At 73.8% G+C, this 55,231-nt stretch carries 44 protein-coding genes and 1 tRNA gene; 21 read left to right on the forward strand and 24 right to left on the reverse strand.

Annotated features, from left to right (window positions below; all coding sequences use genetic code 11):
• Positions 1-605: 605 nt before the first annotated feature.
• Positions 606-836, reverse strand: a complete 231-nt coding sequence (locus ACI8AA_RS19495; RefSeq protein ID WP_457046032.1) for a helix-turn-helix transcriptional regulator — start codon at positions 834-836, stop codon at positions 606-608.
• Positions 837-1,441: 605 nt separating this feature from the next.
• Between ACI8AA_RS19495 and ACI8AA_RS19500 the strand changes: the two genes are divergently transcribed.
• A complete protein-coding gene (locus ACI8AA_RS19500) occupies positions 1,442-2,689 on the forward strand; it encodes a tyrosine-type recombinase/integrase (RefSeq protein WP_457046033.1) in 1,248 nt (415 codons plus the stop codon).
• Between the two features lie 58 nt (positions 2,690-2,747).
• On the opposite strand, the gene ACI8AA_RS19505 is transcribed toward ACI8AA_RS19500, so the two are convergent.
• The 3 genes from ACI8AA_RS19505 to ACI8AA_RS19515 all read right to left on the reverse strand — a co-directional run bounded on the left by ACI8AA_RS19505 (position 2,748) and on the right by ACI8AA_RS19515 (position 10,931).
• Positions 2,748-3,092 carry a helix-turn-helix domain-containing protein gene (locus tag ACI8AA_RS19505; protein WP_457046034.1) on the reverse strand — a complete coding sequence of 115 codons (345 nt, stop codon included), beginning with the start codon at positions 3,090-3,092 and terminating at the stop codon, positions 2,748-2,750.
• A 184-nt stretch (positions 3,093-3,276) separates the two neighbouring features.
• Entirely contained in the window at positions 3,277-6,870 is a 3,594-nt protein-coding gene (locus tag ACI8AA_RS19510) for a helicase-related protein (protein ID WP_457046035.1), read from the reverse strand.
• A complete protein-coding gene (locus ACI8AA_RS19515) occupies positions 6,867-10,931 on the reverse strand; it encodes an Eco57I restriction-modification methylase domain-containing protein (protein ID WP_457046036.1) in 4,065 nt (1,354 codons plus the stop codon). The genes ACI8AA_RS19510 and ACI8AA_RS19515 overlap by 4 nt, the downstream gene beginning before the upstream one ends.
• A gap of 532 nt (positions 10,932-11,463) precedes the next feature.
• Between ACI8AA_RS19515 and ACI8AA_RS19520 the strand changes: the two genes are divergently transcribed.
• Both ACI8AA_RS19520 and ACI8AA_RS19525 read left to right on the forward strand, forming a co-directional pair.
• Positions 11,464-11,856, forward strand: a complete 393-nt coding sequence (locus tag ACI8AA_RS19520) for an excisionase family DNA-binding protein (protein ID WP_457046037.1) — start codon at positions 11,464-11,466, stop codon at positions 11,854-11,856.
• Position 11,857: 1 nt separating this feature from the next.
• On the forward strand, positions 11,858-12,409 hold the full coding sequence (locus ACI8AA_RS19525) for a PIN domain-containing protein (RefSeq protein ID WP_457046038.1): 552 nt from the start codon (positions 11,858-11,860) through the stop codon (positions 12,407-12,409).
• Between the two features lie 408 nt (positions 12,410-12,817).
• On the opposite strand, the gene ACI8AA_RS19530 is transcribed toward ACI8AA_RS19525, so the two are convergent.
• A tRNA-Ser gene (locus tag ACI8AA_RS19530) sits at positions 12,818-12,902 on the reverse strand.
• A 59-nt stretch (positions 12,903-12,961) separates the two neighbouring features.
• Complete coding sequence (locus tag ACI8AA_RS19535) at positions 12,962-13,477, reverse strand: hypothetical protein (protein WP_457046039.1); 516 nt, start codon at positions 13,475-13,477, stop codon at positions 12,962-12,964.
• 309 nt (positions 13,478-13,786) lie between these two features.
• On the opposite strand from ACI8AA_RS19535, the gene ACI8AA_RS19540 reads away from it, so the two are divergent.
• Positions 13,787-15,514 (forward strand): helicase-related protein, encoded by a 1,728-nt coding sequence (locus tag ACI8AA_RS19540; RefSeq protein WP_457046040.1) that lies wholly within the window; start codon positions 13,787-13,789, stop codon positions 15,512-15,514.
• Between the two features lie 61 nt (positions 15,515-15,575).
• Here ACI8AA_RS19540 and ACI8AA_RS19545 read toward each other — a convergent pair whose 3' ends face one another.
• From ACI8AA_RS19545 to ACI8AA_RS19570, 6 genes are all read right to left on the reverse strand, one after another.
• Positions 15,576-16,643, reverse strand: a complete 1,068-nt coding sequence (locus ACI8AA_RS19545) for an ABC transporter ATP-binding protein (RefSeq protein WP_457046041.1) — start codon at positions 16,641-16,643, stop codon at positions 15,576-15,578.
• Complete coding sequence (locus tag ACI8AA_RS19550) at positions 16,640-17,671, reverse strand: ABC transporter ATP-binding protein (RefSeq protein WP_457046042.1); 1,032 nt, start codon at positions 17,669-17,671, stop codon at positions 16,640-16,642. Before ACI8AA_RS19550 ends, ACI8AA_RS19545 begins: the two co-directional genes overlap by 4 nt.
• Positions 17,668-18,606, reverse strand: a complete 939-nt coding sequence (locus tag ACI8AA_RS19555) for an ABC transporter permease (protein ID WP_457046043.1) — start codon at positions 18,604-18,606, stop codon at positions 17,668-17,670. The genes ACI8AA_RS19550 and ACI8AA_RS19555 overlap by 4 nt, the downstream gene beginning before the upstream one ends.
• Positions 18,603-19,547 (reverse strand): ABC transporter permease, encoded by a 945-nt coding sequence (locus tag ACI8AA_RS19560; RefSeq protein WP_457046074.1) that lies wholly within the window; start codon positions 19,545-19,547, stop codon positions 18,603-18,605. The genes ACI8AA_RS19555 and ACI8AA_RS19560 overlap by 4 nt, the downstream gene beginning before the upstream one ends.
• The gene (locus ACI8AA_RS19565) at positions 19,544-21,073 is read right to left on the reverse strand and encodes an ABC transporter substrate-binding protein (RefSeq protein ID WP_457046044.1); all 1,530 of its coding nucleotides are present in this window, start codon (positions 21,071-21,073) and stop codon (positions 19,544-19,546) included. The genes ACI8AA_RS19560 and ACI8AA_RS19565 overlap by 4 nt, the downstream gene beginning before the upstream one ends.
• A 105-nt stretch (positions 21,074-21,178) precedes the next feature.
• Positions 21,179-22,942, reverse strand: a complete 1,764-nt coding sequence (locus ACI8AA_RS19570) for a glycoside hydrolase family 2 protein (protein WP_457046045.1) — start codon at positions 22,940-22,942, stop codon at positions 21,179-21,181.
• An 82-nt stretch (positions 22,943-23,024) separates the two neighbouring features.
• Here ACI8AA_RS19570 and nagA point away from each other — a divergent pair, with 82 nt between their 5' ends.
• A complete protein-coding gene (nagA, locus tag ACI8AA_RS19575) occupies positions 23,025-24,188 on the forward strand; it encodes an N-acetylglucosamine-6-phosphate deacetylase (RefSeq protein WP_457046046.1) in 1,164 nt (387 codons plus the stop codon).
• Here the strand turns inward: nagA and nagB are convergent.
• Positions 24,151-24,966 carry a glucosamine-6-phosphate deaminase gene (gene nagB, locus ACI8AA_RS19580; protein WP_457046047.1) on the reverse strand — a complete coding sequence of 272 codons (816 nt, stop codon included), beginning with the start codon at positions 24,964-24,966 and terminating at the stop codon, positions 24,151-24,153. The two genes, nagA and nagB, sit on opposite strands and share 38 nt — an antisense overlap.
• A gap of 144 nt (positions 24,967-25,110) precedes the next feature.
• On the opposite strand from nagB, the gene ACI8AA_RS19585 reads away from it, so the two are divergent.
• Positions 25,111-26,292: a hydroxymethylglutaryl-CoA reductase gene (locus ACI8AA_RS19585; RefSeq protein WP_457046048.1), complete on the forward strand. Its 1,182-nt coding sequence runs from the start codon at positions 25,111-25,113 to the stop codon at positions 26,290-26,292.
• Positions 26,293-26,313: 21 nt separating this feature from the next.
• Here the strand turns inward: ACI8AA_RS19585 and ACI8AA_RS19590 are convergent, their stop codons facing one another.
• From ACI8AA_RS19590 to ACI8AA_RS19605, 4 genes are read right to left on the reverse strand one after another with little or no spacing between them, the layout of a single operon-like run.
• On the reverse strand, positions 26,314-27,528 hold the full coding sequence (locus ACI8AA_RS19590; RefSeq protein WP_457046049.1) for an acyl-CoA dehydrogenase family protein: 1,215 nt from the start codon (positions 27,526-27,528) through the stop codon (positions 26,314-26,316).
• Between the two features lie 16 nt (positions 27,529-27,544).
• Complete coding sequence (locus tag ACI8AA_RS19595; protein ID WP_457046050.1) at positions 27,545-28,396, reverse strand: MaoC family dehydratase; 852 nt, start codon at positions 28,394-28,396, stop codon at positions 27,545-27,547.
• On the reverse strand, positions 28,396-29,736 hold the full coding sequence (locus ACI8AA_RS19600) for a 3-oxoacyl-ACP reductase (protein WP_457046051.1): 1,341 nt from the start codon (positions 29,734-29,736) through the stop codon (positions 28,396-28,398). The genes ACI8AA_RS19595 and ACI8AA_RS19600 overlap by 1 nt, the downstream gene beginning before the upstream one ends.
• Before the next feature lie 13 nt (positions 29,737-29,749).
• Positions 29,750-31,036 carry an acetyl-CoA C-acetyltransferase gene (locus ACI8AA_RS19605; RefSeq protein ID WP_457046052.1) on the reverse strand — a complete coding sequence of 429 codons (1,287 nt, stop codon included), beginning with the start codon at positions 31,034-31,036 and terminating at the stop codon, positions 29,750-29,752.
• Between the two features lie 88 nt (positions 31,037-31,124).
• Here ACI8AA_RS19605 and ACI8AA_RS19610 point away from each other — a divergent pair, with 88 nt between their 5' ends.
• Positions 31,125-31,793, forward strand: a complete 669-nt coding sequence (locus tag ACI8AA_RS19610) for a TetR/AcrR family transcriptional regulator (protein WP_457046053.1) — start codon at positions 31,125-31,127, stop codon at positions 31,791-31,793.
• Entirely contained in the window at positions 31,790-33,832 is a 2,043-nt protein-coding gene (locus ACI8AA_RS19615) for an acyl-CoA dehydrogenase family protein (RefSeq protein WP_457046054.1), read from the forward strand. Before ACI8AA_RS19610 ends, ACI8AA_RS19615 begins: the two co-directional genes overlap by 4 nt.
• A gap of 1 nt (position 33,833) precedes the next feature.
• Here ACI8AA_RS19615 and ACI8AA_RS19620 read toward each other — a convergent pair whose 3' ends face one another.
• Both ACI8AA_RS19620 and ACI8AA_RS19625 read right to left on the reverse strand, forming a co-directional pair.
• On the reverse strand, positions 33,834-34,736 hold the full coding sequence (locus ACI8AA_RS19620; RefSeq protein ID WP_457046055.1) for an ABC transporter substrate-binding protein: 903 nt from the start codon (positions 34,734-34,736) through the stop codon (positions 33,834-33,836).
• Positions 34,733-36,730, reverse strand: a complete 1,998-nt coding sequence (locus ACI8AA_RS19625) for a putative bifunctional diguanylate cyclase/phosphodiesterase (protein ID WP_457046056.1) — start codon at positions 36,728-36,730, stop codon at positions 34,733-34,735. Before ACI8AA_RS19625 ends, ACI8AA_RS19620 begins: the two co-directional genes overlap by 4 nt.
• A 104-nt stretch (positions 36,731-36,834) precedes the next feature.
• Between ACI8AA_RS19625 and ACI8AA_RS19630 the strand changes: the two genes are divergently transcribed.
• Together ACI8AA_RS19630 and ACI8AA_RS19635 are read left to right on the forward strand one after the other, a co-directional pair.
• A complete protein-coding gene (locus tag ACI8AA_RS19630) occupies positions 36,835-37,566 on the forward strand; it encodes a trimeric intracellular cation channel family protein (protein WP_387990493.1) in 732 nt (243 codons plus the stop codon).
• Positions 37,567-37,594: 28 nt separating this feature from the next.
• Positions 37,595-38,818: a saccharopine dehydrogenase family protein gene (locus ACI8AA_RS19635; protein ID WP_457046057.1), complete on the forward strand. Its 1,224-nt coding sequence runs from the start codon at positions 37,595-37,597 to the stop codon at positions 38,816-38,818.
• Positions 38,819-38,958: 140 nt separating this feature from the next.
• Here the strand turns inward: ACI8AA_RS19635 and ACI8AA_RS19640 are convergent, their stop codons facing one another.
• The gene (locus tag ACI8AA_RS19640) at positions 38,959-41,691 is read right to left on the reverse strand and encodes a SpoIIE family protein phosphatase (protein ID WP_457046058.1); all 2,733 of its coding nucleotides are present in this window, start codon (positions 41,689-41,691) and stop codon (positions 38,959-38,961) included.
• A 164-nt stretch (positions 41,692-41,855) separates the two neighbouring features.
• On the opposite strand from ACI8AA_RS19640, the gene ACI8AA_RS19645 reads away from it, so the two are divergent.
• The 4 genes from ACI8AA_RS19645 (at position 41,856) to ACI8AA_RS19660 (ending at position 45,121) form a co-directional block, all read left to right on the forward strand.
• A complete protein-coding gene (locus tag ACI8AA_RS19645; RefSeq protein WP_457046059.1) occupies positions 41,856-42,950 on the forward strand; it encodes an EAL domain-containing protein in 1,095 nt (364 codons plus the stop codon).
• Between the two features lie 38 nt (positions 42,951-42,988).
• Positions 42,989-43,162 carry a DUF1059 domain-containing protein gene (locus ACI8AA_RS19650; protein WP_457046060.1) on the forward strand — a complete coding sequence of 58 codons (174 nt, stop codon included), beginning with the start codon at positions 42,989-42,991 and terminating at the stop codon, positions 43,160-43,162.
• 141 nt (positions 43,163-43,303) lie between these two features.
• Complete coding sequence (locus ACI8AA_RS19655; protein WP_457046061.1) at positions 43,304-43,747, forward strand: HU family DNA-binding protein; 444 nt, start codon at positions 43,304-43,306, stop codon at positions 43,745-43,747.
• Positions 43,748-43,864: 117 nt separating this feature from the next.
• On the forward strand, positions 43,865-45,121 hold the full coding sequence (locus tag ACI8AA_RS19660; RefSeq protein WP_457046062.1) for a serine hydrolase domain-containing protein: 1,257 nt from the start codon (positions 43,865-43,867) through the stop codon (positions 45,119-45,121).
• 67 nt (positions 45,122-45,188) lie between these two features.
• On the opposite strand, the gene ACI8AA_RS19665 is transcribed toward ACI8AA_RS19660, so the two are convergent.
• Entirely contained in the window at positions 45,189-45,650 is a 462-nt protein-coding gene (locus tag ACI8AA_RS19665) for a MaoC family dehydratase (protein WP_457046063.1), read from the reverse strand.
• 86 nt (positions 45,651-45,736) lie between these two features.
• On the opposite strand from ACI8AA_RS19665, the gene folP reads away from it, so the two are divergent.
• The 4 genes from folP (at position 45,737) to ACI8AA_RS19685 (ending at position 49,446) form a co-directional block, all read left to right on the forward strand.
• Positions 45,737-46,597: a dihydropteroate synthase gene (gene folP, locus ACI8AA_RS19670; RefSeq protein ID WP_457046064.1), complete on the forward strand. Its 861-nt coding sequence runs from the start codon at positions 45,737-45,739 to the stop codon at positions 46,595-46,597.
• Positions 46,598-46,725: 128 nt separating this feature from the next.
• The gene (locus ACI8AA_RS19675; RefSeq protein ID WP_457046065.1) at positions 46,726-47,304 is read left to right on the forward strand and encodes a universal stress protein; all 579 of its coding nucleotides are present in this window, start codon (positions 46,726-46,728) and stop codon (positions 47,302-47,304) included.
• Positions 47,305-47,345: 41 nt separating this feature from the next.
• Positions 47,346-47,768 carry a PaaI family thioesterase gene (locus tag ACI8AA_RS19680; RefSeq protein ID WP_457046066.1) on the forward strand — a complete coding sequence of 141 codons (423 nt, stop codon included), beginning with the start codon at positions 47,346-47,348 and terminating at the stop codon, positions 47,766-47,768.
• Between the two features lie 79 nt (positions 47,769-47,847).
• Entirely contained in the window at positions 47,848-49,446 is a 1,599-nt protein-coding gene (locus ACI8AA_RS19685) for an AMP-binding protein (protein ID WP_457046067.1), read from the forward strand.
• 120 nt (positions 49,447-49,566) lie between these two features.
• Here the strand turns inward: ACI8AA_RS19685 and ACI8AA_RS19690 are convergent, their stop codons facing one another.
• Both ACI8AA_RS19690 and ACI8AA_RS19695 read right to left on the reverse strand, forming a co-directional pair.
• Positions 49,567-50,280, reverse strand: a complete 714-nt coding sequence (locus ACI8AA_RS19690; protein WP_457046068.1) for a hypothetical protein — start codon at positions 50,278-50,280, stop codon at positions 49,567-49,569.
• Positions 50,281-50,348: 68 nt separating this feature from the next.
• On the reverse strand, positions 50,349-51,323 hold the full coding sequence (locus tag ACI8AA_RS19695; protein ID WP_457046069.1) for an AraC family transcriptional regulator: 975 nt from the start codon (positions 51,321-51,323) through the stop codon (positions 50,349-50,351).
• 154 nt (positions 51,324-51,477) lie between these two features.
• Between ACI8AA_RS19695 and ACI8AA_RS19700 the strand changes: the two genes are divergently transcribed.
• Complete coding sequence (locus tag ACI8AA_RS19700; protein ID WP_457046070.1) at positions 51,478-52,155, forward strand: NAD(P)-dependent oxidoreductase; 678 nt, start codon at positions 51,478-51,480, stop codon at positions 52,153-52,155.
• Positions 52,156-52,259: 104 nt separating this feature from the next.
• The gene (locus ACI8AA_RS19705) at positions 52,260-53,252 is read left to right on the forward strand and encodes an NAD(P)H-quinone oxidoreductase (RefSeq protein WP_457046071.1); all 993 of its coding nucleotides are present in this window, start codon (positions 52,260-52,262) and stop codon (positions 53,250-53,252) included.
• A 21-nt stretch (positions 53,253-53,273) separates the two neighbouring features.
• On the opposite strand, the gene ACI8AA_RS19710 is transcribed toward ACI8AA_RS19705, so the two are convergent.
• Positions 53,274-54,503, reverse strand: coding sequence for a cysteine desulfurase-like protein (locus ACI8AA_RS19710; RefSeq protein WP_457046072.1), 1,230 nt, complete (start codon positions 54,501-54,503; stop codon positions 53,274-53,276).
• A 99-nt stretch (positions 54,504-54,602) separates the two neighbouring features.
• On the opposite strand from ACI8AA_RS19710, the gene ACI8AA_RS19715 reads away from it, so the two are divergent.
• The gene (locus tag ACI8AA_RS19715) at positions 54,603-55,148 is read left to right on the forward strand and encodes a bacterial proteasome activator family protein (protein WP_457046073.1); all 546 of its coding nucleotides are present in this window, start codon (positions 54,603-54,605) and stop codon (positions 55,146-55,148) included.
• The last annotated feature ends 83 nt before the right edge of the window (positions 55,149-55,231 follow it).

Below are 55,231 nucleotides of genomic sequence, written 5' to 3' on the forward strand. Positions count from 1 at the left end.
CCCCCGCCCCCCCCCCCCCCCCCCCCCCCCCCCCCCCCCCCCCCCCCCCCCCCCCCCCCCCCCCCCCCCCCCCCCCCCCCCCCCCCCCCCCCCCCCCCCACGACGCAATCTTGAGGGCCGTCGAATAGCGATGTCACCACCGGGGGACAAGGCGTCCAACCCCTGATGCCAGCGACTTGATGCATCAGGGGCGACGCCGCGTGATCATCGGCGTACGAGCAGGCAGCGGCCGCCGGGACCCGTCATCACGTACCGCCCGTGTCCGATGGGCCTGACCGAGACACCGGCAGGCAATTGGTGGCGGAGCGGCGCCCCAAGCCAGAGCAGTACCTGCCACCACGCGAACTCGCCTCCCGCCACCCGTACCGCTGTGGGCGACGGCGGTGTGGGAAGGATGAAGGGGAGCGGAAGCCCGTCCTGTGTTGCCTCGTGCGGCACCGTCGGGTCGCCGAGGACGTGTCGCGGCCGGGTTGTCTCTTCCGAGAGGACAACTTCCTGCCACAGTTCGTCGCCATACCAAACAATGGACTCGCTCGTCTGCGGGTGCTCGCATCCAGGCCGCCGCCGCCAAAATGTGGGCAGCAGACGAAACCAGGTCCGACTCGTCATCGGATGACCCTCCGCGTCGCGACGTAAGTGGCGAGGTCGGCTCGCTGGACTCGGGGTGCGCGGATGGCGATGCGGACGACCGGTAGGTCTCCACGGTTGACCAGGTTGGTGACTGTGCGGCGGGTGACGTTCAAGCGTTGCGCAACCTGATGCAGAGTGAGCAGAGCATCGTCCTCTTCGTGCATCGCTGCCAGCGTCGTGGTCTCGCCAGTTGTGGTGTTGGACATGTGGGATGCCTCGGCTGAGTGGCCAGGGCACTGTAGGGAACGTCAGAATCTTCTTCTCTGGCAGCGCGGACAAGGAGCGGTAGGACCGGTCCACATCGGACAAGTCCCGGTGCCTTAAGACGCGTCCGGGAGATTGGCAACGGCCCTCTGAGGAGCCGTCCGCACGCTCTCTATCCGCAGTCAACAGGAGTCTGAGCAGGCCAAATAGGTTTCTTGCACGAACTCCCCGGTTTCGGGATCAACGTGCCGATTGCTTTGCTCGTGAACAAGCACCTCATCGCCGAGTGCGACCACTCGGATCCACAGCCCTCACCCACTCCGAGCCCGCGATGGACTCTCGCGGACCTCTCTAGCCTGCCTCCAACCCTGCCCGTCGCGACTGCAGACGAAATTCTCGGCATCGGCCGGACTCTCGGGAAGCGCCTGCGTAAGGAGGGCAAGTACCCGTTGCGCCTGCTGCCCTCGCTCGGTCGCCACCACAAGGTGCGCACCGCGGAACTAGTGGCCTTGCTGGGAGTAGACCTCCTCGGCTCGACTGGATATACGCCCGCCTCGGACGGGACGCTGCTGCAGCCGAGCACCCGGACCGACCTGCGGGAGGTGTCGTGACTCGCAAGGGCAGCGTGAGACAGCGGCACGCGAGGACATGCAAGCCGGGACACGCAAAGTGCCACGGCCCCTGGTACTGGATGGTCGATCTAGGGCCGGACCCCGGGACCGGGCAGCGTCGCCGCAAGACGAAGAGCGGCTACGGAAAGAAGGCGGAGGCCGAGGCAGCCCTTGCCGAGTTCCTCGACCGGCAGGGCGTCACCCGAGGTCGTTCCGAGGACCTCACCGTGGCGGCATGGCTGGACCTGTGGCTGCGGTCGCTTCGAACGAAGAGCCCGACGACCGTTGCTCGCTACAGGCAACTGGTGGATCTACACCTCCAGCCCATCCTGGGGCACCACCTTCTTGTGGACCTGACCCCTGAAGACGTCGACGACCTGATCGACCGCATCAGCAAGCCGGACTATGTGGCTGCCGGACGCAGGGGCAACCGGTGGAAGCATCAGAAGGGCCTGAGCACGGCCAGCATCAACCGCATCTTCTTCGCACTGCGGGGCTCCCTCTCCGTCGCGGCCAAGCGGCGGCTCATTCCGTGGAATCCCGCCCTGCACGTCGATGTGGTCCCGGAAGTGAACGTCGAGGGGAAGGCGTGGTCGCCGCAGGAGGCCGCCGCCTTCCTTGCCTTCACCTCGGAGCACCGCCTGTACGCGGTGTGGCATCTCCTGCTGATGTCCGGCGCTCGACGAGGTGAACTGTGCGGCGTTCGGTGGACTGACCTGGACCTCGACAAGCGGCGCTGGAAGATTACGACGACCCGAGTCCAGGTCGGCGGCGTCATCCACGAGAAGAAGCCAAAGTCGAAGGCTGGCGACCGGGAGGTCCATCTCGATGAGCAGACAGTCGACGTTCTACGCGCTCACCGTCGCCGCCAGCAGGAGGAACGGCTTGCTCTGGGGCCGCCGTGGCAAGACTCAGGCTTCGTCTTCACGAGCCAGGACGGGAGCCCGTTGACACCGGAGTACCTGTCTCGTACATGGCGTGGCCTGGTGGAGGACTCGGGCCTTCCTCGCATTCGTCTCCACGACGGACGTCACACTGCAAACTCGACCGCCGCCCTCTACGCCGGGGTGACGGAGACAGTGCTACTGCAGCGCGCCGGGCACAGCAAGATCAGGACCAACCAGGCGTACCAGCACCCGAACGAAGAGATCCACCGCATCGCTGCAGAGGCGATTGCGGCCGTATACGCGGCCTTCATGCCCGCGCCGCACTCACCGCACGAGGAGGAGCGGCCCGGGGCCTGAGGCCATGTCGTTCAGCCTCGGCACCAGCAACGCGCCACAGCCCCTCGACGTTGCTGGACTAGGGCTGCCGTTCCGGAGACAGATCCGGCGGCCCACTCCGCATCGCACCCACGCCGCGCCGTCTGACACCGTGCTTGTCGAGGATGTTGCGAATGGCGGAGTGGGACCGATCGGTCAACTCCGCAAGTTCCCTAAGGGACCTACCCGCGGCGTACTCCCGGCGGATGTAGTCCTCAACGCTTCTCTGCAACGCGAGGTCCGGACGCGGATGAGCCGAACCGGCGAACTCGGGAAGGGGCCTCAACAGAGGGCGCGGCGGATATGGCACTGCGCTACCTCGGCTTGAACCAGGATGTGACCCGACCGCGCTCCAAGTCGGGGTGGGCCGCGGGCCCCGCGTCACCCCAGGCCGGGCAGTGGAAGTGACTGGGGCCGTCGTTGGACCACCAGCGGTTGTCCTTGCGGGAGGAAGGAGCGAGCCCGCCGGGGACCATTGCGCCCAGGTCCGCGATGGGCAATGTGACCACTCCCGCAACCCCGGCCGGGAAGGAGGACAGGGGGTCGTACATGGACATCAAGTCTCCCTGTCAGGCCGCAGGCGTGGGGACGACAGCCATCCACGCGAGGAGGTGGACGTCCTCCTTGGTGATGGGGAAGCGCTTAGGGCGCACTTCGGCCACGGACAGCCCGAGTTCATCGATCAGATCGATGAGTCGGTCGGTCTTATTCTTCTCGGTCATCTCCTCATCGCGCATCACTGACCGCACGATGTTGGTGACGCGCGTCGCCTGTCCCCGTGAGTAGACGCGGATAGCGAGGTCGACGTCGGCCTGGTTGCGGTGAGTCCCGTGCTGGGCGAGATGCTGAACCGCCTGGCGAATGGGCGGGGGTACAGGACCACTGGCTCCGGCTGTGTCCAGACTGTCGTTCCAGGTGTCAGCGATGTGCTGCTGGGCGACGTCCCACGCTTGGTACGCCAACCCCTGCCAGTCCTGCGGCAAGTGGGCGGACACGCGCTGATCCGAAGGTGTAGCAGCGCTCAGGGCGCTCAGAGTGTCGCTCACGACGTCCACCGGGGTGCCGAAGATGTTGGGTCGGTGTGCAGCGGGCGGGAGCATCTCGCTCAGCGCCTCAACAGCGTCTGCGGCGACTGCTTCGACGCCTGTGGGGTCGGGGCTGCCCGGTCGAGGCACCAGCGCGGGAGGCAGTGGAACGTAGCGGAAGGCCGGTTCATCTGTGCGATTGAGGATCCGAGCACAAAAGATGTACCCCGGCGGCCGATCGTCGCTGAGGAAGCCCGAGCCGATGCCCCAGGGCATCTCCTCAAGCCGCCGAGCCAGCGAGTCGTTCTCGATCGCCTTGCGCAGCATTGCGCGAAACTCTTCGCCGGAAATCAAACCGCTGGTGGTGCCGAGGAACAGTCCGTTGTCGCCATCCTTAAGGGCTTGAATCTGCTCTCGCTTGGCGTTGAAGACCACGTCATCGCTGGCCTCGATGCCCGGAAGAACCTTGCCCGCACCGATGGACTTGGCGGCCTTGGTCAACTTGCGGTGGAGGATGCTCTCCAGTTGCAGCAGGCGGTCCAGGCCGGAATCCGGAAAGAAGCACCACAGGTAGACGTAGTCGTGGTCCGAGCCGATGCGATCCACACGGCCGTGGCGCTGCACAAGCCGCATCGGGTTCCACGGAAGGTCGTAGTTGACGATGTTGTGTGCCTGCTGAAGGTTGACGCCTTCAGAGAGCACGTCAGTCGTGAACAGCAGATCGAACTTGTCCGCGGCTGTCGGGTTCCCGTCCCTGTCCTGAGGTCCACCGGTTTTCGGTGCGAACCCCTGAACTGCTTCCTCCTGGGTCACCGTTCCGGCGTACGCACCGTGACCAGGGCGCTTCCGCATGCTACCGGTGACGAAGGCGACCCGATCTTGGTATGCCGCCAGCGCCGGATGCAGACTCACGATCAGGTCGATGTTGTCCTGTAGGTAGTAGATCGTGTCGGCGAAGTAGGAGAAGACAAGAACCTTGCGGTCGTCGCGGTCTCGCGACTCCTTCTCGGGACCATCCGGCGTCAGGCGCGCCGCGTTGCGGTGAGCCGAGTCGCGCTCTGCCTCGGCGAGCACCTTCGCAAGCGTGTCGGCGAGCGCGTGCAACTTCGGGTCGTCGGCGGCCTGGATGCCCTCTTCGACCTTCCGCGCCATGCTGCGGAGGAGGTCGATGTCGTTGGCGATGTCAGCGACCAGGGGTTCGACGCGGTAGTCGGATGCCTGCTCGTACTCGGCGGTCTCCAGCCACTCGGTCAAGGTGACAGGGTCATTGAGGTCGATCCGCATCCAGTCCCGCAGGTGCTCGCCCGAGGCCACGAGCCCCTTGTTGCGGATCAGATCAATGAGTCCTTCGAGGGTCTCGGCCATCTTGCGGCAGGTCGTCGCGAAGGCGTAGCCGGAGGACTCGAAGCGCTTGAGTAGTCCGGAGCGCAGTAGCCCGGCGACCTGGACCTCGTAGGGCTTGTATTCGCGGTCCAGTCGGTACCGGCTCGGCGTGTATCCGGCCAGCGTCAGCCGCTCTGCGTCGAGGGATGCGAGTCCCTCGTCTGGGATCTCGCCCGCGTAGAAGGGGTCTGGTTCGTCCGGGTCCCGGTCGGCGCCCAGTGCATGGGCGAAGTCGTCGAAGAAGCCAGTCAGCACGGGCGCCAGGTCGTAGTCGACGCGGCGGACCTGGGGTTCGGGGAAGGTCAGGGTGGCGCCGGTGGCGTCCATGCGCTGACCGACATAGTGGTTGCGAACGAAGCGGCGAGTGCGACGGACCGCCACAGCGTCCAGGATGTCGAACAAGTGCTCCGGCGACAGATCATCGGGGTTCAACTTGTCAATGGCCCTGAAGTGCGCGGCCAGGCTTGGAATGCCGATCTCGGCGAACTCATCGTCATGCACGATGAAGTACGACAGCAGCGAATGCAGGTCGCCGAGCGCATTGTTCACGGGCGTCGCGGTGAGCAGTACGACCTGCTTGCGCGGGTTGCCCTTGAGGACCTGCACAAGCCGCCTAGCGCGCTCCGTGTCGGTGTTCCGGACGGTGTGCGCTTCATCCAGCAAGACGAGCGTGTACTCGTTGATGTCACGGCCCGGCGGCAAGCCGTATGTGGGCTGGCCTTCACTGTCGTTGCGCAGCAGGTCGTCGTAGGAGATGACGTCGACCCATCCGCCGAGGTGGCCACGGTCGACGTAGGGGTCCCAGACTGAGTCGCGGATGATCTTGGGGGCGACGATAAGGACGCGCTGTCGCGCGCGGACCGTGTCGCGAACTAGCGCGCCGCCGACGTAGGTCTTACCCAGACCGACCTCATCGGCGATCAGCACACCGCTGTGCTTCTCCAGGATGCGCCGGGCGCGGCCCACACCGTCCTTCTGGAACGGCAGCAGGTCCCGCGTGGAGGGGTCGGCTGCCACCGCTTCGTCGTCCGCAGCAACCTGGCGTCCGTACGCCTCCCAGAGCATGCGGAGGAAGACCATCCATGGCTCCTCGGGCACGATCTGGGTCTCGTAGAAGGACGCCAGGTCGAACGGCTCGGCGTCGCTCCAGAGGCTGTCGAACCAGTCCTTGACCGCGTTGATCGCGGTCTGGTTGTACTGGCCGAGGTTCAACTCTCGGCTGGCAGCGAGTCCGGCGTAGGTGAAGTTGCTGGAGCCTGCGATGACCCCGAGGGACGGGTGATCGACGAGGTACGTCTTCCCGTGCAGGAACTCCTTGGTGTACCGACGCACTTCCACCTTGCCGGAGCGGAGCCACTGGATGAGGTCGGCAACCTTGGTGCGGGCTTGTGCCGTGAACGGCACGAGATTGCGCTCTTCGGCCAGTGCTTCCGCCTGCTGGTCCAGGGCCTCGCCCAGGGCGACTTGAGGTGCGCGACGCGCGGACACGGTCCCCGGCCGCAGGACAACTGGGTTGGTGTCTCGTTGCGGTTCGGCGCCGAGCATGAGGCGCACCTTGCCGACCCGTTTCAACTCCTCGGCGATGAGGTGCCAGCCGTCCACGTTGAAGTAGGCCGACGCGATGGCGGCCGTTCGCCCCTTGGCGTCGTACGGGTCCGTGAAGGCGAGCATCTCGTTGATCGCATCGGCGACGGTTTGGCCGGTCGCCTTGTTATTGGTTGCGAACTCCGGGCGGCCACCTGCGGCCTGCGTCACTGGTCGATCCCGTCGAGGATGCGAACCACAGCAAGTCGGTGAGAAGCCGGTACGGCTGCTGGCGTGTCGCTGAAGTCCCCGAACAAGACCTCCATGTCCGAGGACGAGAGGCCGAATCCGACGGCCGACAAGGCGTCCAGTTGCGCCCGGGGATTCGCGTGGCTCACACCTTGGGGGAGCACCTGCGCCAGGGCGACTCCACCCACCAGCGTCGATTGGCCACCGGCTAGGAGCAGGTCGCGAGCAGCGGTGGCCGCAGTTTCGATCTGCTCGTCGGTCCAGTCTGGAAGGACCAGGCCGTTGATGATGCGAGCACCGACATGGCGGTCAACGAATCGCCGGGCCCACCAGTCAGCGACGACGGAGTTCATGTAGCCGAGGAGAGCCAAGATGTGGACCGTGTCGGTTCCCTCGGGGTGCCTGACTCCGTGTGCATACCCGGTGCTGAACAGATAGCCGGAGTCCGGCAGCGCGGTGGCCGTGAGCGTTCGGCTGTTGTCGTTGGTGCTCGGGAAGCGGTATGTGATCGTGGGATGTGAGAGAGACAGTCGCGCATGGCCATCTGTGATCTCGATGCCTCGCTGAAGAGGGACGAGGTCGAAGGGGTCGACGGCCTTGTCGTACGTGTCATCGGTGATCTTGTAGGCGTCTACGTGACGAGTCTTGAGGACCAGCCAGTCCCCAGGGGCGCCGGGCGCCGCACGGGTGTAGGCGTGGTGCTTGCCGCTTCCGCTGAAGTCCCAGCGCGAGGAGTCGCTGGTGCCGGTGATCCATCCCTCTCCCGCGCCCAGCCGGGGCTGCTTGCGCATGAGATCGAAGATGTGGTTGTCATCAGGGGAGTTGAACCACGGCAGCACAGATGTGTCCGAGAGGGATTCCACCTCATCGGACGTCAGTTCGATCGTGGCCTCCCATCGCCTGTCGAACGCTTCCCGAGACGTCAGGCCCGGAAGAACAGTGACGCCAGGCTGCCCGTGGACACGCGACAGCAGCACGATGGACCTCCTTGCGTCCATGTCGAAAAGCCAGTACCCGGTGTTCCGACATTCCGCTGCCGTGACGAAGTGGTCGGCGAGGATCTGCTCCCGAATGCTCGTCCAGCCGGAAAGCATGAGGACGGCCTGCGGCAGGACGACTCCAAGGCTTCCGCCCTCACGCACGAGGTTGACGAAGCGCTCACCGAACATCTTCGCGAAGTCAAAGTGGCCGCTGCCCAACAGGGAGAAGCCGTTCTTGGCAAGGGCTTGCAACCGCTCCCGAGCGGCCTGTTCGCGACGCTCCTCTTCGGCATCCTCGGGCTTGTTGGTGCGCAGATAGGCAATGCGCTCGGCTCGCCCCGCTGTGCTCAGCGAGTTGAGGCCGGGATCGCGGGTCACCCAGAACTGTTGAGGCTCGTGGCGGACCTTGTCCCACGGCGGGTTGCCCAGGATGCAGTCGAAGCCCGGAAGGGCGCGTCGGAAGACCTCCGGGTATCGGACAGGCATGTGAGCGGCCATGACGGATGCCGCGAGTTCCCGCGCCTGCGGTAGACGCGGGTGTCCCAGCACTGCCGTCTCCAGGTCGTCGCAAGTCGGGGCCGTGAAGATCCCCGGCGCGTCCTTGATCTGGATCTTCGCCGGGTCGGTGGACTTAAGGTCCCGGGTGATGCGCTCAGCGGTGATCAGGTCGCACAGGGCGGCGAGAGGCGCCAGCGCAGCCTGGAGAGCCTGGTGGTGGTGGCCCGCCGCAGCCACGTCCCCAACGCTGGCATCCGAGAGCGCCCCCAGGGCGCCGAGGTGCTCGGCCGCGCGATCCAGGAACTGTTCTAGTGCGGCGTCGAGGCTCGTCATTTGAGCCTTGACCTTTTTCTTCAGTTCCCGAGCCTCGGCCTCGGCGATCGCCTCGCTGATCTCGTGGAGGGTGCCGACGCCAGCAAGGCTGTTGCCCCAGACCAAGCCGTGATCGAGGAAGGACAGGGGAAGGCCGGGCACGAAGGTGTGGATCCACACGGCAAGGCGGGCGAGCTCGACTGCGATCTCATTGATGTCTGCGCCATAGATGCATCGCCGGGCGATCTGCCGCCGAAGGAGTGAGCCGTCGTCGATCCCGGATTCACGCGGATCGAGATCGAGCCGTTCGGCGGCCGTGGCTCGAAGCGTGTGCAGTTCGAGTGCCACCTCAGGCAGGGGATTCTCGATCAGGAAGGCGGAGAAGCGAGCCTCGATGCGGTCCACCGCAGCAACGAGAAAGTGCGCGCTCCCCATAGACAGGTCGGCGACCCGGAAGTCGAACAGCGCTTCCGCTGCCGACTTCGTGGCTCCCGCCTTCAGCATCTTGCGGACGCGCCCGAGGTGCTGGTCTACGGCCGGTTCCAGGGCCGTGTCGAGCAGGTGCTCGACCGCGAAGGGCTTGGTGAAGTACGAGCCGGTGGCCTTGCGGGAGCCGCCCCGCGAGTGGAAGTAGACGTTGCCCTTCGGGACAACGACGACGGATCCTGCCTCGGCGGGGACATAGGTGTCGTTCTCGTCGGTGGTGAGATCGGTCTCCGCAATCCCGAGGCCCGATTCGAGAAGTCCCTCGTAGATGGTGCCGAACTCGCGGACGGACAGGCTGCGAAAATCGACAGGCCCAAGCGCGCCGTCGCGGTTCTCGTCGATCAGCAGACCGGCCAGGGCTGGCCCCACCGTGTCATTCGTGAGGTCGAGGTCGTAGGTGGCCGCCCCGGAGGGGTTCTTGTCCGGATTCCGGGTGAAGAGCCCTCCGTTATAGGCGGGCACGCCCCAACCGCCGAGATCACCGGAGTCGATGACGCGCCAGACCTGGGTCAGGTCGTCCCAGAGGGTCGAGGAGTTCGGGTCGAACGTCTGCTCCGGGTCGGCCAGGAGGTCCTGCGCGAGGGTCTTCAGGGCATTCCGGCGATACCGCTCGCTGGTCTCGTACGGCAGTAGTCCCCGATCCTCCGCGTACGCCACGAAGAGCAGTCGGAAGAGAATGATCATGGTCTGGTGGTACGCCTCGTCGAGGGCGGTCTTCTGCTCCTCGACTGGGAGGGAGGTGACGCCTCGCCGCTCCGCTACCGCAACCGCCAGGGTGGGGACCACCTTCTCGTAGATGCGCTCGCGCAGCCGGTCCGACAGGCCGGTCGCATAGCGCGAGGAGTCTGCGAGCAGGCGCTCCAGCGCGCCGCCCTGCTCCAGAGCCTCGGCGGAGAAGAGCAGGTCGAGGTATCCGGCCTGGTCCTCTGTGAGGAGCGACAGGTCGAGCTCGACGAAGGTCTGAGTCTGGCCCTTGCGGCCAACGCCAAGGTCGGGATCGACCGGATACAGCCGAGCGACCGGTCCCCCGAGCACGATGACCCAGGGGACGTTCTCGCGGCGGGCGACGGCGATGCCGTGCCGGACCGCATCGGTGTTGTGGAAGCGCACGAGCGGGTTCTCGAAGGATTCGCCCTCGGCAAGGAGGACGACCGCAGCCCGTCGCTGGGTGGTTCCGGTCGCCTGACGGAGGACGGTGCCGTCGGGGACCACCTCGATGGCATAGCCCAAGCCCTTGAGCAGGGCCTCCCCGCGCTGCTTAAGCAGGGGCTGGGCGCGCGTGCAGTGTTCGCCCCACGTCCCTGCCTGTGCTTGCTGCTCGAGAACGTGCGTCGCAAGCAGTCCCTCGTTGCGCAGCCCCGACGCTACACCTTGGGCGATCGACCCCAACCGGCGCCGGACTTCGGCATGGAGACCGGCAGGGCTGGTGATCTTCAGTGCATCGGCGATGAGTTGTGCGGCGACGCGGATATCGACGTCGTAGAACGGTTCCGCGTCTTCACCGAGACCGAGCAGGCAGACGCCGTAGCCCGCACCGGACGGGTAGGTGATGGCAAGCAGCACCGGGGCGATACCGCCCTGCGAGCGGGTCCGCCACATCGCCTGGACATCGGCCTTGGTGGGCCTGCCTGGCGCCTCTGCGAGGACAACCACCAGTTCCGTCTCGTCGCTGCCACGAAGGATCTCGTGGGCCGCGACCGCTCCAACGGTCCTGCGCCAAGGGAGGCAATCGTCCCAGTCCTGCCGGAGATCCGGCTTCACATTCACGCCCCGTAGGTGCTCAACTACAACGTGCACTGACGGGGGGACGGTACTGGTGGTCGTGCGCGGAGCGTAGGCGCCTTGCCCCAAAGAGTTATCGAGTGGCACTAGAGGGACAGGGGACGGCGGGCGTGGCCACCGAGCAGACTGGGCTCCGTCCCTTCAGGCTGGCTGCACCCAGGGCTGCTGGCTCATGCCCTACCCGGTAGACACCTCCAGTCCGGGATGCCCCGAGGTGGGCGGTCGACGGGCAGGGCGACTCTTATGCACTGTGCAGTCGGTGCCCGCGCTCCTGCCCGTACGGGTGACACGCGCGGTTGACGGGACGCGATGCTGTTGCGATTATTTCGGTCGTTGCGGATACTTCGATCGCTCGCATGCGTTCTAGGAGCGTTCTTGGGACATGCCCACGGACGCAGCACCACCCCGCACCACCTCACCCCGGGTAGCGCCCGGGAGGTTCCAGGAGGACCCCGTGACGTCCCTACTTGACGCAGTGCGCCCAGACGAAGCCGAGGTCAGCACCGCCGTCGCAGCCGTGCCCCAGGTCAAGGACTACCTGGCCACTCACCCGGGTCACGACGCTGTGCGACTGGTGGTCGATGACGAGCACCGCGAGTCGCTCACCGTGCCCCGCTCGGCGGTCGAACTGCTCGCCCGGATCCTCGACCACATGGCCAAGGGCGAAGGCGTCGCCCTGGTCCCCTCGCACGCTGAACTGACCACACAGCAGGCCGCCGACATGCTCAACGTCTCCCGCCCGTTCTTGATCGGGCTGCTTGACACCGAGGAGATCGAGTACCGCCGGGTCGGCAAGCACCGGCGGATAAAGGCCGAGTCGCTAATGGCCTACAAGCGCAAGGATGACCTGCGCCGCCGTGAGGCGGCCGACGACCTCACCGCGCTGTCCCAGGAGATGGGCACCTTCTGAGGTGGCGTTTGTAGTCGTCTATGACGCCAACGTCCTCTACCCCAATGCCCTGCGCGACCTGCTTATCCGGGTCGCGCAGGCGGGGATGGTGCAGGCGAAGTGGACGCACCAGATCCTCGATGAGACTTTCCGCAACATGCAGAAGAACATGGAGGACATCACTCCGGAGAAGATCGAGATCCTGAGAACCAGGATGCTGGCTGCGATCCGAGACGTCCTGGTGCGCGGCCATGAGCCGCTGATCGACGCACTCGACCTGCCCGACCCCGACGACCGGCACGTGCTCGCCGCCGCGATCAAGGCCCGAGCGCAGACGATCGTCACCTTCAATCTCAAGGACTTCCCGGAGGACCGGCTGGCCCCCTGGCAGGTGGAAGCCCAGCACCCCGACCAGTTCGTCCATGACCTCATCGACCTGAAGAAGACCACGGTCTTCGGCGAGGTTCAGCGCATGGCTGACTCGACCAAGAACCCGCCATTGACGGTTGATGAGGTGCTGTCCCGGCTCTCCCGGTGCGGCCTCGTCGAGTCCGTCGACGCGCTCCGCTCCTAGGCCACATGGCTCACCAGGCAATCAAGCGCCTGGCGAGGATGAGGTCGCTGGCGCGCCGCGAAAGGCGTACGCCTGCCTCACCTGTGCCACCCATCGGCGATGGTGTGCCCAAAGGGACTTCCGCAACGTCTTCCAAGACAGGTTCGGCTGCGCCCTACCCGTTGATGACTACGGCCGCCGTCAGGCGCCATGTGGCGACTGAGGACGCATGATGCCAAGGCGCCCGCACAGGTTCTTCAGCCCGACATGTCGCGAGGAACCCTCGGCCCACAGGCACACAACTTGTGGACCGATCACGCGGCAGACCCCTGTCTGCACGATGTCTGGCGTCAGCGCATCCGTCAGCGCAACCGGTTGACCGTCGGTGCCTACAGCCGTTCAGGACGCACGAAACCGCAGCTCACAAGGCGGAGGGCGTGGGATTCGAACCCACGACGGGTTGCCCCGTAGCGGTTTTCAAGACCGCCGCCATCGGCCACTAGGCGAGCCCTCCCGGCAGGTCGAGGCTAACCCGGCCTCCCGGGAGGACCCACCCGGCCGCGCCGCGGGGCGTCAGCACTGGGGCTGCGGGTCGACGAGCACCGGTGCCGGGGTCGCCGCCTCCGGCACGAGGTAGGTGATCGTGAAGACGGCCGGCTCGGCCTCGTCGTTGGCGAGGGTGTGCACCCCCGACGGGTGCGGGAACGCGGTGCCGGCCGGGTACGTCTCCTCCGTGCAGCCGTTCCCGGGGTGGTGCGGGGGCTCGACCATCCGCAGCGTGCCGCTCACGACGACGACCACGGACGGTCCGAGGTGCGTGTGGAAGCCGGTGGACGAGTGCGGCGCCAGGGTGGCCCGGACCACCGCCACGTCCGTCGGCTCGGTGACGGCGAGGCTGATCCCGGCGTCCGCGTCGACGAGCCGGAACTCGCCCGCGGACCCGCGGGCCAACAGCTCGGAGGTCACCGCCGAGGGGCTCGCCGGGGGGATCGGCGCGGGCCCGTCCCAGAGGGCGGTGTCCGGGTCCGCGCCGGCGACCCCGGCCACCAGCAGGGGTCCGGCCAGCGCGCCGAGCCCGATCGCCGCCACCCTCGTCCTCCTCGCGACCGTGCGTGGCATCTCGGCCTCCCTGGTCCGCTGCGGGTCCCGCCTGTCCGCGGGAGGGCGACGCTAGGGCGGCGCGGGGCGGGGTGGATGAGAGGCGGATGAGACTCCGGTGAGGCGCCGGCGGGCATGATCCGGCTCCGGCCGGTGTTGTCCTCCCGACCCGGTCCGCGGCCCCGCCGCGTCGACCCCGCCCCGCACGCCGTTCGGAGACACCCCCTGCCCGAGACCGCTCCCTCGCCGTCCACCCGCCGCCGGGTGCGGCTCCCTTCCGCAGAGCGCCCTCCCGTCCCGATGACGGCGGACCGCGCCGCCGAGCGTGAGGCCGCCCGCGCCGAGCGGCGCGCCCAGCAGCTGTGGGTCGAGGACGCCGCGCCGGAACTGCCCGTCCGCGCGACCCCGCCGCAGCGGGTCGTGTTCCACCTCGGCCCGACGAACTCGGGCAAGACGTACGAGTCGCTGCAGGCGCTGGCCGCCACCGGCTCCGGCGTCTACGCCGCGCCGCTGCGCCAGCTCGCCCACGAGGCCTACGCCAAGCTCGCCGCCGGCCTGCCCGAGGGCGCCGTCGGCCTGTCCACCGGCGAGGAGGAGATCCACCCGCAGGCGGAGATCCTCTGCTGCACGGTGGAGAAGGCGCCGATGCGCGGCGAGCTGCTCGTCCTCGACGAGTCGCACTGGATCGCCGACGCCGACCGCGGCCACCACTGGGCCCGGCTGCTGCTCACCGGCGAGTACCGCGAGATGCACCTGGTCTCGGCGGCCGAGGCCCACCCGCAGCTGGCGCCGCTGGTGTCCGACGCCGGCGACGTCGAGGTCGTCCACCACCGGCGGTTGTCCCGGCTCGACGTCCTGCGCGCGCCGGTGCGCGCCCCGCGCGTCCGCCCGCAGACCCTCGTCGTCGCCTTCTCCCGCAAGACCGTCTACGCCGTCGCCGCCGAGCTCGACCGGCACCGGCCCGGGAAGGTGGGCGTCCTCTACGGCGCGCTGCCCCCGGCGACCCGGCGCGAGGTCATCGAGCGGTTCACCACCGGCGAGCTCGACGTCCTCGTGACCACCGACGTCATCGGCCACGGCATCAACGTCCCGGCCACGACCGTGCTGTTCGCCGAGACGACGAAGTTCGACGGCACCGAGATGCGGCCGCTGCGCAGCTGGGAGGCCGCGCAGATCGCCGGGCGGGCCGGCCGTTACGGCCTGACCGGCCACGGGACGGTCGGCGTCCTGGCCGGTGTGCCGGGCCTGCGCGCCTCGGCGGCGCTCGTGGCCGTCGGCGCGGAGGTGGCCCGCGGCGAGCGGGTCAGCGACCTGCCGGCCCGCGGGGCGCGGCTGCGCCCGGAGCTCGAGGACCTCGGCGCCGTGGAGGCGGCCGACCTGCCCGAGGCCCTGGTCCGCTGGGAGGCCTGGGCCCGCACCGCCACCCGCGACTCGGCGATGACCCCGGACGACGTCGGTGAGCTGGTGCTGCGGGTGCGGGCGCTGCTGCCGCTGCTGCGCGGGCCGCTCGGCGCCGTCGGCGACCTGCGCACCGTCTGGCGCCTGGTGCAGCTGCCCATCGACTACGAGCCGCCGCGGCGCACCCGCTGGCTGGTGCTCGCCCGCGCCGCGCTGCGGCAGGCGGCGGGCCTGCCGGTGCGGCCGGAGCTGGTACTGCCCGACGTCCCGGTCGACGGCAGCGTCGAGGAGTTCGAGCAGGCCGCCGCGGCCGCGCGGGACGCCCAGGCGCTGCTGCGGCAGTTCCCCGGCGTCGCGGGCCTGGACGCCGACGACGCCGCGTGGGTCGAGGAGGAGTGCGCCGAGGCGATCAGCGAGCTCCTGCCCGACGCCATCGCGGTCAGCCGGTCCAGCGCCTGCGCCGAGTGCGGCACCGCGATCGCCCCGTGGTTCTCCACCTGCCGCCCGTGCAGCGCGCCCCGCGGGCGCGGGCGCGACGGCCACCCCCGCGCCGGTGGCCGGGACGGGCGGCGGACCCCCCGCTCGGGCGCCCGCCAGGGTCGGCGCCCCACCCGCACCGGCCGCGGCTGACGAGCCCACGCCGGGCGCCCCTCCGCCGTCCGGAGGGGCGCTGCGCGTGTGCTCGGCCCGGTCAGGTCGCGGGGTCGCCCGCGGTGACCGGCTCGTCGGGCCGCTCCCGCTGCACCGGCTCCCCGACGACGCCGTGCAGGTGGCAGGCGGCGACGTGCCCCGGCGCGGAGCCGACCGGCTGCAGCGCCGGGTCGACGTCGGGGCAGGGCTCGAACACGTCGGGGCAGCGGGTGCGGAAGCGGCAGCCGCTGGGCACCCGCGCCGGCGAGGGGACGTCACCGCGCAGCACGATCCGCTGCCGGGACCGCTCCAGGGCCGGGTGCGGCAGCGGCACCGCCGACAGCAGCGCCCGCGTGTAGGGCATCTGCGGCTCGGCGGCGACGGCGGCCGCGGGCCCGACCTCGACCACCCGGCCCAGGTACATCACCGCGATCCGGTCGGACACGTGCCGCACCGCCGACAGGTCGTGCGAGACGAACAGCAGCGTGAGGCCGAGCTGCCGCTGCAGCCGGCGCAGCAGGTTGAGCACCTGCGCCTGCACGCTGACGTCGAGGGAGGCGATCGCCTCGTCGCAGACCAGGAAGTCCGGCTCGCCGGCCAGCGCGCGGGCGATGCCGACCCGCTGCCGCTGGCCGCCGGAGAACTCGTGCGGGTAGCGGGCGGCGACGCCCGGGTCCAGGCCGACCAGCTCCAGCAGCTCGCGCACCCGCGCGGCCCGCGCCTGCCGCCCCGGGTGCAGGCCGTGCACCTCCAGCGGCTCGGCCACCGTCTGCGCCACCGTGCGCCGCGGGTCGAGGGAGGCGAACGGGTCCTGGAACACCATCCCGGCCCGGCGCCGCAGCTCGCGCAGCTCCCTCTTGCCCATCGCGGTGACGTCGGTGCCGTCGAAGGTGACCGTGCCGCCCGTGGGTGGGACCAGCCGCAGCAGCGCGTTGCCCAGCGTGGACTTGCCGCAACCGGACTCCCCCACCAGGCCCAGCGTCTCGCCGCGGTGGATGTCGAGGTCCACGCCGTCGACGGCCCGCAGCACGCCGGTGGTGCGGCGCAGCAGCCCGCCCGAGCGGACGGGGAAGTGCACCTCCAGGCCGCGGGCGGAGACCAGGACCTCCCGCTCCGTCGTCGAGGTCACGACGCCTCCCCCTCCGCACACCACGTGGCCGCCCGGTGCGGCAGGCCCGCGCGCCCGGACCCGACGGCGGCCAGCGGCGGCTGCTCGGTCGCGCAGCGGGCGTCGCCGCGCACCGGGCAGCGCGGCCAGAACACGCAGCCCGCGGGCAGGTCGGTGGGCGGGGGCGGCGTCCCGGGGATGGTGGCCAGGTCGCCGCCGTCGGCGGCGGCGAGGTCGGGCAGCGCGCCGAGCAGGCCGCGGGTGTAGGGGTGCACGGGCCGCTCGAGGACGTCGTCGACGGTGCCGTCCTCCACGCAGCGCCCGCCGTACATGACCAGCACCCGGTCGGCGATGCCGGCGACGACGCCGAGGTCGTGGGTGATCCAGACGACGCCGGTGCCGGAGTCGGCCTGCAGCCGCTCGACCAGGTCGAGGATCTGCGCCTGCACGGTGACGTCGAGCGCCGTCGTCGCCTCGTCGGCGATCAGCAGCGACGGCGAGTGGGCCAGCGCGATCGCGATGACCACCCGCTGCCGCATGCCGCCGGACAGCTCGTGCGGGAAGCGGTCCACCGCCCGGCCGGGGTCGGGCAGGCCCACCTCGCCGAGCAGCTCCACCGCGCGCGCCCGGGCGGCGGCCTTGGACACGGTCCCGTGCGCGCGGATGCCCTCGGCGAGCTGCCGGCCCACGGTGAGCACCGGGTTGAGCGAGGTCATCGGGTCCTGGAAGACCATGCCGACGCCGCGCCCGCGGACCTGCCGCAGCCGCTCGGGGGACATGGTGAGCAGGTCCTCGCCCTGCAGCAGCGCCCGGCCGGTCACCGTCGCCGTCCGCGCCGGCAGCAGGCCCAGCAGCGCGAGCACCGACACGCTCTTGCCGCTGCCGGACTCTCCGACGACGGCGACCGTCTCGCCCGGCCCGACGGTGTAGCTCAGGCCGTTGACCACGTGCGCCGTGCCGCGCGGGGTGCGCAGGTCCACGCGGAGGTCCTCGACCGCCAGGACCGGTTCGACGGCGGTCCCGGGCTCCTCGGAGGGCAGGGCGCTCACCGCCCGCCCCCGGCCATGAGGGTGCGCTGCCGCGGGTCGAGGACGTCGCGCAGCCCGTCGCCGAGCAGGTTGAAGCACAGCACCGTGACGACGATCGCCAGGCCGGGGAAGACCGTGTACCACCAGGCCTGCTCGATGAAGCCGCGGCCGTCGGCGAGCATCAGCCCCCACGACGGCTCGGGCCGGCGCGGGCCCAGGCCGAGGAAGGACAGCGCCGCCTCGGCCAGCACCGCGAAGGCCAGGCTGATCGAGGTCTGCACGATGATCGGCGGCGCGGCGTTGGGCAGCACGTGCCGGGTGACCAGCCGCCAGTCCGAGGCGCCGACCGAGCGGGAGGCCCGCACGTACACCTCCTCGCGCACGCCGAGCACGCTGGCGCGGGTCACCCGGGCGAAGATCGGCACGTAGACGATGCCGATCGCGAGGATCGCGTTGGCCGGCCCCGCGCCGCGGATGGCCACGATCGCGATCGCCAGCAGCACCGCCGGGAAGGCGAACAGCACGTCCATCAGCCGCATGAGCGTGTCGTCGACCCACCGGCCGTAGAAGCCGGCGAGCAGGCCGATGAGCGTGCCCACGACCAGGGCGAACGCGACGGAGAGGAAGCCGACGCGCAGCGACGTCGACGCCCCGAGGATCACCCGGCTGAACACGTCACGGCCGAACTCGTCGGTGCCGAACGGGTGGTCCCAGCTCGGCGGCTGCAGCTGCAGCGAGGGGTCCTGGTCGTTGGGGCCGTCGGGCGCGAGCGTCTCGTCGAACACGGCGACCAGCACGATGAGGACCAGCACGACCGCGGAGACGGCGGCGGTCGGGTTGCGGGCGAGCAGGCCGAGGGTCTCCCGCCAGCGCGGGCGCGGCGGGGCCGCCGTCGGCAGCGACTCGACGGGCGGGGGGACGGCCGGGGTGGCGCCCGGCGTCGGCAGCTGCGTCATCGGCGGGCGATCCTCGGGTCGATGCGGCTGTAGAGCAGGTCCACCAGCAGGTTGATGACGAGGAAGACCAGGGCGAACAGCAGGACCGCGCCCTGCAGCACGGGGAAGTCCCGGTCGCGCACCGCCTGGTAGGCCAGCTGCCCCAGCCCCGGCCAGGAGAAGACGATCTCCACGACGACGACGCCGGACAGCAGGTAGGCCAGCTGCACGCCGGTGACCGTGACCAGCGGCAGCAGGGCGTTGCGCAGCACGTGCCAGGTGAGCACCTGCCGGGTCGGGACGCCCTTGGCCTGCGCGGTCCGCACGTGGTCGGAGCCCAGCGCCTCGAGCATGCTCGACCGGACGAACCGGGTGAGCACCGAGCCCGAGACCACGCCGGTGGCGATCGCGGGCAGCACCAGCCGCTGCGCCCAGCCCAGCGGGTCCTCGGTGAGCGGGACGTAGCCGCCCGAGGGCAGCCAGCCCAGCGTCCCGGCGAACACCAGGATCAGCATGATCGACAGCCAGAAGTCGGGCACCGAGATGCCGAACTGGCTGACGACGGTGGCCAGGCGGTCGACGAACGACCGCGGGTGCAGCGCCGAGAGCATCCCCAGCGGCAGCGCGATGACCAGCGCCACCAGCAGCGCGGCGAACGCCAGCGTGAGCGTCGCCGGCAGCCGCTCGGCGATCAGCGCGGTCACCGTGTCGCCGCTGCGGAAGCTCACCCCGAGGTCGCCGGTCACCGCCCGCCCGGCCCAGAGGAAGTACTGCTCGACCAGCGGCAGGTCCAGCCCGTTCCGCTCCCGCAGGGCGTCGTACGTCTCCTGGGAGTACCGGGTGCCCAGCGCCAGCCGGACCGGGTCCCCGCGCACCAGGTGGATCAGGGAGAAGACGAGGACGCTCACACCGGCCAGGACGACGATCGCCTGGCCGGCCCGCCGGAGCAGGTAGCCGCTCAGGGCAGCTCCACGTTCTCGAAGTCGATCGCCGAGTCGGCCCGGACCTGGTAGCCGGTCAGCCCGGGCACCCAGGCCTGCACCTCGTCGGGGTTGTAGAGGTACAGGTAGCTGACGTCGTCGACGATCAGCCGCGCGGCCTCGTCGTAGAGGCCCTTGCGGGTGGCCTGGTCCGGCTCGGTGGCGGCGCGGGTGAGCAGGTCGTCGACCTGCGGGTTGCTGTAGCCCTGGTAGTTGCTGCCGCCGGTGGACAGGTGCTGGTTCTCGTAGAAGTCGGCCGGGTCGATGTTGCCGATCCACTCGAGCATGAAGGCGTCGAAGTCGCCCTGGTCCTGCCGGTCCAGCCAGGTGGCGAAGTCCTCCTCCTGGATCTCCACCTGGATGCCGATCGGCTCGAGCTCGCTGGCGATCACCTGGGCGGCGGCCACCGTCTCGGGGTACTCGTCGGTGACCATCAGCCCCATCGTCAGCGGCGTCTGCACGCCGGCCTGGGCCAGCAGCTGGCGGGCGGCGTCCTCGTCCGGGGTGAACGGCGCGTAGTCCAGGTACCAGGGGCTGCCCTCGGGGATGGCGGTCTGGTTGGGCTGGGCGGTGCCGAAGCGGGCGGCCTGGGTGATCTCGTCGCGGTCCAGCGCGGTGGCGATCGCCCGGCGCACGTCCCGGTTGTCGAACGGCGGGACGGCGTAGTTCATCGACAGGTAGAAGTACTCGACGCTGGTGACCGAGCCGAGCTCGACCGCCTCGTCGTCCTCGAGGTCCGCCACGTTCTGCGGCGGGACGTTGTCGGTCCACTGGACCTCGCCGTTGCGCAGCGCGGTCAGCGCCGAGCTGGGCTCGGAGATGTAGCGGAACTCGACGCCGTCGACGCCCGGCGCCCCGCCCCAGTGGTCCTCGAAGGCGGTGAGCGTGGTGGCGTTGGCGTCGGAGCTCTCCAGCCGGAACGGGCCGGTGCCGTTGGCCTCGCTCTGCAGGTCGAACTCCTCGGCGGCGTTCTCCGAGACGATCGCCATGCCCTTGAACGACCCGATGAGCTCGAGCAGGTTCGGCGTCGGCCGGGTCAGGGTGATGACGACGGTCCGCGGGTCGGGCGCCTGCACGTCGGCGACCGTGGCGAAGCGGTAGGCGTTGGACAGGTCCTCGTCGATGATCCGCCGGTAGCTGTAGACGACGTCGGCGGAGTCGAACTCGCTGCCGTCGTGGAACGTGACGCCGTCCTGGAGGGTGAACGTCCAGGTCAGCCCGTCGGGGCTGGTGGTCCACGACTCGGCCAGGCTCGGCTGCATCGTGAGGTCCTCGGCGCTGGGGACGACGAGGGTGTCGTAGACGTTCTCCAGCACCTGGAAGCTCGCGTAGGCGTTGGTGACGTGCGGGTCGAACTGGTCGGGCTCGGCGCTGACCGCGGCCACGAGCACGTCCTCACCCCCGCCGCCGCCCCCTCCTCCCCCGGTGTCGACGCTCTCCCCGCCGCCGCAGGCGGAGAGGGCGAGGGCCGCCGCGGCGGCGAGGGGCAGGAGCCGGTTCGTGCGCACAGGGACCTCCGCGGGGCTCGGTGTCGTCTCCGCCCCCGACACTGGCCCTGTCCCGTCGTCCCCGCAGTTCGAGACGGTGATCGTTGCGTTTCCTCGACCCGGCCGTCACACGGCTCCGGTGGTGGCCCGGCGGATCGCCTCGACGTCGCACTTGGGCACCCGGTCGGCGGTGAGCAGCCCGTTGACCTCCTGGTAGGTGTCGGTGAGCTGGGTCCAGCAGGCGCCGGCCAGGGCGGTGCTCGCGTGCACCGCGGCCCACTGGTCGCGGTAGCGGGCGAGCAGGTCCTCCGGGGAGCGGGCGTCGGCGTAGCCCCACGGCTCGGTGCGGTCGGCGTCGGAGGGCCCGGCGTCCAGCGCGATCCCGCCGAACTCGGACAGGACGACGGCGCGGCCGGCGACGCCCGCGCGGTCGAGGTCGGTCAGCCGGCCGTCGGGACGCCGTCCCCGGGCCAGCCGCTCCAGGTCGGCGGCGGTGGCGTAGCGGGCGGCGAGCACCGCCGGGTCCTGCTCGTAGTCGTGGACGCCGAGGATCCCCCCGCCGAGGGCCTCCCAGCCGTCGTTCGCCGAGACCGGGCGGGTGCCGTCGAGCGTGTCGGCGGTGGCGGCCAGCGCCGCGACCAGGCCGCGCTGGGCGCGGTCGGCGGCCGCCTCCTGCACGCCCCACGACTCGTTGAGCGGCACCCACGCGACCACGCTCGGGTGGCCGCGGTGGGCGACCACCACCTCGGCCCACTCGCGCAGCAGCCGGGCGGCCGACGTCGGGCCGGGGCGGTACGCCGCGGGCATCTCCGCCCACACCATCAGGCCCATGCGGTCGGCGAGGGCGAGGTACCGCGGGTCCTCGGTCTTCTGGTGCTTGCGGGCGCCGGTGAAGCCCAGCGCGCGGGTGAGCTCCAGGTCGCGGCGCAGCGCGGCGACGTCGGGCGGGGTGGCGCCGGTGTGCGGCCAGTAGCCCTGGTCGAGCACCAGGCGCAGTGGCACCGGCCGGCCGTTGACCAGCAGGCGCCCGTCGTCGACCTCGACCGAGCGCAGCGCGGTGTAGCTCGCGACCTCGTCGAGGACCTCGCCGTCGTCGCGGACCAGCGCGACCTCGGCGTCGATCAGCACCGGGTCCGGGCCCGGCTCCCAGGTGAGGTGCCAGCGGTCGTCGGTGCCGCCGTCGCCGACCTGCAGCGTCCGCTCGACGACCGCGCCGTCGACCCGGACCGCGTCGTCGGCCAGCAGCCGCCCGCCGGCCCACAGGCGCAGGTGCAGCCGGGCGCGGGTCACGGGGACCGACAGCTCCACCCGGACGTCGACCCGCAGCGTGCGCGGGTCGCCGCGCCAGATGACGTCGGTGACGTGCTCCCGGGCCACGGACTCCAGCCACGGCGTGCGCCAGATGCCGGTGGTGCGCGGGTAGAAGATCTCGTGCGGCTCGTCGCGCCAGTCCTGCTTGCCGCGCGGCGCCTCGAGGTCGCGGGGGTCGTCGTCGGCCCGGACGAGGAGGTCGGCGCCGTCGCCCAGGTGCTCGGTGACGTCGACCCGGAACGGCGTGTAGCCGCCCTCGTGCCGCGTGACGTGCGCGCCGCCCACCCAGACGTCGCACACGCGGTCGACCGCGCCGAGGTTCAGCACCGTGCGGCGGTCCCCCTGCCGGCCGGGCAGCGGGCGGCGGTACCAGGCGCGGCGCAGCGGGCCGGTCCACCCGATGCCGCTGGCCGGGGTCTCCGGGGCGTACGGGACGCGGATCGTGCGGTCGAGGCGCACGGTGCCGGGCGTGGCGGCGAGGTCGGGGTCCGCCGCGAACTGCCAGTCCCCGTCGAGCGGGCGCCAGGGCCGGCGCAGCAGCGGGCGGGGGTGGGCGGTCGGGTCGTCGGCGACGGGCACGCCCCCACCTCACCGGACCCGGGCAGCCCCCGCACGGCACGGCGGCCGCCGTTCCCCGCCCCGTGTGGAGGAGGATCCCGACGTGTTCCTGGCGGGTGGTCCCGGGCCTGCGGGGACGGGCACCCTGCTGACCGGCGCGCGGCTGCTCGACGCCGGCGGGGTCACCGACGGCGGCTGGGTGCTGCTCGACGGTGACACGATCGCCGCCACCGGCACCGGCCCGCCGCCCACCGCCGGCGAGACCGTCGACCTGGCCGGCGCCGAGCTCACCCCGGGCTTCGTCGACCTGCACGCGCACGGCGGCGGGGGCGCGGCCTTCGACGACGGCCCCGACGCGATCCGCACCGCGCTGGCCGTGCACCGCGCCGCGGGCACCACGCGCTCGGTGCTCAGCCTGGTGGCCGCGCCGCTGGCCGAGCTGGAGGCGTCCCTGGCCGGCATCGCGGAGGTGGCCGCCGCGGACCCCACCGTGCTCGGCGCCCACGTGGAGGGCCCGTTCCTCGCGCCCGCCCGCTGCGGCGCGCACGACCCCCGCCACCTGCGCGCCCCCACCGCGGACGCCGTCGACCGGCTGCTCACCGCGGCGCGCGGCACGCTGCGCCAGGTGACCGTCGCCCCCGAGCTGCCCGGCGCGCTGCAGGCGGTGCGCGACCTCACCGCCGCCGGCGTCGTCGTCGCGGTCGGGCACACCGACGCCGACGCCGCGCTCACCGCGGCCGCGTTCGACGCCGGCGCCCGGCTGCTCACCCACGCGCTCAACGCCATGCCGGGCCTGCACCACCGCGAGCCGGGCCCGGTCGGGGCCGCGCTGGCCGACCCGCGGGTCGCCCTGGAGCTCGTCCTCGACGGCGTGCACGTGCACCCCGTCGTCGCGCGGCTGCTGCTGGCCGGCGCGCCCGGCCGGGTCGCGCTGGTCACCGACGCGGTGGCCGCCGCCGGCGCCGGGGACGGCGACCACCGGCTGGGCGGGCGGGCGGTCACCGTGCGCGGCGGCCGGGCGGTGCTGGCCGGCACCGGCACGATCGCCGGTTCCACGCTCACCCAGGACGCCGCGCTGCGCACCGCCCTGGCCGCGGGCGTCGACCCGGTCGCCGCGGTCACCGCGCTGACCGCCACCCCGGCGCGGGTGCTCGGCCTCGGCGACCGGCTGGGCCGGCTGGCCCCCGGCGTCGCCGCGGACCTCGTCGTCCTCGGCCCGGACCGGTCCGTCACGTCCGTGTGGGCGGCCGGGCGCCGGATCCGCTAGGGCCGCTGCCAGGCGGCTTGGCCGCGTACACGTGCCGGTAGTGGTCGAGCAGGGTCAGCCGCGCCGCGGCGGCCTCGTCGACGACGACGGTCGCCCGCCGGTGCAGCTGCAGCGCCGAGGCCGGGCAGATGGCCGCCAGCGGCCCCTCGACGGCGGCCGCGACCGCCTCGGCCTTGGCGCTCCCCTGCGCGACCAGCAGCAGCCGCCGCGCCTCGAGGATCGTGCCGAGCCCCTGGGTGAGGCAGTGCAGCGGCACCTCGTCGGGCGAGGCGAAGAAGCGGGCGTTGTCGGCGCGGGTCCGCGGGGTGAGGGTCGTCAGCCGGGTGCGCGAGGCGAACGACGACGTCGGCTCGTTGAAGCCGATGTGCCCGTTGGCGCCGATCCCGAGCAGCTGGACGTCCACGCCGCCGGCCGCGGCGATCGCCCGCTCGTACTCCTCCGCCGCCGCCTCGAGGTCGGCCGCGCCGCCGTCGGGGACGTGCACCCGCGCCGGGTCCAGGCCCAGCGGGCCGGTGACGTCGCGGGCGATCACCGCCGCGTAGGCCTGCGGGTGCCCGGGCGGCAGCCCCACGTACTCGTCCAGCGCGAACCCGGTGACACCGGAGAGGTCGAGCTCCCCGGCGGCGACCCGGCGGGCCAGCTCGGCGTAGACGCCGACCGGCGAGGACCCGGTGGCCAGGCCCAGCACCGCCCCGGGCCGGCGCCGGACGACGTCGGCGACCACGTCGGCGGCGGCCCGGGCGACGTCGTCCGGGCCGGGCAGGACGACCACCTCCACCCGGCCACTGTCCCACCCCGCTCGGGGAGCGACCGGGAGCGCCGTGGCCGCGCGGACCGGCCACGGGGCCAGGGCCGGAGTCGCGGACGGACGTGAGCCGGATCACACTGGGTGTGCCGTCCGCATCCGAGCCGAGGTGCCCTGATGACCGACACCACCCACCGCACCCGCATCCCCCGCGACCGCGAGCACGACTACACCCGCGAGATGGCCGACAAGCGCCAGGCCTTCGTCGCCGAGCGCACCGGCGCGGGCCTCGACCACGTCCGCCGGTACTCCTTCGACCCCGCCGTCCTGCCGGGCAACATCGAGAACTTCACCGGCGTCGCCCAGGTGCCCATCGGGCTGGCCGGCCCGCTGACGCTGCGCGGCGAGCACGCGCAGGGCGACTTCTTCGTCCCGCTGGCCACGACCGAGGGCACGCTGGTGGCCAGCTACAACCGCGGGATGCGGGTGCTCGGCGAGAGCGGCGGCATCCGCACCACCGTGGTGGACGACCACATGCAGCGGGCGCCGGCGTTCATGTTCGACGACGCCCTGCAGGCCCGGGAGTTCGGCCGCTGGGTGGACGAGCACCTCGACGACATCCGCGCCGCCGCCGAGTCCACCACCCGCTCGGGCCGGCTGACCTACATCGGCCAGCACCAGATCGGGCCGCTGCGGTACCTGCGGGTCAACTACACGACCGGCGACGCCGCGGGCCAGAACATGACCGGCAAGGCGACGCTGGCCGCCTGCGAGTGGATCCGGGGGAACCACCCCGACCACCCGCGCTACGTGCTGTCCGGGGCGATCGACACCGACAAGAAGCACTCGCAGATCAACATGCTCATGACCCGCGGCAAGCGCGTCGTCGCCGAGGCCACCATCCCCCGGGAGGTGCTGCAGCGGCTGACCGGCGTCGACACCCGGGACCTGTTCGAGTACCGGCAGATCGGCATGGCCGGCTCGTTCATGTCCGGGGCGGCCTACAACGGCGCGCACGCGGCGAACGGGCTGACCGCGCTGTTCATCGCCACCGGCCAGGACGTGGCCAACGTCAGCGAGTCGCACTCCGGCGTCACCTACACCCAGCTGCTGGAGAACGGCGACTACTACTGGTCGACCACGCTGACCTCGCTGATCGTGGCCACCTACGGCGGCGGGACCGGGCTGCCCACCCAGCGCGAGTGCCTGGAGCTGCTCGGCTGCTACGGCGCGGGCAAGGTGCAGAAGTTCGCCGAGATCTGCGCCGGCGTGGTGCTGGCCGGCGACGTGTCACTGACCTCGGCGATCCTCGCCGGCGACTGGGTCACCAGCCACGACGCGCTGGGCCGCAACCGGTGACCCGGCCCGGCGTACCCCGGCTCAGCGGATCTGGACGCCGGAGATCGTCCGCGCGATGACCAGCCGCTGGATCTCCGAGGTGCCCTCGAAGATCGTGTAGATCTTGGCGTCGCGGGCCATGCGCTCGACCGGGTAGTCGCGGGTGTAGCCGTTGCCGCCCAGGACCTGCATGGCCTGCTCGGTGACCCGCACCGCCGTCTCACCGGCGACCAGCTTGCTCATCGAGCCCTCGGCGGAGGTGAACTGCTGGCCGGTGCGCGCCATCCACGCGGCCCGCCAGACCAGCAGCCGGGCGGCGTCGATGGACGTCTTCATGTCGGCGAGCGTGAAGGCGATCGCCTGGTTCTCGATGATCGGCCGGCCGAACTGCACCCGCTGCTTGGCGTACTCCAGCGCGTACTCGTAGGCCGCCCGCGCCACCCCGACCGCCTGGGCGCCGACGCCGGGCCGGGTGCGCTCGAAGGTGGCCATCGACGGCTGGGTGCGGCCGCTGCGCACGCCCTCCCGCGCCCGGGCCAGCCGCTCCTCGAGCCGCTCGCGGCCGCCGAGCAGGCAGTCGCCGGGGACCCGGCACCCGTCGAGGACGACCTCGGCGGTGTGCGAGGCGCGGATGCCGTGCTTGAGGAACTTCTGCCCCTGGGCGAGCCCCCTCGTGCCCGGCGGGACGACGAAGCTGGCGTGCCCGCGCGCCTTGAGCTCCGGGTCGACGACGGCCGTGACGACGTGGACGTCGGCGATGCCGCCGTTGGTGGCCCAGGTCTTGGTACCGGTGAGCACCCACTCGTCGGCCGCCTCGTCGTAGACCGCGCGGGTGCGCATCGCCCCGACGTCGGAGCCGGCGTCGGGCTCCGACGAGCAGAACGCGGCCACCCTCGGCTCCGCCTCGGTGCCGAACATGGCGGGGATCCACTGCCCGACCTGCTCGTCGGTGCCGTTGGCGCGCACGGACGCGGCCGCCAGCGTGGTGCCGACGATCGCCAGGCCGATCCCGGCGTCACCCCAGAAGAGCTCCTCCATGGTGAGCGGGATGCCGAGGCCGGACTCGTCGAACCACTGGGTGGCGAAGAAGTCGAGCGAGTAGAGCCCGATCTTCGCCGCCTCCTGCAGCACCTCCCACGGGAACGCCTCGCGCTCGTCGTACTCGGCGGCCACCGGCCGGACGACGTCCGCGGCGAACTCGTGCAGCCACTTCTGCAGCTCGACCTGGTCCTCGGTGAGCTGGAACGACACGGCCACGGTGCATCTCCTCCGGTCAGAGCGGGCGGACGGTGCCCACGAGGTGGTCGGACCCGTCCCGGGCGTTGCGTACCGCGAGGTCCCGGCCGCCGTCCACCGGCGCGGTGGCCAGGGTGACCGTCGAGGGGAGCAGCAGCGGCTTGCGGAAGCCGACGTCGACGGTGAGGGCCCCGGGCAGCCGGCCCGACAGCGCGGCCAGCGCCCGCGCCTCCACCCACATCCCGTGCGCGATCGCCCGCGGGAAGCCGAAGGCCCGGGCGGTGGGGGCGGAGAGGTGGATCGGGTTCACGTCACCCGAGACCCGGGCGTAGCGGCGCCCGGCGTCGGCCGGGACGCGCCAGCGGATCGTGCCCGCGGGCAGGTCGCCGACGGTGACGTCGACGTCGGACGGCGGCGCGCCCTCGGGCGCCCGGGCCCCGCGGGCGAGGTAGGTGGAGCGGCCGCGCCACACCTCGGCGCCGCCGGCCGCCACCGACGCGCACAGGTCGACGGTCGCGCCGCGCGGGTGGACGGCGAACCGCTCGGCCCACACCTCGAGGTCGAGGACCTCCCCGAGCGCGACCGGGCGCAGGACGTCGATCCGGTTGCGGACGTGCACCAGGCCCGGCAGCGCCAGCGGGAAGGCGCGGTCGCTCATCAGCGCGACCTGCAGCGGGAAGGTCAGCACGTGCGGGAAGGTCACCGGCAGCGCGTCGGTGAGCGGGAACCGGCAGACCCGGGCGTAGGCGGCCACCTCGGCCGGGTCCACGGTCACGCCGCGGCGGGCCAGCCGGGTGTCCGGCAGGTCACCGCCGCGGCCCCGGGCGGTGAGCGCGGCCCGCACGAACAGCGGCGCCATCGACGGCGCCGACTCCAGCACGGTGGCCATCAGGCGCCCAGCATCGACTGGCCGCACACGCGCACGACCTGCCCGTTCACGCCGGCGGCCGTGGGCGAGGACAGCCAGGCGATCGTCTCGGCGACGTCGACCGGCAGGCCGCCCTGCTGCAGCGAGTTGATCCGGGCGCCGACCTCCCGGGTGCCGAAGGGCATCCTCGCCGTCATCTCGGTGACGATGAAGCCCGGCGCGACGGCGTTGATCGTGGCCCCGCGCCCGGCGAACTCCGGGGCCCAGGCGCGCACCATCCCGATGACGCCGGCCTTGCTCGCCGCGTAGTTCGTCTGCCCGCGGTTGCCGGCGATCCCCGACTGCGAGCTGACCGCGACCACGCGGGCGCCCGGGCGCAGCATGCCCTCGGCGTCGAGCAGCGCGCGGGTGAGGTCCAGCTGGGCCTGCAGGTTGACCGCCATGACCGAGTCCCACCGGGCGGCGTCCATGTTGACCAGCAGCTTGTCCCGCGTGATCCCGGCGTTGTGCACGACGACGTCGACCCCGCCGTGCCGCTCCCGCAGGTGGGCGACCAGCCGCCCGGCGGCGTCGGGGGCGGTGATGTCGAGCTGGAAGGCCGTCCCGCGGACCTCGTTGGCCACCGCGGCCAGCGCCTCCCCCGCCGCCGGCACGTCGACGGCGACCACGTGCGCGCCGTCGCGGGCCACGACCCGGGCGATCGCCGCGCCGATGCCGCGCGCGGCCCCGGTGACCACGGCCACCTCCCCCAGCAGCGGGCGTACCGGGTCCTCGTCCGCGGGCACGTCGGCCGCCGAGACGGTGAGCACCTGGCCGTCCACGTAGGCCGACCGGCCGGAGAGGAAGAACCGCACGGCGCTGCCGGCCGACGCCTCGGCGCCCTCCGGCACGACCACCAGGTTCGCCGTCGACCCGGCACGCAGCTCCTTGGCCACCGACCGGACCAGACCCTCGAGTGCCTGCCGGGCCGCGGCCTGCGCCGGCGAGTCCGCCGCGCCCGGCGGGTCGGCGAGCACGAGCACCCGGCCGGTGGGCCGCAGCCGCCTGACCGCCGGGGCGAGGAAGGCGTGCGCCGCGGCCAGCTGCCCGGGCCCGGTCAGGCCGGTGGCGTCGAGCAGGACGGCGGCGGGCCGCTCGCCCTCGTCGTCGGCGGCCGGGACGGGCACGCCGGCGTCGCGGAGGACGGCGGCCAGCGTGCCGCCCAGCCGGCCCTCCCCCGCCGTCCCGACGACGGCCGGGCCGGGCAGCAGCGGCTGCCCGGGCTCGTACCGGCGCAGCACGGCCGGCCGGGGCAGGCCGAGCTGCTTCACCACGGTCGAGCCGACGCCGGAGTTGGCGAAGGTCGTGTACCAGTCGCTCACGGGAGCCTCCTGCTCAGGACTCGAGGATCGCGACGACACCCTGGCCGCCGGCCGCGCAGACGGAGATGAGGCCGCGCTTGCCGGGACCGGCCTCGTGCAGGGTCTTGGCCAGGGTCGCGACGATGCGGCCGCCGGTGGCGGCGAACGGGTGCCCGGCCGCCAGCGAGGAGCCGTTGACGTTGAGCCGGTCGCGGTCGATCGCGCCGAGCGGGGCGTCGAGGCCGAGCCGCTCCTTGCAGAACGCCGGGTCCTCCCACGCCTTGAGCGTCGAGAGCACGGTGGACGCGAACGCCTCGTGGATCTCGTAGAAGTCGAACTCCTGCAGGGTGAGGCCGTTGCGGGCGAGCATCACCGGCACCGCGTAGGCCGGCGCCATGAGCAGGCCCTCCCCCTCGTGGACGTGGTCCACGGCCGCGGTCTGCGCGTCGACGAGGTGGGCGAGCACCGGGAACCCGTGCTCGGCGGCCCACTCGTCGGAGGACAGCAGGACGGCCGAGGCGCCGTCGGTGAGCGGCGTCGAGTTGCCCGCCGTCATCGTGGCGCCGGGGCCGTCGCCGAAGACCGGCGCCAGCTTCGCGAGCTTCTCCAGCGAGGTGTCCGGCCGCAGGTTCTGGTCGCGGGTCAGGCCCAGGTAGGGGGTGACCAGGTCGTCGAGGAAGCCGCGGTCGTAGGCGGCGGCGAGGTTGCGGTGCGAGCGGACGGTCAGCTCGTCCTGCTCCTCGCGGCCGATCCCCCACTCCTCGGCGGTGAGGGCGGCGTGGTCGCCCATCGCCAGGCCGGTGCGCGGCTCGGCGTTGCGCGGGATCTCGGGCACCAGCTGGCCGGGGCGCAGCCCGCCCAGGGCCTTGAGCCGCTGGCCGAGGGTCTTCGCCGAGTTGAGCCGGATGAGCACGCGGCGCAGGTCCTCGTGGACGGCGAGCGGCGCGTCGGAGGTGGTGTCGACACCGCCGGCGATGCCCGACTCGATCTGGCCGAGGGCGATCTTGTTGGCGACCAGCACCGCCGCCTCGAGCCCGGTGCCACAGGCCTGCTGCACGTCGTAGGCCGGGGTCGCGGCCGACAGCGTCGAGCCGAGCACCGACTCGCGGGTGAGGTTGAAGTCGCGCGAGTGCTTGAGGACCGCGCCGGCGACGACCTCGCCGACCTGCTCCCCCTGCAGGCCGAAGCGGGCGACCAGGCCGTCCAGCGTCGCGGTGAGCATGTCCTGGTTGGACGCCTGCGCGTAGCGGGAGTTGGAACGGGCGAAGGGGATGCGGTTGCCGCCGAGGACGGCGGCCCGCCGGGTCCGGTGCGAGCTCATCGGTGACCTCCGGGGGTCCCTGGAGCGCCATTCGCGCGAATGGCGGACGGAGTGGCCGGTACCGACGGTACACGGTACCGTCGGTTACATGAAAGCCGAGACGGCGTCCCGGCGGCGCGACCGCCGGGACTCGCGGTGGGACGAGCACCGCCGCGCCCGCCGCGAGCAGCTGGTGGACGCCACCGTCGCCGCGGTCGGCAAGCACGGCGCGGGCGTCGGCATGGACGAGATCGCCGCCGAGGCCGGCACCAGCAAGACGGTCGTCTACCGGCACTTCGCCGACCGCAGCGAGCTCTACGTCGCCGTCTGCAACCGGGTCGCGGCCCAGCTCACCGAGAAGCTGCGCGCGGCGATGACCAGCACCGACCACCCGCGCCGGATGGTGGCCGCCGCCGTCGAGACCTACCTGGCGTTCCTCGAGGCCGACCCGGAGCTCTACCGCTTCGTCGTCGCCCACCCACTGCTGGACCGGCCGGTCGACGCCGACCCGGTCAGCACGCTGTCCGACCTGGTCGGCGACCAGGCCGCCGCGCTGGTGGCCGTCGCCCTCGAGCAGGCCGGCCGCGACCCCGCGGCCGCCGCGCCCTGGGGGCACGGCCTGGTCGGGCTGGTCCGCGCCGCCGCCGACTGGTGGCTGCGCGCCGACCGGCCGATGCCCCGGGCCGACCTGGCCGCCCACCTCACCGACCTCGCCTGGGCCGGGCTGCGCAGCCTGGTGCCGGGAGAGCCCGTCCCCACCCCCGAGGAGAAGAAGTGACCTCCACCCTCCCCCGCACCGTGGACCCGGCGCGCCTCCAGGAGGTGCTCGACGGGCGGTGGGCGCACGTGCGCCGCGACGCCCGCGAGCAGCTCGGCGACCCGAAGTACGCCCCGGTCTACGGCGAGTCGGTGCAGGAGGCCCGCGAGCGGATCACCCGGCTGGCCGGCGAGCTCGCCGCGACCGGCCGCGTCGGCCTGGGCTTCCCCAAGGAGTACGGGGGCGAGGCCGACGCCGGCGGCTCGGTGACCTCCATCGAGATGCTGGCCTTCGGCGACCTGTCGCTCATGGTCAAGGCCGGCGTCCAGTGGGGCCTGTTCGGCGGCGCCGTCCAGCTGCTCGGCACGCAGCGGCACCACGACGCCCACCTGCCCGACATCATGAGCTTCGCGCTGCCCGGCTGCTTCGCCATGACAGAGACCGGCCACGGCTCCGACGTCCAGCAGCTGCGCACCACGTGCACCTACGACGCCGAGACGCAGACCTTCGACCTGCACACGCCGCACGAGGCCGCGCGCAAGGACTACATCGGCAACGCCGCGAAGGACGGGCGGATGGCCGTCGTCTTCGCCCAGCTGGTCACGCAGGGGGAGCCGCGCGGCGTGCACGCCTGGCTGGTGCCGATCCGCGACGAGGACGGCAACCCGGTGCCCGGCGTCACCATCGGCGACGACGGCCCGAAGGCCGGCCTGCTCGGCGTCGACAACGGCCGGCTCTCCTTCGACCACGTCCGGGTGCCGCGGGAGATGCTGCTCGACCGCTACGGGCAGGTCGCCGAGGACGGCACCTACACGTCCGGCATCGAGAACGAGACCCGCCGCTTCTTCACCATGCTCGGCACGCTGGTCCGCGGCCGGGTGAGCGTCGGCGGCTCGGCCGGCTCGGCGACCAAGCTGGCCCTCGACATCGCCGTCCGCTACGGCGACGTCCGCCGCCAGTTCGCCGCCCCCGGCCGCGACCGGGAGATCGTGCTCAACGACTACCTGGTCCACCAGCGCAAGCTGCTGCCGGCCCTGGCCACCTCCTACGCGCTGGCGTTCGCCCAGGAGGAGCTGGTCAGCACGATGCACGACGTCCAGACGGCGGTGCACGAGCACGGCGAGGCGGTCGACGAGGCCGCCCAGCGGGAGCTCGAGTCGCGCGCGGCCGGGCTCAAGGCGGCCAACACCTGGCACGCCACCCGCACCATCCAGACGTGCCGCGAGGCGTGCGGCGGCGCCGGCTACCTGGCGGAGAACCGGCTGCCCCAGCTCAAGGCCGACACCGACGTGTTCACCACGTTCGAGGGCGACAACACCGTCCTGCTGCAGCTGGTCGCCAAGGGCCTGCTCACCGGCTACCGGGACGCGTTCGGCTCCCTCGACGGCTGGGGCCGGGTCGCGTTCGTCGCCGACATGGTCCGCGAGACCGTGCTGGAGCGGACGGCGGCCCGCGGCCTGATCGCCCGGCTCGTTGACGCCGTCCCCGGCCGGGACGAGGACGTGCCGCTGCGCGACCGCGGCTGGCAGCTGAAGGCGTTCGAGTTCCGCGAGAAGCACACCCTCGAGGGCGCCATCCGGCGGCTGCGGAGGAACGCCGCGACCGAGGGCATGGAGCCCTTCCAGGTCTTCAACACCGTCCAGGACCACGTGCTGCGGACCGCGTCCACGCACATCGACCGGGTGGTGCTCGAGGCGTTCGTCGCCGGGATCGAGCGGACTGCCGACCCGGACGCGAAGGCGCTGCTCGAGGCCCTGTGCGACCTCTACGCGCTGTCGACCATCGAGGCGGACAAGGGCTGGTTCCTCGAGCACGGCCAGCTCACCCCGGCCCGGTCCAAGGCGCTGACCGCCACGGTCAACGCCCTGCTCGCCGAGCTGCGGCCGCACATGGTGACCCTCGTCGACGGGTTCGCCATCCCCGCCGCGTGGAAGGCCGCCGCGATCCTCGAGGAGGAGGCGGACCGGCAGGAGGCGATGGCCGCCGAGGACGCCCGGGGCCGCGCGACGGCGGCGCCCGACGACACCGCCACCGCGGTGGAGGTGCCGCCGGGACAGTGAGCTAGGTGGTGGGCAGGGCGCCGTTGACGGTCACCGCGTCGACGGCGCCGTGCCCGACCTCCCAGCGGTCGAGCAGCTCCTGGTAGACGCCGTCGTCGACCAGCCGCTGCAGCGCCTCGGTGAGCACGTCGCGCAGGCCGGCCCGGTCCGGCGCGACGGCGATGCCGTACAGCCCGGGCTCGTACTGGGTGTCGGAGACCAGCTGGTAGCTGTTCTGCGTCCGCGGGTCGGTGGTCACGTAGACCGCCGGCGGGTAGTCGGCGACGACGGCGTCGGCGCGGCCGGTGCGCAGCTCGAGCAGGGCGTCGTCGTTGGTGGGCAGCTCGTGCACGTCGATGCGCCCCGCGCACGAGGCCTGGGCCCGCTCCAGCAACCCGACCTGCACGGTCCCGGCCTCGACGGCGACGCTGCGGCCGCACAGCCCGGCCAGCTCGTGGATGCCGAGCGGGTTGCCGCGCGTGACGACGATCGAGGAGCCGGCGCGGAAGTAGTTGACGAAGTCGGCCTGCTGCTCGCGCTCGGCGGTGTCGGTGACCGCGCTCATGACCAGGTCGAACCGGTCGGCGGCCAGGTCGTCGAGGAGCGTGTCGAACGGCGCGGCCTCGAACCGCACCTCCACGCCGAGCAGGTCGCCCAGCGCTGCGCCGAGGTCGGGCTCGAAGCCGACGATCGTGCGCCCGTCCGGGCCGAACGACGACGCCGGCGGGTAGGACGGGTCGTTGGCCACGGTCAGGACGCCGGCCTCGCGCACGTCGGCGGGCAGCGCGGCGTGCAGCTCCTCGTCGACGGCGACGGCGGCGGCCGGGCCGGCGGCGGTCTCCGGGGCGGCTCCCCCGCACCCGGCGGTGACCAGGGAGAGGGTGAGGACGGCGGTGCCGGCGAGGGCACGGCGGGTGCGGGTCACGCGAGGACCTCCTGGGCGGGCGCGGGCGCCGGGAGGGCCGCGCAGGTGAGTTCCGGCCACGGGCGGGGCCGGGAGAACAGCCAGCCCTGGGCGCGGTCGCAGCCGACCGCCCGCAGCCAGGCGGCGACCTCGGGCGTCTCGACGCCCTCGGCGCAGACCGACAGCCCCAGGCCGTGGGCGAGCTCGACCAGCGACCGCACGACGGCGGCGTCCTCGGCCGAGACGTCCACCCCGGTGACGAAGGCCCGGTCGACCTTGACCTCGGCCAGCGCCAGCGAGCGCAGGTGCGACAGGCTGGCGAAGCCGACGCCGAAGTCGTCCAGCGCCGCGCCGAACCCGTGCGCGGCGAGCTCGGCCAGGCAGGCGGAGGCGGCGGCGAGGTCGGCGGGCAGCGCGGTCTCGGTGACCTCCAGGACCAGCTTCGCCGGCGGCACCCCGGCCGCGGCGGCGAGCCGGGCGACGGTGGCGGCGAACCCGGGCGTCTCGAGGTTGCGCACCGAGACGTTGACCGAGACGGTCCAGTCCTCGCCGGCGGCGGTCCAGGCGGCGCAGTCGGCCAGCGCCCGCCGGAGCACCCACTCGGTGAGCGCGCCCATGACGCCGGACTGCTCCAGCGCCGGCAGGAACTCGCCGGGGCCGATCAGCCCGCGCTGCGGGTGCTGCCAGCGCAGCAGCGCCTCGACGCCGACGGTGGCGCCGGAGGCCAGGTCCACCTGCGGCTGGTAGTGCAGGCGCAGGTCGCCGTCCTCCAGCGCGCGCCGCACGTCGTGCTGCAGCGCCGGCGAGTGCGGCGAGGGGGCGGTGGCGCGGGGGTCGAAGACGACGACGCCGGTCGCGCCGCGCTTGCCCTGGTACATGGCGGCGTCGGCGCAGGTCATGAGCGTCTCGACGTCGGTGGCGTCGGCCGGGTGCATGGCGATGCCGCAGCTGGCCTCCACCGCCAGCGGCACGCCCTCCACCACGGTCTCCACCGACAGCGCGTCGCTGACCCGCTGCACCAGCTCGCGGGCGGCGTCGGCGTCGTCCATCCCGGGCAGCAGCAGGCCGAACTCGTCGCCGCCGAGGCGGGCCACGGTGTCCTCCGCCCGCACGGTGGCCGACAGGCGCCGGCCCACCTCGCGCAGCAGCTGGTCGCCGGCGTGGTGGCCGAGGGTGTCGTTGACCTCCTTGAACCGGTCGAGGTCGACGAGGACGACGGCGGCCGGGGCGCCGCGGCCGACCTCGGCGGCCACCCGGCGGGCGAACAGCTCGCGGTTGGCCAGGCCGGTCAGCGGGTCGTGCAGCGCGTCGTGGGCGGCCTGCGCGGCCTGCCGGCGCAGCCGCCGGGTGGTCGACCAGGAGATTCCGGCGAGCACCACGTACAGCGCGCCGAGGCCGGCGCCCAGCCGCCAGTAGGTGCGGGTGGTGGCCGCCTCGACCTGGGCGGCGACGGTGTCGTAGGGCAGCAGCAGCTCGAGCACGCCGACCGAGCGGCCGGAGGTGTCGGCGACGATCGGCTGCAGGACGCGGATCATCCGGCCCACGGCCAGGCCGTCGTCGTCGAGCAGGGCGACGTCGGTGCCGCCCGCCGCGGCCGCGGTGAACGCGGGGCCGGCCGCCGGGACGACGTCCTCGCCGGCGGGGTAGTCGGGCAGCGCGGTCTCGGGGCCGGTGGCGCCGTCGTCGGCGAAGACGACCGCGCCGGCGAAGTCCCGCAGCCGCAGCCGCAGGATCGAGCCGCGGAAGACGGCGAGGTCGGTGGCCGCCTGCAGCCGCTCGCGCTCGGCGCCGGTCAGCCCGGTCCCGAGGTCCTGCCCGCGCAGGGCCGGCGCGATGGCCATCTCCTCGACCACCGCGGCCTGCGCGTGGCCGTACTCCAGCGCGCGGTCGACGGCGTCCTGCCGGATGCCCGCCGCGAGGACCGCGCCCAGCACGACCACCGGCACCAGGCTCGCCGCGGCGTAGGCGGCGAACAGCCGGGTGCCGGCCGCCGTCGCGCTCCGGGACCTGCTCATGGCTCCCTCATCGGACGGACGGGGCGGCGGGTCGAGCGCCGTCTCACCCGTCGGAGGGGGCCGGGTCCCGGGCGGCGCGGTGGCGGGCGGGAGGATGGACCCTCGTGAGCACCCTCGCGGCGGCCACCGAGACGCTGCGCGTCCCGGCCGCGGTCGACCTCGCCGCGATCGTCGTCGGCGCGCTCACCGGCGGGCTGCTGGCCGCCCGCGAGGGCTTCGCCGTCTCCGGTGTCCTGCTGCTGGCGGTCAGCGGCGGCCTCGGCGGCGGGCTGATCCGCGACGTGCTGCTCGCCGAGGGCCCGCCGGTGGCGCTGACCAACCGCGCCTACCTGCCCGCCGTGGCCATCACCGCGGCGGTGACCTTCTTCTTCTCCGGCTGGCTGTCCCGGCTCACCGCGCTGCTGGTGGTGCTCGACGCGCTGACCCTCGGCCTGTTCACGGTCATCGGCGCGCAGAAGGCCCAGCTCGCCGGCCTGCCGAGTGCCTCGGTCGTGTTCATCGGGACGCTGACGGCGGTCGGCGGGGCGGTGATCCGCGACGTGCTGCTCGCCCAGCGCGCCGACATCGTCCAGCCCGGGCCCTACAACGCCGTCGCCGCGCTGCTCGGCGCCACGCTGCTCACCCTGCTGGCCGGGCCGCTGGGCGTGGACCCCATCCCGGTGGCGCTGCTGGTCATCGCCTTCGTGGCGGCGCTGCGGGTGCTGTCGGTGTGGCGCGGGTGGGAGGCGCCGGTCGCCGTCGACCTCCCCGGCCGCGCCCGCAGCCGGCTGGCGGCCCGCGACCGGTCCCGGCGGCCGGACGGGCGCCGCCGGGTCCTCCGCCGCCGGATGCGGTGAGCCGGAGCCGCCCGGCAGGATGAGCCGCATGCCCGAGCGGGAGCACGACGTCGTCCTCTTCGGCGCCACCGGCTTCGTGGGCCGCCTGGTCGCCGCCTACCTGGCCGAGGCCGCGCCGCCGGACCTGCGCGTCGCCCTGGCCGGCCGGTCGCGGGAGAAGCTGACCGCCGCCGCGGCCGACCTGCCGGAGCCGGCCCGCCGCTGGCCGCTGCTCGAGGCGGACAGCGGCGACCCGGCGTCGCTGGCCCGCATGGCGGAGGGCACCCGGGTGCTGGTCACCACGGTCGGCCCCTACCACCGCTACGGCCTGCCCGTGGTGGAGGCCTGCGCCCGGGCCGGCACGCACTACGCCGACCTCACCGGCGAGGTGCTGTTCGTGCGCGAGGCCATCGACCGCTGCGACGCCGTCGCGCGGGAGACCGGCGCCCGCCTCGTGCACGCCGCCGGCTACGACTCGATCCCGTCGGACCTGTCGGTGTTCCTGCTGGCCGAGCGGGCCCGGGCCGACGGCGCGGGCGGGCTCACCGACGTCCGCCTGGTCGCCACCGTCCGCGGCGGGTTCAGCGGCGGCACGGTCGACTCGATGCGCGCGCAGGTCGAGGCGATGGCCACCGACCGGGCGGTGCGGAAGGTGATCGCCGACCCGTACGCGCTGTCCCCCGACCGCGCCGCCGAGCCCGACACGAAGCAGCCGCCGGACGTCGTGCCGCCCGCGCCGGCCGCCGAGGGCCGGTGGACCGCGCCGTTCGTCATGGCCCCGTTCAACACCCGGATCGTGCGCCGCAGCAACGCGCTGCAGGAGTGGGCCTACGGGCGCGGGCTGCGCTACGGCGAGTCGATGAGCACCGGCCGCGGGATCCCCGGCGCGGTCGCCGCCGCCGGCGTCACCGCGGGCCTGGCCGCGGCGCTCGGCGCGATCGCCTTCCCGCCCACCCGGGCCCTGCTCGACCGGGTGCTCCCGGCGCCGGGCAGCGGGCCGAGCGAGGCCGTGCGGGAGAAGGGCTTCTTCCGGATGGTCGTCGACGCCGACACCGAGAGCGGCCGCCGGTACCGCGCCACCGTGGCCGGGCAGGGCGACCCCGGTTACAAGGCGACGTCGGTGATGCTCGGCGAGGTGGGGCTGGCGCTGGCCCTCGACGAGGAGCGGCTGCCGGCCCGCGCCGGGTCGCTGACCCCCGCGACGGCGCTGGACGGCGTGCTGGTCGAGCGGCTGCGCGCCGCCGGGCACACCTACGAGGTCACGCCCCTCTAGTCCCGCGGCTACCGGAGATCACCACGCGCCAGCGGCCCCCTCCAGGACCGCCGAGAGGGCCGTGAGCGTGTGTTGATCATCGCCGTGGGGCCCCGGGGCACCCGACCCGGGGCAGCGGCGCGGTCCGGAGGACCGCGGTGTCACCGCTGGACGCGGACGGCGAGCAGCGCGACGTCGTCCTCGGCGCCGGGCAGGACCATCCGCCCGAGCAGCCGGTCGCACAGCTCCTCGAGCGGGAGGCCGCCGAACTCGCCCAGCGCGGCGGTGAGCGCGGCGGTGCCGGCGTCGAGGTCGCGGTCCCGCCGCTCGACCAGGCCGTCGGTGTAGAGGAGCACCGTGCTGCCCACGGGCAGGACGCAGTCGTGGTCGGCGCGCGGGCGGCCCGGGTCGACGCCGAGCAGCAGGTCCGCCGTCCCCTCGTCCAGCACGCGCACGCCGCCGCCGGGCAGGACGACGAGCGGCGGCGGGTGCCCGGCGCTGGACCAGCGCAGCCGGGCGCCCCCGCCGTCGGTGCGCTCCAGCCGGGCGAGGACCGCGGTGGCCATCGTCCCGAGGGCCAGCCCGGCCGCGGCGCGGTCGAGGCCGGCGAGCACCTCGGCCGGGGAGCCGCCGCCGGCGTAGCCGATGCCGCGCAGCAGTCCGCGCAGCTGACCCATCGCCGCGGCGGCGTGCCGGTCGTGCCCGACGACGTCGCCGATCGCGAGCACGACCGTGCCCCCGGCCTCGACGAACGCGTCGTACCAGTCGCCGCCGATCTCGGCGCCCTCCGACGCCGGCACGTACCGGACGACGATCTCGCAGCCCTCGGGCCGGGGCGGCGCGGTGAGCATGCTGTGCTGCAGGGCGTCGGCGAGGTCGCGCTGCTGCTCGTAGAGGCGGGCCGCCTGCAGGGCCAGCCCCGCCCGGCGGCCGACCTCGATCGCGGTCTCGATCTCGCCCGGCGTGTGCGGCCCGCGCGCGGCGTCGTTGGCGGTGCCCAGGGCGCCGATGACCCGGCCCCGCGCCACCAGCGGCACGATCAGCGCCGAGCGGGGCGCCAGCCGCAGCAGCGCCTCCTGGTCGGCCGGGTCGGGCAGCGCCCGGGCGATCCGGTCGGCGTCCAGCTCCGGGACGACGAGCGGGCGGCCGGTGCGGGTGACCACCCGCGCGGCGTGCTCGTCGCTCATCCCGGTCGCCATCGCGTGCACGTAGGCGGCGACGTCCTCGCGGCGGGCCGGGTCGCGGTGCGCCCAGGCCACCTCGTGCAGCCGGCCCTGCTCCTCGGTGACGACGAGCCAGCACCAGTCCGCGAGCGCCGGCACGACCAGCTCGGCGAGCTGCCCGAGCTGCTCGCCGATGTCGAGGCTGCCCGAGAGCACCCGGCCGGCGTCGGCCAGCAGCTGCAGCCGCTGGTTGGCCTCGGACATGGCGCGGACGGCCTCGGCGCGCTCGGCCTGGGACCGCAGCCGGGAGACGCTCAGCGCGATCTGCGCGGTCAGCGCGTCGAGCAGCTCGACGTCGTCGTCGGCGAAGACGTGCTCGGTGTCCCAGAGGACGACGAAGCTGCCCAGCAGCCGGCCCTCGACCCGCAGCGGCAGCGCGGCGAGCGCGCGCAGGCCGAGCGCGGCGCCGACCTCGGCCATCTGCGGGAACCGGGCCACGGCCTCGTCGAGGTCGGCGAAGACCAGCCGCTCGCCGTGCCGGGCGGCGTACTGGGTGGGCAGCGTGTCGTCGAGCTCGATCACGAGAGCCTCGGCCGGCAGCTCCACGTCGGCCTCCGCGGCGGCGCTGGCCACGGTGTCGGCCAGGTCCCGGGCGAGGTGCAGCCGCAGTGCGCCGTCGCCGTCGAAGGCGGCCAGCGCGCTGGAGGACGCCCCGAGCACCCGGGCGCCCCGCAGTGCGATCTCGGCCAGCTGCGACAGCGCGGTCGCGTTGGCCAGCTGCGCGGCGACCTCGGCGACGGCGGCGGCCCGCTGCACCGCCGCCATCCGGCGGGTGGCCTGCTCGCGGGCCTCGGTGGCGTCGAGGACGGTGCCGAGGACCCGCACCCGCTCGCCGCGGGAGTCGCGCACCACGCGGCCGCGGGACACCGTCCACCGCACGCTGCCGTCGGCGTGCAGGGCGCGGGCCTCGACGGCGTACTCGCCGGCGCCGGTCAGCGCCGAGGCCATGGCCGACCGCACCGCGGCGTGGTCGTCGGGGTGGATCCGCTCGGCGAGCATCCGGTCGACGTCGAGGACGTCCAGGGGCCCCTCGAGGCCGTGCACCGCCGCGCAGCGCTCGTCCCAGTGCAGCGCCCCGGTGCGCAGGTCGTACTCCCAGATGCCGATCTCGCTGGCCTCGAGGGCGACCTCCAGCCGGGTGCGGGACACGCCGATGGCGGAGCGGGCCGCCGAGAGCTCCAGCTCGGCCACCACCGCGGCGGCCAGGTGCTCCAGCAGCGCGACGTCGTCGGGCTCCCAGGTGCGCGGCTCGGGGTCGTAGACGGCGAGCGCGCCGACGACGAAGCCGGACGCGGACAGCAGCGGCGTGCCCAGGTAGGCCACGACCTGGCCGGAGGTGACGGCGGGCAGGGCGGCCAGCACGCGGTCGGCCCGCGCGTCGGAGACCGCCAGCGCCCGTCCCTCGCGCACGACGCGCTCGGAGAACGCGCCGGTGAGCAGCGCCCGCCCGCCGATCACGCCGGGCGGCAGGCCGTGCCCGCCGACGACGGTGTCCCGCTCGATGAACAGGGTGACCTTCGCGTGGCCGACGTCGAGCAGCCGCGCGGCCAGCCCGGACAGCCGGTCGTAGGCGGCGGGGCCGGGCACCTCGAGGAACAGGCGGCGGGCGGCGGCGACGCGGTGCGGGTCCTGCAGGACGTCGTCGGGCGCGGACGGCAGGGGGACGGTCACGGCCCTCCTGTCCTCGCGCGACCGGACGGCCGCAGCCGTCCATGGTGCCACGGGAGGCAGCCGGACGGATGGCACCGTCCGGGTGGCGTCCGCGGTCCCCCGCCCGGGTGAGGGCCGCCGCCGGAGGGGTCGGGCGGACGGCGTCCGCGGCCGATCCCCAGGGCATGACGGGGATGCTGACGCGGCGGCTGCCCGACTGCCGCCCCCTGCTCGCCGACCCCGACGACCTCACGCTGGTCTTCCAGCCGATCGTCGACCTCGCGCGGGCCCGCGTGGCCGGGTACGAGGCGCTGTCCCGCTTCCCGGGCACCGCCGGCCCGGACGTGTGGTTCGCCGCGGCCGCCGACGCCGGGATCGCCGCCGAGCTCGAGGCGCTGGCCCTGCACAAGGCCCTGGCCGCCGTCCCGGACCTGCCCGCGGACACCTTCCTCACCGTCAACGTCGGCCCGCACCTGCTCGGGACGGCGCCGGTGCAGGAGGCGCTGGCCGGCCGCCCGGCCCTGCACCGCGTCGTCGTCGAGCTGACCGAGCACGCGCCGGTCGACGACCTGGGCGCGCTGCGGGTCCAGGTCGCCGCGCTGCGGGCGCGGGGCGCGCTGATCGCCCTCGACGACACCGGCTCGGGCTGGTCGGGCCTGCAGCAGCTGGCCGCCCTGCGGCCGCAGCTGGTCAAGCTCGACCGCTCCCTGGTCGCCGGCGCCGACACCGACCCGGTGCGCATGGCGCTGGCCGAGATGGTCGGCGAGTTCGCCGGCCGGATCGACGCCTGGCTGCTCGCCGAGGGCATCGAGACCCGCGGTGAGCTGGCCGCCTTCTGCCGGCTCGGCGTGCCGCTGGCGCAGGGGTGGCTGCTCGGCCGGCCCTCCCCCGGCTTCGCGCCGCTGGACCCGGACGTCGTCGCGCTGGTCCGCGGCTGCGCCGCCCGCGCCCGGACGGCGTCCACCGTCGCGAGCCTGCTGCGGCCGGTGCGCCAGTGCGAGGTCACCGAGGCCTTCCCCGGCGTCCCGCCGGTCGTCCTGGTGGGCCCGCAGGGCGAGCCGCTGGCCCTGCGGCTGACCGACCCGCGCACCGGGCAGGCGCACACCGCGCCCGTGTCACTGCGCGCCGAGCCGACCGACGACGTCACCGCCACCCTGCACCGGGCGCTGACCCGCTCGCCGGCCCAGCGCTTCGACCCCGTGGTCTGCACCGACGCCGCCGGCGCCGTGGTGGGCCTGCTGCGCGTCGAGGACCTGGCGTCGGCGGCCGCCGCCCGCTGATCGACCGCACCACCCACCCTCCCGAGAGGAACCGCCCGGTGAAGACCTCCACCTGCGGGGACGTCGTCCCCGGCTGCACCGCCTCGTTCACCGCCGCCGACGACGCCGGGATCCTCTGCCAGGTCGCCGGGCACGCCGCGGCCACCCACGGGTTGACCGAGGTCGGCCCGGAGCTGGTGGCGGCCGTCTGCGCGCACATCCGCGCCGCCTGACCCCGTGCGCGGGTCGATCCGCTCGGTCCGGGGGAGCTGCGGCACGCCGCTCACGCTGTGTCCGGGGGTGGCCGGCCCGCCCCCGGGACGGGTGGGACCGGCGGGTCCGTAGGGTCGTGATCAGGCCCGTGCACTGGCCAGATGCCCAGTCGGCGTGTCACGGTGCCCCGGGCCGGGCCCCCTCGAGGGGGACCGGTCCGTCCCGGGCACCCGCCCGGGGCCGCCGCCGCGGACCCGCGGTCGGCGCCCACCCGGCGGCCCGCCGAGACCGCGCGGCCGCGACGTCCCGAGAGGAACCCCGTGAACAAGGCCGAACTCGTCTCCGCCATCGCCAAGCGCGCCGACGTCCCCAGCTCCACCGTCGACGCCGTGCTGAGCGGCCTGCAGGAGGAGCTCGTCGAGGCGATCACCCGCGGCGAGAAGGTGGCCGTCTCCGGCCTGCTCACCGTCGAGCGGACCCAGCGCTCGGCGCGCACCGGCCGCAACCCGCAGACCGGTGAGTCCATCGAGATCCCCGCGGCCAACACCGTCAAGGTGACCGCCGGCTCGAACCTGAAGAAGGCCGCGAGCAACGTGCCGGTCTGATCCGCCGGGGCCCCCGCCGGGGCGGCGCCTGCCCCCTGTGACCTCGCCCACGTCCCGTGGGTCAGGATGCGCAGGCAGGCGCCGCCCGAGGGCGGCGGTGCCGGGACGGAGGAGCACGTGGCGAGCGGACTGACCTTGGAGACCGACCCGGCCGAGGTGGGCCTCGACGCCTGCCGGCTGGAGCGCCTGGACAGGCGGCTGGCCCGCTGGGTCGACGACGGGCAGCTGCCCGGCTTCCTCGTCACGGTGTCGCGGCACGGCCGGCTGGCCCACGTCGGGCGGTACGGCTCCCGCGACGTCGAGAACGGCCTGCCGGTCGAGGAGGACACCCGCTGGCGGATCTTCTCCATGACCAAGCCGGTGACCTCGGTGGCGGCGATGATGCTGTACGAGGAGGGGGCCTTCGAGCTCACCGACCCGATCACGAAGTGGCTGCCGGAGTTCGCCGAGACCCGCGTCTACGTCGCCGGGTCGGCGCAGAAGCCGGTCACCCAGCCGCAGGTCGAGCCGATCCGCATCCGGCACCTGCTCACGCACACCTCCGGGCTCACGTACGGGTTCCACCACGCCCACCCGGTCGACGCCATGTACCGCGCGATGGGCCACGAGTGGGGCACCCCGCCCGGCGTCGACTCGGCCGAGGCGTGCCGCCAGTGGGCGTCGGTGCCGCTGGTCTTCCAGCCCGGGTCGGAGTGGAACTACGGCGTCTCCACCGACGTCCTCGGCCGGCTCGTGGAGGTCGTGTCCGGGCAGACCCTCGACGTCTTCTTCGAGGAGCGGGTCTTCCGCCCGCTGGGCATGACCGACACCTCCTTCGGCCTGCGCGAGGACGACGACGTCGCCTCCCTGGCCCGCCTCTACGCCGCGGTCCCCGGGCAGCCCGGCGGCCCGGCCACCGCGTTCGCGCCGATCGACGCCATGGGCGAGGCGGCGCACCGGAAGCCCACGTTCCTGTCCGGCGGCGGCGGGCTGGTCTCGACGGCGGGTGACTACCTGCGCTTCTGCGAGATGCTGCGCCGCGGCGGCTCGTTCGACGGCGGCCGGCTGCTCGGCCCGCGGACGCTGGCGCACATGGTCCGCAACCACCTGCCCGGCGACCAGGACCTGGAGACCTTCGGCCGGCCGCTGTTCGCCGAGACGCCGCTGCGCGGGGTCGGCTTCGGGCTGGGCTTCTCGATGGTGCTGGACCCGGCGCGCTACGGCGGCGTCGCGAGCGTCGGCGACTACAGCTGGGGCGGGGCGGCGTCGACGGCGTTCTACGTCGACCCGGTCGAGGACGTCGTCGTCAGCTTCTACACGCAGCTGCTGCCCTCGAGCACGCTGCCGATCCGGGCCTACCTGCGCGCCCTGGTCAACCAGTCGATCGTCGGCTGACGCGTCGAGGCAGAGGAGGCCCTCCCCACGTGCCTGGCGCCACGACGTGGGGAGAGCCTCCGTCGCCTCAGAGGTAGCGGCGGTAGACGACGGTGGCGACCATCGCGGGCTTGGTCTGGCCCTCGACCTCGACGGTGACGTCCATGTTCATGGCGACGCCGCCGTCGAAGGGGGTCGCGGAGGCCAGCGTCGCGCCGGCGCGCACCCGGCTGCCCACCGGCACCGGCGAGGGGAAGCGCACCTTCTCGGTGCCGTAGTTGACGCCCATCCGGAAGCCGCTGATCTCGACGATCTGCGGCAGCAGCGACGGGACGAGCGACAGCGTCAGGTAGCCGTGCGCGACCGGCCCGCCGAACGGGCTCTCCTTCTTGGCGCGCTCGACGTCGACGTGGATCCACTGGTGGTCGCCGGTCGCGTCGGCGAACTGCTGCACCTGCTCCTGGGTGACCTCGACCCAGTCGCTGTAGCCGAGGTGCCGGCCCACGAGCCCCTGCACGCCCTCGACGCCGTCCACGGTGGTCTGCGCCATCGCCTGTCCTCCTGTGTCCCTCGGTCCGGACCGCCGGTGGTCTGGTTGGCTGACTCCACCACATCGGCCGGGACGGAGGCGACGGGGTGCTGCGACTGGGCCGGCGGGACGTGCCCGACGGCGGGCTGGTGGTCATGGCGATCGTCAACCGCACGCCGGACTCCTTCTACGACCGCGGGGCGACGTACGAGCTCGCCGCCGCGGTGGAGCGGGTCGACCGGGTGGTGGCCGAGGGCGCGGACATGGTCGACGTCGGCGGGGTGAAGGCCGCGCCGGGGGCGGAGGTCTCCCCCGCCGAGGAGATCCGCCGCACCGTGGACCTGGTCGCCGCCATCCGCGCCGCCCACCCGGACCTGCCGATCTCGATCGACACCTGGCGGGCCGAGGTCGCCCGGGAGGTGCTGGCCGCGGGCGCCGACGTCGTCAACGACGCGTGGGGTGGCGTGGACCCCGAGCTGGCGGGGGTCGCGGCCGAGGCGGGCGCGGGGATCGTGTGCACGCACGCCGGCGGGCTGCCGCCGCGGACCCGGCCGCACCGGGTGCGGTACGACGACGTGGTGGCCGACGTCGTGGCGCGGACGACGGCGCTGGCCGAGGCCGCGGTCGCGGCCGGCGTGGACCGCGAGCGGGTGCTGGTCGACCCCGGCCACGACTTCGGCAAGAACACCCGGCACTCGCTGGAGGCCACCCGCCGGCTGGGCGAGCTCGTGGCCACCGGCTGGCCGGTGCTGGTGGCGTTGTCGAACAAGGACTTCGTCGGGGAGACCCTCGACGTCCCGCTGGAGGAGCGGCTGACCGGCACGCTCGCCGCGACGGCGGTCAGCGCGTGGCTGGGCGCCCGCGTGTTCCGCGCCCACGACGTCGCCGCGACCCGCCAGACACTGGACATGGTCGCGGCCATCCGCGGCGACCGTCCGCCGGCGCGGACCACCCGTGGCCTGGCCTGAGCCGCCCATCGCCGTCCGGGACCGTGCGGGCGCGACGGAGGGCCCTTCCGCCGCGCGGCCGGACGGATCATGCTCGGGTCGCCCGCCGGGGCGCCGGGTCCCGCGGGGACGGTGCCGGGGAGGCCGTCATGACCGAGCAGGCCGCAGGCGTCGAGGAGTCCCGGGCCCACGGGCCGCGGGTGGTGGTGGGCGTCGACGGGTCGGCGGGGGCGCGCGCCGCGCTGCGGTTCGCCCTCGACGACGCCGTCCGCCGGGACGTGCCCGTCGAGGCGGTCACCGTGTACCGCCCGCCCGAGGCGTGGATGGACTTCGACGTGGTCGGCGACGTCCACTACGACCGGGCCGAGGCCGCGGCGGTGGAACGGGCCGAGGCGTTCGTCGAGGAGGTGCTCCGCGAGGTGCCGGAGCCGCACCCGGTGATCCACGTGACGGCCGTCCTCGGCTCGGCCGCCGAGGGGCTGGTCCGGGAGTCGGAGGGCGCGGACCTGCTGGTGGTCGGCAGCCGGGGGCACGGCGGGTTCTCCAGCGTGCTGCTCGGCTCGACCGGCCTGCAGTGCGTCCTGCACGCGCCGTGCCCGGTCACCGTCGTCCACTCGGCCGAGGCGCACCGCGAGCGGCTGCACCTGCGCCGCCGCACCGACGGCGAGCGGGTCCGCACCCACCGCCGCCGGCTCCGCCGGCAGCGGGCCGACTCCGCCGCTCCCTGACGGCGCCGGGTCCCCGCTCGCGCGGCGCTACGGTCGCGGCCATGGCCGCCACCGGGTTCCTCACCGCCGACGAGCTCAACACGCTGCTGCCGGGCACCCTGCCCGGGCTGATCGGGCTGACGATCACCGCGCACGAGCCGGGCCGGCTCGAGGCCGCCCTCGACGTCCGCCCGGAGCTGCTCGCGCCCAACGGCTACCTGCACGCGGCCACCGTCGTCGCGCTGGCCGACACCGCCTGCGGCCTGGCCACCCGCGCGCTGCTGCCCGACGGGTCGGCCGGGTTCACGACCATCGAGCTGAAGAGCAACTTCCTCGGCACCCTCCGCGAGGGCCGGCTGCGCACGGTGGCGACGAACGTGCACGCCGGCCGGACGACGCAGGTGTGGGACGCCGTCGTCGCCTCCGACGCCGGGAAGACCCTCGCGCTGTTCCGGTGCACCCAGTCGGTGCTCTGGCCCAGGTGACCGGCCAGTAACCCGCGTGTCGCGCGACACACCCGGGGTGTGAGACTGGCGCCACTACGCACCCCTGAGGAGGAGCACCGTGGCTCTGGCCAGTCGTTACCCCGACGTCGAGATCCCCGACCAGTCGGTCCCCGAGTTCGTCCTCGCCGGCGGGGCGTCGCGTCCGGACGCACCCGCCCTGGTCGACGGGCTGACCGGTGACTCGATCACCCACGGCCAGCTGGCGACCTACGTGGACCGGGTCGCGGCCGCCCTCGCCGCCCGCGGCCTGCGCAAGGGCGACGTCGTCGCGGTGCTGTGCCCCAACACCATGTGGTACCCGGTCGTCTTCCACGGCATCGCCCGCGCCGGCCTGGTGATGAGCCCGATCAACTCGCTCTACACCGCCCACGAGGTCGCCTACCAGCTCAAGGACTCCGGCGCGAAGGTGCTCGTCACCGTCTCGCCGTTCCTCGACCGGGCGCTCGAGGCCACCGAGCAGACGCCGGTCGACGAGGTCATCGTCATGGACGGCGCCGAGGGCCACGCCTCGCTGCTGGACCTCATCACCAGCGACGCCCCGTCGGTCGAGGTGGACATCGACCCGGCGAACGACCTGGTCACGCTGCCCTACTCCAGCGGCACCACGGGCCTGCCCAAGGGCGTCATGCTCACCCACCGCAACCTGGTGGCCAACGTCAGCCAGTCCCGCCCGCTGGTGGCGCTGGTCGAGGGCGACGAGCGGATCATCGCCGTCCTGCCGTTCTTCCACATCTACGGCCTGACCGTGCTGATGAACCAGGGCCTCCAGTGGGGCGGCACCGTGGTCACCCTGCCGCGGTTCGACCTCGAGCAGTTCCTGCGCACGATCCAGGACCAGCGGATCACCCGCGCGTTCGTCGCGCCGCCCATCGTGCTGGCGCTGGCCAAGCACCCGATGGTCGACCAGTTCGACCTGTCCTCGCTGCGCAGCATCACCTCCGGCGCCGCGCCGCTGGACGAGGCGCTGGCCCAGGCCGCCCAGGACCGGCTGCGCAAGGGCGCCGCCGACGGCGTCGTCGTCGCGCAGGGCTACGGCATGACCGAGCTGTCGCCGGTCTCGCACACCACCCCGGACGCCGACCGGCTGCCCGAGGGCGTCACCGAGGTGCCCAAGGGCTCGGTCGGCCTGGCGCTGCCCAACACCGAGTGCCGCCTGGTCGACCCGGAGACCGGCACGGACGCCGCCCCCGGCGAGCGCGGGGAGCTGTGGGTCCGCGGCCCGCAGGTCATGAAGGGCTACCTCAACAACCCGACGGCGACCGCCGACACCCTCGACGAGGAGGGCTGGCTGCACACCGGCGACGTCGCGATCGTCGACGAGGACGGCTGCTACACCGTCGTCGACCGGGTCAAGGAGCTGATCAAGTACAAGGGCTACCAGGTGGCCCCGGCCGAGCTCGAGGCCGTGCTGCTCGGCAACCCGGCGATCGCCGACGCCGCCGTCATCGGCGTCAAGGACGAGGAGAGCGGCGAGGAGCTGCCCAAGGCGTTCGTCGTCAAGGCGCCCGGCGCGGAGATCTCCGAGCAGGACGTCATGGACTACGCCGGCAGCCGGCTCGCCCCGCACAAGAAGATCCGTGCGGTGGAGTTCATCGAGCAGGTGCCCAAGTCCGCGGCCGGCAAGATCCTGCGCAAGGACCTCAAGGCCCGCGCCTGACGGTCCTCACCAGCGGGCCGGTTCCCCTCCCGGGGAGCCGGCCCGCTGTCGTTCCCCGACGGCCCGCCTGCAGGGTCCCGCCGCGAGCCTGCGAGTGGCGGGGGGCAGGGGGGTCCTTTCTCAGGGCGTGCCGAGGACGGCGTCGCGGGTGCGCGCGTGGCGGGCACCGGCGAACCGCAGGACCAGCCGGGCCGGGCGGGACGCGGTCTCGAGCACCGTCACCCGCTCGGCGGGGTGGCAGGCGTCCAGCAGCCACGGCAGCGTGAACAGCGCCTGGGCGGCCGGCAGGCCGCGGCGGGCGGACCGCTCGGCGCGGTGGCGCTCGGCGGCGGACACGTGCTCGTCGACCAGCGGCAGCACGCCGGCCTCCTCGGCGTCCAGCCGGGCGGCGACCAGGTCGGCGAGGTCGGTGAGCGCGACGGCCAGGGCGGGGGCGCCGGCGCTGGCGTTCCGCGCGAACAGCGGCAGCGCCAGGACGGCCCGCGTGAGCGCCTCGTCGAGGACGGCGTCGCCACCGGGGCGGCGCAGGTCCGGGCCCCCGCCGGGCAGCACGACGCGGGACACCGCGGCCTCCAGCCGCCGGCGCAGCACCGCGTGCGCCCGGACCTCGGCCAGCACGCCGCTCGTCCAGCGGACCAGCTCGCGCTGCCGCTCGGGGCAGCAGGGCTCGTCGAAGGCGATGCCGGTCAGCGCCCCGGCCACGACCCGGGTGCCCGAGCGCAGCGCCTGGTGCAGCAGCGCGTGGTCACCCAGGGAGCGGACCGGGCCGCGGCGGGCGGGCGCGCGGCGGACGGGGGCGGGGGACGTCGTCGTCGGGGTGCTCGTCGTGGTCATGCCGGGGACGGTGCCGCCCGGTCCCTGCAACGGGCTTGCGGCCTGCTTGGACGGCGCCTCGAGGCGTCTCAGGAGCGGCGCGCGGCCGCCCCGGCCGCGGTCGGCGGGACGCCGACGATCCGCTTGTAGGCGCGCGAGAACGCCGCCTCCGACTCGTAGCCCAGGTCCCCGGCCAGGTCCCCGACCCGCGCCCCCCGCCCCAGGGCGACCGTGGCCAGGTGCATGCGCCAGCGGGCCAGGTAGTGCATCACCGGCTCCCCGGCCAGCTCGGTGAACCGGGCGGCGAACGACGAGCGCGACATGCGGGCCTCCCGCGCCAGCCGGGTCAGGGTCCAGGCCGAGCCGGGCTCGCGGTGCAGCGACGCCACGGCCCGCCCCACCTGGGGGTCGCGGAGGGCCCGGAGCCACCCCGGGCCCGTGGCCGCGGTGTCCAGCCACGCCCGGACGGCCTGGACGACCACCACGTCGGCGAGCCGGGTGATCACCGCCTCGGCGCCGGGCCGGTCCACCGCGGCCTCGTCGGCGAGGACCCGCAGCAGCAGCGGCAGCCAGCCGGCCCGGGCCGGGTCCGACCCGTCGACCACCAGGACCGGCGGGAGCAGGCCGAGCAGGTGGGCGGCGCCCGGCCGGTCGGGCTCGACCACCCCGCACACCATCGCCGCCGGGGAGCCGCCGCCGTCGAGCCGCAGGACGGAGTAGTGGTCGCCCAGGTACCGCTGGGGCAGCAGGTCGGCGCGCCCGGCGACCGGCGCCCCGGGGCCGCTGCGCAGCAGGTGCCCGCGGCCGTGCGGGACCAGGGCGAGGTCCCCGACGCCGAGCTCGTGCCGCTCGCCGTCGACCTCGAGCAGGCAGCTGCCCCGGGTGACGGCGTGGAAGCTCATGCACCCGGCGAGGGCGGGCATCTCCAGGCCCCACGGCGCGGTCGCCTCCGCCCGGCAGTAGAAGGTGCCGCGGATGCGGAGGTCGGCCAGGACGCCGCCGAGGGGGTCGACCGGCGCCCAGGGCCGGGTGTGGTCCCCGGCGGTCCCGGCATCCGCGTGCACGGTCCCAGCCTGCTGACGCCCGCACCGGGCGTCCAGGCCCGCCGGACGAACGGGCACCGACCGCGGACGCGCGGTCATGGGCTCCGGCCGCCACTCCCGCCAGTGTCGAGGGCGACCGGCGACGGGCGCCGGCGGGACCGGGAGGAGCAGGGACGTGCGCGTTCTGGTGGTGGGTGCGACGGGTGGGTCCGGGCGGGCGGCCGTGGAGGCGCTGGTCGCGCAGGGGCAGGAGGTGACCGCGTTCGCCCGGCGGGCGTCGGCCGCGTACGCGGGACGTCCCGGCGTCCGGGCCGTGGACGGCGACGCGACGACGCCCGGGGACGTGGCGCGGGCGGTCCGCGGGCAGGACGCCGTGGTGGTGACCCTCGGCATCAGCGAGTCCCCGCTGCGGGTGCGCCTGCTGGGCAGCCGCGGCACCCCGCTGGACGTCCGCTCGCAGGGGACGGCCGCGGTGGTCGCCGCGATGCGGGAGCACGGGGTGCCGCGGCTGGTCGCCCAGTCCTCCTACGGCGTCGGGGAGACGCGCGAGCGGCTGCCGCTGTCGGCCCGGCTGGTGTTCACCCTCCTGCTGCGGCCGCAGATCGCCGACCACGAGCGGCAGGAGCGGGTCGTCCGGGACAGCGGCCTGGACTGGACGATCGTCCAGCCGGTGTACCTCACCGACGGCGACGAGCCGGCCGCGACCTCGCCGACCGGGGACACCGAGGGGATGCACGTCTCCCGGCGGGCGCTGGGCGGGGTGCTCGCCGACCTGGTCGCCGGGCCCGGGGACGGGCGCTGCGTCACCGTCTCCGGCGCCACGGCGCCCGTGGTGCCCGTCCGGAGCGCCTGAGAGCCGGCTCGCGAGAGGTGGCACGTGGGGGTGGCCCTCTCGCAGGGGCCCGCCGCGAGCTCGCGAGCGGTGGGGGGCGAGAGGGTCCTCCTAGGGTCGGGGGCATGCGTGCGGTGATCGCGAGTGGACCCGGCGGCCCCGAGGTGCTCGGCTGGGGTGAGGTCCCCGACCCGGTGGCCGGTCCCGGCGAGGTCGTCGTCGACGTCGCGGCCACCGCCGTCAACCGGGCCGACCTGCTGCAGCGGGCCGGCCACTACCCGCCGCCGCGGGGCGCCAGCGAGGTCCTCGGCCTGGAGTGCAGCGGGATCGTCAGCGAGGTCGGCGAGGGCGTGACCGGCTGGTCGGTGGGCGACGAGGTGTGCGCGCTGCTCGCCGGCGGCGGGTACGCCGAGCGGGTCGCCGTCCCGGCGGTGCAGCTGCTCCCCCGCCCCGCCGGCGTGGAGCTGGCGACCGCGGCCGCGCTGCCCGAGGTCACCTGCACCGTCTGGTCCAACGTCTTCCAGCTCGCCGGCCTGCGGCGGGGCGAGGGCTTCCTGGTGCACGGCGGGTCCAGCGGGATCGGCACGATGGCGATCCAGCTCGCCGTCCGGGCCGGCGCGCGGGTGTTCACCACCGCCGGCAGCGCGGCCAAGCTCGAGTTCTGCCGCGAGCTCGGCGCCGAGGTGACGATCGACTACACGTCCGAGGACTTCGTCGAGCGGGTGCGCGAGGAGACCGACGGCGCCGGCGTCGACGTCGTGCTGGACAACATGGGTGCGGAGTACCTGGCCCGCAACGTCGACGCGCTCGCCGTCGGCGGCCGGCTGGTGGTCATCGGCATGCAGGGCGGCACGAGGGCGGAGCTGGACATCGCGAAGCTGCTGGCGAAGCGGGCGTCGGTGGCGGCCACCGCGCTGCGCTCGCGCCCGCCGGCCGGCCCGGGCGGCAAGGCCGACATCGTCGCCGCGGTGCGGGCGGAGGTGTGGCCCGACGTCGAGCGGGGGGTGGTCCGGCCGATCGTCGACCGGCGGCTGCCCATGTCGCGGGCGGCCGAGGCGCACCGCGCCGTCGAGGCCAGCGAGCACATCGGCAAGGTGCTGCTGCTCCCCGACGCGTGAGGACGGCGCGGGGGACGGCGGCTAGAGCAGCGCGCCCCGCAGCGCCGCCACCGAGTCGATCACGTAGCCGACCTCCTCGGCGGTGTTGTAGTGCACGAGCCCGAGCCGGACGGCGCCGCCGAGCTCGTTGACGCCGAGCGCGTCGAACAGCTCGCGGGCGTAGAAGTCGCCGTCCCACGCGCAGATGCCGCGGCGGGACAGCTCGGCGGCCACCTGCCGCGGGCGCATGCCGGGCACGGTGAACGACAGCGTCGGCGTCGTGTGCTCGGGGAAGCCGACGACCTGCACGTGCCGCATGGCCCGCAGCGCCTGGTCCAGCCAGTCGAACAGGCTGGTCTCGTACGCGGCGACGGCGGCCATGGACGCGCGCAGCCGGTCGCGGCGGCTGCCGGTGGCGTCGTCGCACAGGCCGGCGAGGTGGTCGACGGCGGCGGTGACCCCGGCGTAGAGCTCGAACGGCGGCGTGCCGGTCTCGAACCGGTCGGGGACGCGGTCGGGCGTGGGCAGCAGCCGGTCGGGCGCGAGCTCGGCGAGCAGGGCCGGGTCGGCCACCACCGCGCCGACGTGCGGACCGCACCAGGTGTAGGCCGACACGGCCAGGAAGTCCGCGCCCAGGGCGGCCTTGTCGAGGTACACGTGCGGCGCGGCCTGGACGGCGTCGACGAAGACCAGCGCCCCGACGGCGTGCGCGCGGGCGGCGATGGCGGCGACGTCGGGCCGCGTGCCGATGGCGTTGCTGGCCGCCGTCACCGCCACCAGGCGGGTGCGCGGGGTGATGAGGTCGTCGTACTGCCAGGCGGGCAGCTCGCCGGTCTCGATGTCCACCTCGGCCCACCGGACCACCGCGCCGGCCTGCTCGGCCATCTGCACCCAGGGCCGGATGTTCGCGTCGTGGTCGAGGCGGCTGACCACCACCTCGTCGCCGTAGCGCCAGGTGCGCGACAGCGCCCGGGCGACGGCGTAGACGAGCGTGGTGGCGTTCGGGCCCAGGACGACACCGGTGGACACCCCGCCCACCAGGTCGGCGACCGCGGACCGCGCGCCGGCCACCAGGGCCTCGGTGCGCGCCGAGGCCGGGAAGACCCCGCCGCGGTTGGCCACCGGCACCCGCATCGCCGAGGAGACGGCGTGCACGACGCTCTCGGGCATCAGCGTGCCCGCGGGGGCGTCGGTGTGCACGAAGCCGTCGGAGAGGCCGGGGAACAGGCCACGGACGCGCGCGACGTCCAGCCGTGGTTCCCCCGGGTGCATGCGGGCGACCCTAGTTGGGCGCTGCACCGGGACCGCCGCCGCACCCGGCACCCCGCCGCCCCCCGTTCACCCGATGACGGCGAGGGGCAGGATGGGGGCATGACGGCACCGGGGAACGGCATGGAGCGTCCGCAGCAGGTCGTCGTCGTGGGTCCCGACGGACGACCGGTCGGCACGATGCCCGTGCCCACCGGCGGCCCGGACGGCGACGGCGACGGCGCGCCCACCGTCGGCGAGATGGTCGAGCAGCCCGCCAAGGTCATGCGGATCGGCACGATGATCAAGCAGCTGCTCGAGGAGGTCCGCGCCGCGCCCCTCGACGACGCCAGCCGGGCCCGGCTGCGGGACATCCACACCTCGTCGGTCCAGGAGCTGGAGCAGGGCCTGGCGCCCGAGCTGTCCGAGGAGCTGCGCCGGATCACCCAGCCCTTCGGTGAGGGCGAGACGCCGTCGGACGCCGAGCTGCGGATCGCGCAGGCCCAGCTCGTCGGCTGGCTGGAGGGCGTCTTCCAGGGCATCCAGACGGCGCTGTTCGCCCAGCAGATGGCCGCCCGGGCGCAGCTGGAGGAGATCCGGCGCGGGCGGGCGCTGCCCGGTGGCCAGGGCACCCCCGACGCGCGCCCCGGCGGCGGCCAGTACCTGTAGACGCGGCAGCGGCCCCGGCCCCGCGGGCGCGCCGCCCCCGGACCCGCGGCCCGCGGCGGGGTTTCTCTGACCCCGGAGGGCGG

The sequence above is a fragment of the Geodermatophilus sp. SYSU D01180 genome, from assembly GCF_054050415.1.

What these genes read in the sequence shown, in the direction of transcription:
- ACI8AA_RS19680 (WP_457046066.1), top strand. Translation starts at nt 47,346, where the DNA reads ATGGCCGCCACCGGGTTCCTCACCGCCGACGAGCTCAACACGCTGCTG.
- ACI8AA_RS19585 (WP_457046048.1), top strand. Translation starts at nt 25,111, where the DNA reads ATGACCGACACCACCCACCGCACCCGCATCCCCCGCGACCGCGAGCAC.
- ACI8AA_RS19645 (WP_457046059.1), top strand. Translation starts at nt 41,856, where the DNA reads ATGACGGGGATGCTGACGCGGCGGCTGCCCGACTGCCGCCCCCTGCTC.
- ACI8AA_RS19540 (WP_457046040.1), top strand. Translation starts at nt 13,787, where the DNA reads ATGACGGCGGACCGCGCCGCCGAGCGTGAGGCCGCCCGCGCCGAGCGG.
- ACI8AA_RS19595 (WP_457046050.1), bottom strand. Translation starts at nt 28,396, where the DNA reads ATGGCCACCGTGCTGGAGTCGGCGCCGTCGATGGCGCCGCTGTTCGTG.
- ACI8AA_RS19495 (WP_457046032.1), bottom strand. Translation starts at nt 836, where the DNA reads ATGTCCAACACCACAACTGGCGAGACCACGACGCTGGCAGCGATGCAC.
- ACI8AA_RS19610 (WP_457046053.1), top strand. Translation starts at nt 31,125, where the DNA reads ATGAAAGCCGAGACGGCGTCCCGGCGGCGCGACCGCCGGGACTCGCGG.
- ACI8AA_RS19705 (WP_457046071.1), top strand. Translation starts at nt 52,260, where the DNA reads ATGCGTGCGGTGATCGCGAGTGGACCCGGCGGCCCCGAGGTGCTCGGC.
- ACI8AA_RS19710 (WP_457046072.1), bottom strand. Translation starts at nt 54,503, where the DNA reads ATGCACCCGGGGGAACCACGGCTGGACGTCGCGCGCGTCCGTGGCCTG.
- ACI8AA_RS19675 (WP_457046065.1), top strand. Translation starts at nt 46,726, where the DNA reads ATGACCGAGCAGGCCGCAGGCGTCGAGGAGTCCCGGGCCCACGGGCCG.
- ACI8AA_RS19690 (WP_457046068.1), bottom strand. Translation starts at nt 50,280, where the DNA reads ATGACCACGACGAGCACCCCGACGACGACGTCCCCCGCCCCCGTCCGC.
- ACI8AA_RS19655 (WP_457046061.1), top strand. Translation starts at nt 43,304, where the DNA reads ATGCCCAGTCGGCGTGTCACGGTGCCCCGGGCCGGGCCCCCTCGAGGG.
- ACI8AA_RS19715 (WP_457046073.1), top strand. Translation starts at nt 54,603, where the DNA reads ATGACGGCACCGGGGAACGGCATGGAGCGTCCGCAGCAGGTCGTCGTC.
- ACI8AA_RS19605 (WP_457046052.1), bottom strand. Translation starts at nt 31,036, where the DNA reads ATGAGCTCGCACCGGACCCGGCGGGCCGCCGTCCTCGGCGGCAACCGC.
- ACI8AA_RS19635 (WP_457046057.1), top strand. Translation starts at nt 37,595, where the DNA reads ATGCCCGAGCGGGAGCACGACGTCGTCCTCTTCGGCGCCACCGGCTTC.
- ACI8AA_RS19555 (WP_457046043.1), bottom strand. Translation starts at nt 18,606, where the DNA reads ATGACGCAGCTGCCGACGCCGGGCGCCACCCCGGCCGTCCCCCCGCCC.
- ACI8AA_RS19625 (WP_457046056.1), bottom strand. Translation starts at nt 36,730, where the DNA reads ATGAGCAGGTCCCGGAGCGCGACGGCGGCCGGCACCCGGCTGTTCGCC.
- ACI8AA_RS19665 (WP_457046063.1), bottom strand. Translation starts at nt 45,650, where the DNA reads ATGGCGCAGACCACCGTGGACGGCGTCGAGGGCGTGCAGGGGCTCGTG.